The organism is Nostoc sp. UHCC 0302 (assembly GCF_038096175.1).
Classification (GTDB): Bacteria; Cyanobacteriota; Cyanobacteriia; order Cyanobacteriales; family Nostocaceae; genus UHCC-0302.
Genome location: NZ_CP151101.1, coordinates 230,687 through 288,357, shown reverse-complemented (window position 1 = coordinate 288,357; position 57,671 = coordinate 230,687). Strand labels below are relative to the sequence as shown.

Genomic DNA, 57,671 nt, shown 5'->3' with positions numbered 1-57,671 from the left:
GGAGATTGCTCGTTTTGTTTTTGCTGTGGTGGTGGCTGTGGTGGTGGCTGTTGTTGTCTAATATCAAAGTTGATCAGCTTTTGTGTTTCTTCTATAGACAGGTGATTGTGTATTACCTTGTATTCTTCGCTACTATCAGTTTTGTAAGCACTAAAGGCTGATTGATTATCACTTTTGCGCCAAACAGTCAGACGTTGCATTCCCTCTCTCATAAGTAGATTGAGTCGATAAGAGATGCCCTCATAAATTCGACCGCCGATAGTATCTTGTCCCTTTGTAACGATAATATTCATGAGTGCAGGAATGAGAGATTTTTTAACAACCTCATTATTTTCAGTCTCCTTTGGTGATGGCAAATGATGCTCAACTAAAGGTAACTTGCGCCCTTGAGACTGTAATATTTCTTGTAAGAACGTCTTTTTCCTCTCGGCTATTAAATTTTCAACTCTTGTGGAGTTGTCTATATCAGTTGTTTGCTCAATCTGACCCAATCCCAATTTTTGGGTGTACTCTTTAAGGTATTTTTCCTTGAGCGATCGCCTATATGATTCAGTAGTTTGAGCATTTTGGGACACAGATAGAGTATTTCTCATCTCACTAATAAGATTTTCGCGCTCTGTGGGGTCTAGTGCGGGGGTTATTGACGGTGAGGGTGGGAATTTCTCCATGATCAGCGCCAGCCTGTAGGCCATTTGGTTGTCAGAAAAACCACTGTTGCGGTTGATGAGAGTGATAGTTTGGGCCACTGAGCTAGATTGCATAGGTATTACAATTCTAATTCCTGTGAATTAGTAGTAGGTTGTTGTAGAGTATGAGATTTTTGAGGTTGGGAATGTACTTCAACCCTGGGCGTATAGGTATCGTTAATGATTTGGCTACGAGTATTGAGCAAATCCTGAATAACATCACTCAAAGGAGGAAGTGAGATATTCGTTTGCCCAATGTTGTGTTGCTCGACAAGACTTTGAAGGAGAATTTTTTGGTAAAGCTCACGCTGTTCGCCAATAGTTAGCTTACCAGTTTTTGAAATTTTGTCCCGTAAAGGGATGTTGTATTGATTGGCAACACTAGACCAAGTTTTATTAGTTTCTAAACCGTGCCAATGAGAGGCGATGTCAGGGTGAAGAGGCATGAGTGTATCACGCGCTGGGTCGGAAGAAAAGTGTGGCTGTAGTTGTTGAAAAGCCTGCGAACGCAAATCATTAACAATGTGGGCTAATGGTGGAAGCAGAATATCAGTACGTCCATTATGATTAATCTCACTCCAGGCTTGATTTTGAATCTGCTGGTAAAGTTCACGCTGTTCACCAACAGTTAATTTTCCAGTTTGCTGAATTTTAGATTGAAATTCTAAATGTCCTTGTGCTACAGTCTCATTCCAAGAACTATCTTTTTCTAACTGCTCCCAATATTGTTCCAAAACTGGATGCAGTGGTAGCAAAACTTTATCTAAGTTAGATGAATAATTTGGTGTAGTTGAGCGTGATACAGCATTCTGTTGTTTTGGAGAATTAGAGCTTGCTCCTTGTGGATTCGATTGTGTCTTGCGATCTGGTACGTTAGGCATAGATTGAGTAGATTGAGATGACTGCTCCTCGTCTAAATTACGGTTAATTTCGGGATGAAGGGGCAAGTCGATGTCACGGGTGTCTGTCGGGTTGCCAAATAAAGATTGATAATTAATATTAATATGCAGTTTTTGAGCCAATAATTTTAACTTCTCCAAATCAGCTTCAGTGATAGCCATCGCTTGGACTTGATGAGTCATACCAGTGTCAGTTTTATCAAACTGAAAGCGAACAGCTTCCCTCGTGCTACCATTGTGTTCAGTTTTGAATAATTGCAGAGTAGATGTATTGTCAGTGGTTTGCCGAAAAAGAATCCGGTAATTGCCCAAGGTTAAATCGTCTTTCTCGAAGCTAGTAATAGTTTGTGTGAGAATTTTTAATACCTCGTTTTCTTTGAAACTTTCTAAAATGTTATGTGTACCTTTAGGGGAGAGCGAGGAAAGAGTAGATGCAATTTTGCGCGGGTCTTCATCGACATCGGGTAGTTGTTTACCGCCTTTGAGGTAGTCTGAGATCAACAAAAACTCTTGTCTTTCAATAGGCAGGATGTTGATTTGTTTTTCTATCAAAGTTTTTTGTTCATCTTCTATTTCTGTGTCAGAAAGTTTAATATTGCCTACGTGTCCCCATTTATCAGCTTGAAAAGTCATTAACTCTAGCTCATCATGACGACGAGAGATACTGTATTTATCAGCACCATGATTCTTAATGGTGAAAGCATCAGCATGGTAAATTTTGCCACTGGTCTGCTGTTGTTCATCTTTAGCCTCAACACCATATTTTTTTAACAAAGTATAAGCAACAAAAGCTATTTGTTTATTCTCGCTAGCTTCCAGGCGCTTTCTAAAAAAATTAGGCTTATAAAGGGTAACATTTTCTTTTTTAGCCCAAGAACTAATTACAGGAGTTTCAGTTTGCTGGGCTGGCTCAGGTGGTTGGGCTAACTTAGGGACAGCATTTGTATGAATAATGTCTGAATCATTAACTTCTATATCTATAATTTGTGAACTAGGGTTAATAGGTGATTTAGCGCGATTTTTTTGAAATACACCAATGTTTGTTTCTAATTCGGGAGCATCTGTCACGGTAGAGTCTCCTTTTTGTTGATCAATTGTTTTAACTGTGCCATCTTTAAGCTTGATAGTAAAATGTAAACTATCAAGTTGATTTTGATGCCATGACTCTAGAGGTATAGCCTCGGCAGATAGCTTTTCAAAACTTTCTCCTCCCTGTGCGACTATAAAATCATCTACACCCTTATCCGGCCCTGGCAGCGTTACTACTTTAACGGCAGCACCAAATTCTTGTAATAAGCTTCCTGTCTTCCAAATATCTCTGTGGATATTGAGCTTAGTTTCAGGTTTGGTTTCATAATCAAAGCAGATTTTGATTTCTCTGCTTGGAGTAGCGAAAACAGCTAACTCTTCTGCCAGATAGGAATCACCAATTTTCTTGCCCCACTCGTTTTTAGGTGAGCGATAGCCGGAGGAAATCCCTGGTAGCCCAATGGCAGCATGACCCTGGCTTAACAGACTGGCTGCTTTCTTCGCTCCTTCGGTAATGGTAATGGGGACATTGTGCTTCCACACACAGTACCAGAATCCTGATTGGTGATCTTCTTTAGTGGGATTAACTTGATGTTTGGAGTAAATGCGTTCGGCAATTTCACGGGGAACATCTAACAAGAAAATACTCAATTCTACCGATGGTGGATGTTCATATTTGATGAATTTCCCTTCAACCACCACATATTTACCATCTTTTTTTACAGTTTTTGTCCTGGGTTGGTTTGGCTTATAACATCCCCATTCTTTAATTTGAGGTTGCTCACCAGGGGTAAGATTAGCAAATGTGCGCGGATCTACTCCAGAATTACACCACCAACCACCTGCATCTAAGTGGGAATAGAGTTCTAGAACCCTAATGGACAGGCTACCTGTATTTGTACGTGAGAGTTTGTCACTGATCATCAGCCGTTCCCAAGCTTCATGTTCGCCACCGACATAGCTAAAGTGAAGACTAGAGAAGTTCATCCGAGCAATATCAGCAGCGATCGCGCTGCCTACTACGAGTTCGTGCCAATGTTGCGGATCAATATGTTCCGGGGGAGCAGGGGAGGGAAGAGGAGCTGGCGTTGCAGGGGGAGAATTGGAGGAAATATTGTTACTATTTATTAATTCTAATTCCTCCTCTGCTCCCAATTCCCCTACTGCCTCAAGAGCCTCAATATCTGACCACAACACAAAGTTGTCTTGGCAGACTACTAGATGATCTTGGTCTTGAATAGGTAGATATTCCTGGGTGTTCTGCCACATCTGTATAGTTAAAAACTCAACAGATATGGCAGAAGGCGGAAGAATTAAGGGAGAATTAGGGTTGGGTAAAATTGGAGGTAAATCAGGATCAGGAGGAAAATTCGACGGTGTTATATCATTACTGCCGGGGAGAAGTTTAGGCAATAAATATGCCACCATCTCTTCTACTTGTTCTATTTCCTCATCTGTTACACCTTCTTTATTATCTTTAGACCATTTCCAGCCCCCATCCTCATCAGGAGTAAGGAAATAAGTTTCTTCCCCTATTTCAATTCGACATTTTAGATCAATAGCTGATTCTATTGATTTGTAAATAAACTCTCCCAAGGGATAAATGAAAGCTCTAATAAAATGCTGACTAGCTCTAGCGTAAGCGGAAGTAAGTTGCAAATGTCGTTCATCAAACATATTTTTTGTAAATTATTTATATACTGTGCTTTGTGCTGTACTCTTGTTTAGGGACAACAGTTGCAGCGTCTTTGCAAATATTTATTATTAACAGGGTTTTCTAATATCCGAGAACAAGACTGACGTAAAACCTCATATTGTTGCCAGTTAGCCCCCAAGTATTTGACATCAATGAGTTGACCTTTTGGAGTAACGCGATTAAAAACAATATGAATGTAAACATGACTAGGTTTAATATCGAAAAAATAAATGTACTGTAAATCATGCCAGCCAATACCGTGAATATATTGACTAACAATTTGAAAGCATGATTGTTGGTTGAGTGTGATATAAATATTTTTTAAGCTGATGACAATATAAATTCCCAAACTCTTAAGTCTTGGTCTAGTTCCAGACAAGGTATTAAAATTATCGATAATTTGAGCCAGAGGCAGATTAATATCAATGAAACTACCATGAGCGAGAATATACTGTTGAGATAAAGTTCTGATTAAGTCAAAATTATCAATCTTAAATTCTTCAATAGTCATTTTCATAAGATTAAAACCCGATATTAGAATTAACTTGGTTTTGGTTAACCATACTACCAACGTCTTTTGATGTCAGACCGGGGTTATTAGAAACAGCTTGAGGATTTTGGGGAATAGGAAAGCGTGACTCAACTTGCCTAATCCGTAAAGCTAAATCCTGCCCAGAGGGAAATTTCTGCGTACTTCTCCTAGCTAATAAACTGACAATTCTTGCCCATTTCAGTTGATTGTACTTATCAATATTTTGGAGTAACTCATTAATTTTGATAGTTTTGAGTAAGGGAACAGACCCCTCATTTCTATTGGCATAAGCAGGATTAATAAAAACACATTTGCCAGCAATGAGTTTCAGGAATTGAGCCGATTCAAAAAGCTTTCTAGTTTTTTCCTGGTCACTAATACTGGTGCTATTATTTTTACTACCAGTAGAACGGCTTTTTTGCTTGTACTTAATTTCTTCATCACCCAAGAAGCTGGAGAATAATTGCGCCGACTCGTTCTCACCAGGATTGAAGATGAATTTAGTACTGCAAGCACCAAGAATAGCCTTAGCAATATCTTTACCGTAATTCTTCTCAAGTTGCCCCATATTTTGGAAGCCGATAATACCGCAGAAGCCCTCAGAACGTGATTCATTGAGCCACCTGTAGAGGTCAGGTAAGTAAATTGAAGGTAATTCGTCGAGTGCAACGATGAGTGGGTCAAGTCGCTTTTTGGCAATATTTCGGGCGATGGTCATGTGTAAAATACTGGTCATGAGAGGCCCTACTGCATCTCGGCGTTCTCTGTCTAGCCCAAAAATAATCATCTGTTTACCTTTGATTTCCAAAGGTAAAGTCGTCTTACCGATGAAACAGCCCAAGGTGTTTTTCGCCATAAAGCGAGTAAACATAATACTGGCAGTAGCGACAATCCCGGCAACGGTCTTTTCACTTGCTGCGGAACTGAACAACTGACCAAAAGCAATTTTCACCCAAGGGTTAAGTGAAGCAGCCATGAGGCGTTTGACCATCTGTTCACTAGAAAGTATCGCCGCACAGGTCATGACATCCGCGAATTGACCGAACTCTTTAGCTAACATCAAAATTGCTTGAGTCAACTGATCTCCGGACGGCCCGAAGAACCCATCCTCACTTGCATTACCTAAAAGCCGAAAATTCTTGTTGATGACGGTGGAAATTTGTCGTGCGCTTTCGGCATCACTACTGTCTTTGAGGAAATCAAGAGGATTGCAAACTTCAGACTCAGGGAATCCTGGTGCAAATATGTGGACATCATAGCCCTTGTACTTGGCATAACTGGCAACTTTTGCTTGTGATGGATATTTGAAATCGTAGGCGATGATAGGAAAGCCTTGATCTATAGCCGAGTAAATCATCGGATTGATGGCACTGAATGTTTTACCACTACCGGGAGCGCCAATGACCGCCGTACCTCGTTGCACATCAGGAATATAAAAATTAATGCTAGTATTTTTTTCCTTTGAACCAAAAAATGTGTGTTTACCAATATAAAGTGCAGCACTATCACATTTAGGACTAGCTATTTGCAAAAGTGCTTTTTGATTAGCATTTTTAGTTTCTTTAACACCTCCCCAATAACTAGTAGCAATTTTTTTCTTGTTAGAGTCGCCAAAAAATACCCTGATCAAAATATAAGAACCAAGTAAGGATAAAACTGTTAAACCATTAGGAGTTAACAATTGATGAGTGTACTTGCCAATTGCATCGTGAGGATTTTGTAATTGCTCAAACCGAAACTCCTTACTGTTAACGCTATTTGCTTCTTCAGATTTGCTCATATTTATCAAATTTTAGAAATCTTTGGTCTACTTGTTTAGCTCTTAGAGCTAATTCATCCTCAACAGGAACAAGTTTCATATTTTTATGGCTTTCCCAACGAATAGAAACTTCTTGATTGAAGTCTTCTGCAAGAATAATTATTGGTTTTATTTGCTGACTACCAATTTGGTTAGGTAAACTAGCATTCATTGATTGATCTATGGCAACTATTAAAGATGAGCCGCACAGGGCAATATGCTGAGTCAATAACAACTCAAAAATACTGAAAATTAAGGGAGCAACAGCGTGATTGTGCTGGTTAATACCAAAAATAATCATTTGACGCTCTTTAACTTTCAAAGGAAGTGTAGATTTACCAATTAGCCAAGGTACACATCTATCAACCATAAATTCAGAAAACATTATACAGGCACTATCGACAACGCTAGCGGTTGTCAGTGGTGATTCTGCACAACTGAATAATTGACCAAAAGCTACCTTAATCCAAGGATTGAGATTGGCATTTATCAATCGTTTAACCAAGTATTCGCTCTTAATGATGGCAGTAGCGGTAAGAATATCGCTATGAGCGCCAAACTCTTTAGTTAGCATGAGAATCGCTTTAGTTAGCTGTTCACCCGAAGCATCGAAAAAACTATTGTTATTATTTAATCGCCAAAAATATTTATTAATTGAACTAGCCAGAAGATGAGCAGTTTGAGCATCCTGATTATCAATCAAAAAATCTAAGGGATTGCAAATATCTGACTCACTAAATCCAGGGGCGAATACATGAACATCATAGCCGAATGGCACTAAGAAAAGCGTAAATCCCTTATATAACTGGCTTTTGGGTGTGGGGTGTGGGGTGTGGGGTGTGGGGTGTGGGAAATCAAGAAAATGTTGAACTCCTTGACGCAACTAAAGTTTAATTGTCTTAAACACCACACCCTACACCCTACCCCCAACAAAGAGCCCTGGCGACGTTTCACCTTTTCTTAGTGCCATTCCATCATAGCCTTGACTTCGAGCGTAATCACCAATTGAGACTGAGGGATATTGAGTATCAACAACAATGATGCTCTGCCCTATTTCTATTGCAGCGTAAATCATGTTCAAAATATTAATTTAATTATGGTAAAGAATTTGGGTAAGAATTCAGCACCCAGGAGTCAGAAGTCAGAATAAAGACAAGAATTCAACATAATTAGTACATTTATTTATCAAATTTATTCCTAATTCTTTAGGTATTCAGGCGAATGTATTCTGGTTCATAATTCTGAATTCTGAATTCTGAATCCTGAATTCTTACGAATTTGGTTTACCAAGAACGATAGGGTCTTGCTCTCGGTAGACAATAAAAAGTACAGGGCCAATGAAATAGGGACTGCAAGTGCGACCAATGAAGGGAATGGTTTTGCAGATACGGAAAAACATAGTAGTTTCCACCTTTCCACTGTCTTCATAAATATTCCAGACTACTTGTTTAAAACTGGAGCCAAAGGGGTTCCTGCCAGTCGGCTCTTTACCACCATTGAGAGCTTTTAAAATGCCAAACCCACCATTAACCTTTTGAAATTTACCGGACATCCACTGTGTACCAGTAGTTTTGCCAATGCCTGACATCTCTGCATGAGCGCAATTATCTTGGAGGCAGGGAACATTAAACCCTTGCTGATAACTCCCGGAAATAGAGCGAATGCGGTTAGCCTCGATATCTCGCAATGGCAAATCCACTTTGGCCACAAATGATAAATCAAGTGTTCTTAGCCCAGGTAAATTATCCCAAGTTAGTATTGATAATCCAGGCACACCAATAATTTTCGAGTCTTGCCAATTTGCAAAGCGATTTATTGATGCGTTCTGGATATTAGGAATGGATGTCAAAGGATAATTTTTTAAATTAATTGCTCGACCAATTTGAACATTACGTAAATTGGAATAGCGTCCCAGATTAGCGATTGTACCGCCATTAATGCCAAATCTTCTGGCAAAATCACGGATGGGTGGTACACTGGCAACACTTCTATTGCCCAAACCCGGAACTGCTTTTACTAAATTTGGTAATGTTTGCCACCCGGTTAATTGAAAGTCAGACAGTCTCAATCGACTTAAATTGATTTCCTGTACTCTAGCTATCGTTGAAAGGTTTAGAGTTTCTATGGCTAGTTGAGGAGTTTCAAAATCTCCCAATTCCATAAACTGGTCAATACTTTGTCCCGCCCTCCAGCTTCTGGTTTCTGTACCTTTAGTGCTTGGGTAAGTGACGCTGCCACTAACAGAAATAATCATGTCACTGAAACGCAAGCGCGACCAATCAGGAGTAAACCCATTGGGTGAATTTACAATGGGTACTTGTGCAGAGGCTTTGGGCATGATTAACCCAATGGTTTGATTGAGTAGCCCGTACTTAATAAAACTATGAATGAATAAACTACCCGCTAAACCAAAAAAGATGAAGTAACGTAAGGCGTTATCATTGAGGCGAAAAGATGATTTCATAAGCCATTACCGCCGTGTTAAATTATCAGAACTATTACTTAAAGCAATTAATTTATTAACTAAATCTTGAGAGACAGAAGCTTTGTTAGCAGCAGTAGAAATGTCATCACCTGCTTGTAAATAACCAATGAACTTTTGCAAGCGTTGGTGTAGTTCATCTTGGTAATTTATCCATCCACTTTTAATAGCGGTAACAATACCACTTCTGATTTGATTAATTGTTTTTTGTGTTTTAACTAATGATTGCAATTGAGGTTTTGGGGTTGCTTGTTCTCGTGCCACATCACTCTTGATCACTACCTGGCTATATTTAGGGGTGCTATTACTTGTTGCTAGTCGAAAACTGTAAGCCTTGCGTTCACCAGTTGATGATTGTGTAATGACTGTGAGCAATGTGGTGGATGATTGCGGTAAGCCGGGAATGTTAACTTTGCTGATCCGTCGCAAATGAATTAGTCCCGCACCCGGATTAGAGCAATTTTGATCCAATCCTTCTAAGCAACCATCTGTATCAATCAGGATTTGTGAAGGGTCATCCAACCAGACTTTTTTGATGATTTCGCCAATTTCATAGAAAGAAATAGCTACCCCGTGACCATTCCAGACGTTGATAGTTTGTAAAGTTGCCCCTTGACCGCTAGCTTGAGTCTGTTTGATGGTGCGAACGACTGGAGCGGCAATTGTGGAGATTGGAGCCAGAGCGAACGCCAACGCTAAAGTGTAGCTTGTAACTGTGTTAATTATGCTTTTCATGGTAACTCCAAAGAGCGATTGACATTAAAGGTAAGTTTGGTTCCCTTTGGAATAAACCAAGCATTGGGGCGAGAGAGAATTTCTTGCGTAGTTCGTTGATTACGTTGGCTGATGTTTTCGCTAACTTGACCAAAAAACCCTTCGAGTAATGCACCAGTAATATTGCGTTGATTGCCACTGCTACGTCTACGAAACCGTCCGGTAAATTCATCCTCAATTTCTTCTTCACTATTAGGTTGGTTCATAATCTCCCCAACCTTTCCTAATGCAGACACAGCGCCACCAAACAAGTCATTACGGGCAATCTCGCCACCCCTATCCTGAAATTTCCTGGCTATCAAAGGTCTACCACCTTCTCCAGTCACGGAAATTGCACCCGCTGCTATGGGATATTCTGTATTATCTTTAATGATCGCCCTGACATAAGCGATCGCTTGACTGCCGCCATCAACCGAAGCTAACTCGACTGCCAATAAAGTACCGTCAGGGATTGCGACTTGCCCATAGTTATCGTGTAAATCCTCTTGCAATCTAGCAACAGACCTAGTGCTATTAGAAATTGGCGTTTGTGTCTGCTGGGAATTATTAACTGTGGACTGAACTAAAGGTGTAACAAGAACACCACTAGCAAAAGTACCAACAGTAAGGTAGCGAGTTTGTTTAGCTTCAAGTATTTGTCTTTCCTGGACTAAATATTTATCCGACTTAGCAAGAGCTTCCACTTGCCACCGGGGGCGGATTTTTTCAATCGAGTCAGTTGAGTTTTGCGGCGTGGTTTGCTCAACAGAATCATTACCTACATTATTGAAATCAGTTTGTTCATCAGGTTGACTGGGTTGATTTTGAGCCGGGTCTAATGAAGATTGGTCGTTGATGTTAGTTTCGGCATAAGCGATTTTGCCGTAAGAACCGATGCTACGGAGTTTGTTGATTTGCTCCATAGGATCTAAGGGTGTGGCTGTTCGCGCTCCTATAGAGGGTCTAGGAGAAAAACTCGTGCGTGTTGGTCGCGGAGTGTAGGTTTTAATCGCTTGTGATGCAGTTCGAGGTACAGGGCGTGGGGAAGAATTTTCAACAGGGCGCGGTGACGGTGGGGTGGATGGTACGACCTTTGGAGTTTGAGAGACTTTTACTTGTGCAGGTTGTTCTTTTTGGTCTTTATTAATTTTGTTCAGTTCATCGGCTTGGTCAGATAAAGCTAGTTTTGCACGCGCATCGCCATCACCATCATCACTTTGTTGTGCTTGCTCAGTAGTTGATGCTGACTCTGTTGTTTTAAGAGCAAATTTTGGTGCTGGTGCAGGATTAAACACTCCATTGAGCATGAAAAATATAGCTAAAAATCCAACTCCAAAGGGAATAGTGATTATTGCTAGTCTTGACCAAGGTGAAGTGACAAATGTATGCTTAGTAGCCACTAGCAAACTTTCTGGCTCTGGCGGTTTATTACCATTAGTTTTACTACTAGCATCATCTATATGAAGCAAATCCTCTAGAGTCGCACCTGAACCATTTTTATGATTCTCTATACTCATTTTCTTTGGCCTAAATCTAAATTAACAATTTCAGTAATTTCCAATCTGGCCTTCCTTGCCGAATAGATTTTCTTGGCTAATTCACTAGTATTAGCTGGGATATACTCTGGATTAGAAATTGAGACAAGTGTAATGGTTTTATTAAAAGTAATTCCTTTGCCGGAATTATCTGCACGGTCAAAAGTTACAAGTGTACTAATAAAATCTATCTCCCACTTGCCTTCCCTAATTTTGCGTGGATTAGAAATAGCTCTGGGAATTAAAGATACTTGTGATTCTCCATTAAATACTCCATTAGGAGTGATTGATGCTAGCTTTTTCAAAAAGGCGGCTCTGAATCCTCCGTTTTCACTCAAAGCAAAGGCAGCATCGTAAGCTTTTGCAGTCACTCGGCTATTAAATTTATTATTAATTCTGCCTACTTCTATCCCAGTATCTTGCTTAGTTATAGGTTCACCTTTTTCATTGAAAGCTTGTACTATTCCATCCCAGTTAAACATTTTCACAAAGGTATCGGAAACGAATTTCTTTATCACCTCATCAGAGCGTTCTTTTGGGTCTACTGCTCTGGCGGTAATTGTATCCCCTGACGAGAGTTGTACCAGTGCTAATTGCTTTCTATTTAATACAGAAATTGCCCCATAATTGAGGAATTGTAACAACAGAGATAACGCTGCCATTGAGAAGCCAGCTAAAGAAATTATTCCTACTCTAGTTGTGACGTATTTATTGTATCTGAGTAGTTGTAATGGCTCTTTTTTTGTTGGCGAAGCTTTTTTATGATTCAGCATTATCTTAACTAAAGATGTCAGGGTATATGGGCAATATGTAAGAATTCAGGACTCAGAAGCCAGAATTTATAGGAGATTTAGTATTAGAAGTATATCCACAAATCAATCTAGTTCCTGATTTTTCTATCATTCAGAAGAACTGAATTCTGACGAATGTATTCTGACGGCAATATCACTTTGCTATTTTTCCAACTAAACTACCGCCTTTAGTTACCAAACCCTTAGTGACTTCAATGGCAATCCCAGTGTAAGTTTCAGATGCTTTATTAATTTGAGCAAGTACAGCAACCCCACCACCAGCCGCTAATCCTGTAGCTAAGAATGGCGCGATTATACCAATAGTAAATAGGAAGAACATTGGCTGATAAGACTTAGAATCTGCGATTAATTGTCCAGCAAATCCTACGATGAGATTAAAACATAGTTTGCCAAAACCAACACTGAAATATCCAACGAGCCAAGTGTAAATTGATTTAGCCCCGTAGGGCAGCAAAGAACCACCAACCGCAACTGGCCCAAGAAGTGCTGTTACCAGCATTGTTAATTCAATTCCCCATTGATAGGCTCCATTCATCCCGACTAAAATTATAGTAACAATGTCTGTTATAGCAGAACCGACAAAGCCATTTATGGGAGAGAGTATTAAATCTAGTCCATTTGCCTTGCGCTTTTTAAAATCATTGAATGCATCAACAGCACCATCAATCGCATCGATAAACCAAGAAAATAGTCCGTCAGCACCAAATTTATCGGGATATTTCTCTTTTAAGTCTGACTTTGCTTTATTAAGACATTCTATCTGCTCTTGCTGGCTCAAAGACGAATTTTGACACCTGTTAACAGTTAGACCAATGGCACTACGTGCTGCTTCTGTTCCTAATGCTTGTTCATATGCTTGTTTAAGATCAATCCCCGCAGCAGCTTGGCTAAGAACTATATTATTTACATTATTAATATAGTTTCTAATGCCCAAAGTTGATTTTCCTAAAACATTTCCATTATTACTTAAGAGATAGATAACTATTAATGGCCAAATAAAATCAGTGTAAGCTCTTTGTTCTTCCCCTGCCATCATTTTTTTTGTCCATTCAACCATGAAGAAAGTTAACGTAGCTATAGCGAATAAAGCACCAACTTTACAAATTGCTGAATAAACACCACCCGTAATAGTTTCTTGCCAAAGCTCATCAAATCCTTTTGCTACTGAAGCCGCATTTTCCTTAGCTAAATTAGCTAAATCACCACCATCTAGTTTTGCTAGTAAAAACATGATTTAAATCCTTGCTAAATCTAGTAATGTTTAAAAATATTTCAAGCCTGGTTAATTGTTTGTATAGGAAGAAAAGCTGTTGTAGCTTTAACTCCTATTCTGTTTCTATACCGTTTTAATCAGCAGAAGCTGGATCTAGGCGTGCATTAAGTACGACTTCATGTAACAGGGACAGCCTGCCATCTTCTTGGAAGTTCTCCTTTTTCCGTTGGGAGTCAAGATGCTCTGCCACTTGTGTCAGCATCAGGTTTGAATACGATGTATCTTGCCTTGCCATGAGTGAATCAGTACGCTGCTGTGCCAACATTGAGACAATTAAGCCATTAGTCGCGGCGATCGCTTTGAGTACGTTCTGAGAAGCATCCATATTCTGTGCTTCGTCAGCAATACTTTTTGCTTGCTGGGCGATTTGTGCAGTAATATCAATCTTGGCTTGAGTTTGTTGCTGGCCATCCCGGCTAACAACACTAGCGACAGAAGCCAGAGTAATTTGGCGCTCTAGCTCCTGAGCTTTTTCTTGAGCTACTGGATAAGAATAATCATCCTTGAGAGAATCTTTGAGTTGTTCTGCTGAAGCGATAGGGTCGGGCGCACCCAATTGTCCGATAGAACTATCAATTGCCGCAGTAGCATTTTCCTTGATGTCAGCCCAACTGATATTGATTTTTTCCTTAGCATTATCTTGAATCTTGGAAAGCTCAGTTTGAATATCCGAGACAATGGAACTAAAAAAATCGTTAATGCTGATGCCATAACTAGGTGCAGCAATAAAGAAACCGCCAAAAGTAGCAGCAGTTATCGCACCAATTTTCAATTTTTTTATGATTGGTTTCATGACTTACGCCACCTGCTTTGAATGTGATTTTGAAATCAACCCTTTAGCTAAGTCTGAGAGGTTTTCTCCGCGAATCATCCTGATATAATCCTCCGAAAACTTGACTAAGCCAAGTAAAGGATTGTGTTGATATTCTTTGAGAAATAGACTTCGTAATTCCTGCTCGTTGGGATTATTAGCGACAGACGCTAATAGACAATAAGCCGGATAATATCGACAGAAAGTCAGCTTGCCATTGTCATCTAATAGCCAATTAGAATAAATCCCCTCCTTTTTCGGATAAAAAGCTTCAGTACTGTTGACCCTGATGATTTCAGTAGGATACTTAAAACGAACAATAAATGGGTCAACCGCTGATGATTGAACCCTGCCTACCAAGCGCGTAGTGATATTGGCAAATATCTTCTGAGCAGCTTTGCTTTGGTATATGGTTTCTGGCTCTTGAGCAGAAATAATAACGCGGATACCAGACTTAGCACCGTTAGCGCATAATCGCCCAATCAAATCAGCGATCGCATCAAATTGAAATAAAATTGGCGCTTCATCCAGGAAGAAAATTGAAGCTTTTGAAGAAAGTGCGCGACGTAAAGCCGCCGCATAAGCACTAAGAGCGAGTATGGCAGCATCAGCTTCACTTGATAAATTACGCAAAGCAAATACTAAGAGTTTGGCATTAGTTCTAAAGCTGGATGGACGTGAGATTGATTGTCCTACCCTGGTACTCAACCAATAATTTATTCTCAGTCTCACTTGCTGCAAAGCTTCGGGAATTTCTTGACTATTACTAGCAATAGAATCTAATTGTATGAAAGCCGGAGAACAAAAATTATAAAAGTCTTTGAGTGTCGGAGTTTCATTCCATTCTTTAGTTCCAAACCCCTGAAGTATTGCTAACTTGTACCGCAATTTAATTTCATCATCATTAAAAAAAGTTTTTAATGTTAACGTAATAATAGACTCAATGTTTGTAACCATTGAAGGGTTAACGCCAATAGTGCTAGTTCCAATCACCATTGTCATCAGCACTGATTTGAGAAATTCCTTGAAGTCGTTCAATCGCTCATTTCTTAGTTCTGCATCTAGAGAACGTAAATTAGGCAGTTCAAAAAGATTGTTTGATTCCTTGGAGATGTCAAAGTATGCCCCATTTTCACCTAGTAAATTGGTGTAGTCGGTGAATGTAGAAGTACCGTCTGGTTTGGGATAGTCTAGTGCCACTACCGGAATATCTTGTGCCAGAGCTGGGGTTAATATTCCTGCCACCAGTACAGATTTACCACTTCGAGTAGCACCAAATACAGCCAAATTCTTATGATTCTGGTATAAATCTAGGTGTACTGGTGTGCCTCCTTCTTCTGCAATTAATTCAAAGCCAGTGAGATCGCCTGTGGCAGTCCTAATCAATGGCATCAGCCCCGGTGCTTCTGAACTGAAGTAAGGCAGTCTCCGGTTAAACGGCTTGGTTAACAACGGCTCCCACACAAAGGAACAGCACTGCAACCATAGCTTCCATGCGTACTCAATTTCTCGGTCTACAACAGCCGGACGCAGAAAGTAACTGGCAAGATATCTGCAAGCCTCATCTAACTCCCTAATGGTTTTGCGGTGAACGAGAAAAGCGACTGCGGTATGTACGACAACACTACCTTTGTATATTGTCTTTTGTGCTTCTACGGCTGACTCAATGTTCATGCCTGACTTGACATCAATGTTTCCTTTCTCTGTGGATAAAGAAGTGCTAGTGATCGACTGCTTAGTTATTCTCTGCAAATTAGTTTTAGAGATAGTTTGGTTGGCCTTAGTTAGCTGACAAATCACCTCGGTGTCATAAATACTATCTCTAGAAATTAACTCCCACAGATATCGCAGTTGTGCTTGTTCGTCATACCAGCCCCCTGGCTTTTGGCTAAAGTTGAGCGCCCCAATATATTTATCTTGGATTTTTACCCATTTCCTGTCAAAGAATGGTATAGACTCCTCATTCTCTAACATCTGGTGGCGAATATGAAAATCACTGGTTTGAGTTTCTACTAGTCCATTTATTGTGTCTATAGAAAGAGGGTTAGGAATTGGTGGAGGTGTAGAGTAATTAAACTGTTGCCAAATTATTGACCAAATTTCTTCAGCACTTAAAGCTCTAATTCCCAACTTCATTTTGTTGCCAAGAATGGCTGACCACTGCAAAAATCCATCATTAAATGAATTTTGGAGAATATTCTCAATCCTGATATTATTATGGGCATGAATTTCCCCTGTAAAGCGAAACCAGCCCTTCTCTAATTTTCTAATAATAGATTCAATAAAATCCTGAGAACGTTCATCGTCAGAGACTACAGTATATGTACACCATAGTTGTAAGAATTTATTTTTGCGAGTTCCACTTTGCGTTAATTCTTTAACTCGCAATCTTTCACTACGGAGCAATAGCTTTAACTGGTCAATAGAGCAAGCTGACTCTAAAGAAGATAATTCTTTTTGTCTGCTATAGTCGGAAGTAAAAGACCCTAAATGTATTGTTAAGTTTTCTCCTTCTGGTATTTCTTTTAGACCTGCTTCTATCCCTTCAAAAATAGACAGCATTTGCTCTGTTGGAAGATTGGGATGAACCCCCAAGCAATCAAAGCAGAATTTAATTTGAATATTTTCACCTTTTTTCAGAATTAATGCGCCTACGCCCTGCCTACCTCCTAAGTTGAGGTTACAAATACCCGCTAAATGGATAATATCTTCAAAGGGAGTGAGCATTTTGACAACACTAATCTGCTCGTTTTCTAACTTCCCTTTCCCTAATTTATCTTTATTTTTATCTTGCTTAGAACTTTTCATAGTTTTATCAATAACTTGAAAAATATAAAATCTAATTTATCTGTAAATTTCCTAATAGTCTTTTAGCTTGTTACTTCCGACTTCCGACTTCTGTTGTATTGATTGATGTCTCATGTATCCCCGGCTAATTCGAGGAATACTAACAAATTTACCGAAGAAATCGCCCTTTGTAGAGATTGTCCACCAACTAGCCCATCCCCATGAGATCGCTAGTCCAGTCCCCAACCAACTTGTGTTTAACAGATAGTTAAAAATAAATACATTTCCTACTGCTATCAATGTCCAAGGGAATATTTGATCTGCGGGGAATGGCCCTAGCCTGGGTCTTTCTCCTAGAATTCGGTTTACAGTTCTAAATCTATGTTCATTTCTCATGATTTGAAGTAATGAAGATAACTTTAGTTGAGTTACGTAGGGGAAAAAAATTTTCTTTCCTTTCCCCCTAGCCATCATGAAACTCAAGAATGTCTAGTTTTTTCAGCCGAAAATTACCCTCCTACAGCACCACCACCTCCACCAATAATTAAACTTGTGATTAAATCTCCTGCAAAAACTGCCAACACTATAATTAATGGAGTTCTCGCCAAACTTTGCCAATCTTCATCATTTCGGGCAGATTGTACTATACGGACTAAACTGATACCAACATAGAGTAAAAATAAGCCTCTTAGTACGTTGAAAAACAAAACAATAACTGCATTGGTTTGCCCATTATTAGCATTACCAAAGTTGTTAGTCATCCATGTCTGAGCGTTATTAAAAAACTGAGCATTGGCAGGAGCGGCAGCAAAGTCTAAGAAACAAATGACTGCTAGAATTGCAAACAACACTGTATAGAGATTGGCTCCATATTTGCGTTGTAATTTATCGAAGTTTGCGGATAATGCTTGTGACTGTTTCGGTAGAGCAATAACGATGGCGGACGCAATCATAAATCCACCCATCAATATATTGTGGATGGACATCTCTGCTATCATCAATACACCAGCCACTCCCATGAGTGCAAGTGTGCTTTTTTTGGCTCTGTCATTCTTAGAGTCAGGTGAAAGTGTTGCTGTTGCTGAAGTGGAAAAATTTTCTGGGTATCCGTAGGAAGTACGCATCTCGTTCTCCTGAACGATTTCTTTAGGAATACGCACATTCTTTAATAAGTCAAACCCAAAATCGACGTACTCTGGTACTAAAAAAAACAGAACTGTAGTACTGGTAGATTATTGCTAACATCAACACTCTACGTAGCTAAAAATATAATCTAGTATTAGCAAGTTTTTTGCTTGATATACTATTCTATTTAATCATTTAACAGTATAAATATTTTTGTCAAGCCTTCAGTAAGTGTCAAATAGGGGGATTGACTATTGAATAGTTTTATGTTCTAAAACCATTCCCAAGAAATAAGAAAGCCAATCGAAAACTGTACAGGTACAAAACCCGATATCAATTCTTAGGCAAAACTGATAACGGTTGGATATTAAGCCTATCCCCTACTTTGATATTGGCAGCACCGGGGGCAAGCTCCAACACCTGATTAGCAACTCGCCCTTTATATATGGGGCAAGGGGTTTTGTGACAAGGTTCGGCGTTGTAAACCACCGTTGTCACCACATTGTCTTTGATGTAAAAGATGTCTAGGGGAAAATTTACCTTGTACATCCAAAAAGGCACATTGTAAATCTCTTTGCCCAGGTTGAATAACATTCCGCAATCGCCATTTAAGGAAGTGCGAAATTTCAGCCCCTTCTCTAATTGCTCTGGTGTAGAGGCGACTGAGAGCTTAAATGTGCGCTCACCGTGGGTGAGAATGTGGGTAACTGGTAACTCTTGGGGACGAGTTTGTAAGTAAATAATCGTTAAATTACCGATGATGATTGATACCCCAGTAATCGGCCCTAGTATGTTCAGTAATTTAAAACCAGCAGCATACAATTTTTTCTCAAAAGGGATTTTTAAAGTTTTCATAATTCCCCAAAGATATCAATATCGCCGAGACTATATATAGACGAATCAACTGGACTAGATGCTTGACCTTGCAAAGCAGCTTTATTCCGCATACTTTCAACCCGGTCAGCCTCACGGATTGCCAGAGGGTTCATATTCTGTCTTGCTTTGAGCAATTCTGACAATGTAATCTCAAGTGGTGGCAGTTCACTAGTAGTCTGCCAAGACAACTCTGCGTTGTGGTAAGCAGAGGGGCAGAGGTGCGGAGGGGCAGGGGTGAAAGAACTTGTACAAATCTCTCCTCTGCTCCCCTGCTCCCCTGCTCCCCTGCCGCCCTCCACCCAGCAATTTTGGGTTGGTGAACTACTAGCTGGTGTAACATCATCACTAAACATTTGGCAAAAAGTAGAAACAGCAGCACGTTCGACAATTGCCCCAATCTCCGCACCCACACAACGCTGTGTCTGTTTGAGCAATCTGCGCCAATCTTGTTGGCTGTACGCATCGCCTCCATTGCAAAAACGAGGATCAAATCGGGCTAAGTGGATTTTAAAAATTGAGTGCCGTTCTCCATAATTGGGTAAATCCACCTTGAAAATCTCGTCAAAGCGTCCACTTCTGGTTAGCTCTGGTGGTAACCATTCAATATTGTTGGCAGAAGCGATAATTAAAACCTCACTAGTACGTTCCTGCATCCAGGTCAAGAGCATACCAGCTAGGCGTTTGGATAAATCATCATCCCCGGCAAATCCTTTATCGAAGTCGTCCAAATACAGAATCACATGGTTAATTCGGTCTACGAGTGCGAGTAAGTTTTTTAGCTTATATTCAGCCAAATTACCGTAACTGCGGAAACTACCCCACTCTAAGATAATTAGAGGCAGTCCTAACTGTGCAGAACTTGCTTTAGCCGAGTAAGATTTTCCTGTCCCCGGTGGCCCGATTAGTAAAATTCCCTTGGGTAAGCGCAGGTTATAAGCTTTAGCCAACGTTGATAAAAGGCGCTTATAAGTTTTAAACGCTTGCTGCATCAGTTCCAAACCACCGATAGGAGTGCTAGGGGGTTGGAGAAATTGAATATTGTAAATCCGCTTGAACAGTTCAATTTTGTAAGCGGATAGTGAGGCGATCAATTCGTCCGTATCACCCACCCCAACTGTGAGCGCCTGTCGAATGCCATAGTCGATATCTGCCAAGTACATCCCCACGCCAGCGATCGCCGTCGCATGAATATCAGAATGACTGTAATCAGGTAAAACTTGGACTAAGTAACTGCTTATTTCCTTAATAGTTGGCAGTTGTTGCACAATGATGGGAACTTCCGGTGCAATGTCAGATGAGAGACTAGCGTTTGGGCCTAAGAGGATTGCTGTCTTGTTAGCATTGCAATTGTACAGCTTCAGGTTAATCAGGGCTGACTTGATCCATTCCGCAGTTAAAAAGAAATCGGGGTCGCTAGTCTGTTCCCCCAGCCAGGGGAATATACCCTCTAGTATCAAGATTCCTTCTAAATTGGTGGATTTCCAATACCTCAGAATTTCAAAGTAATGTTCGCGTCGATTTTTGGCGATCGCCTGATACTGGTCAACCCTTTGTAAACTTAATCCCTCCTCATTAGTAGATAACTGGTGTAATGCATCATCTTCCAGTGTCCACAGGTAACAGTTAATGTCCTGGGCAAAGCATTCACTGGTGAGATTTGTCAAAAGTCTGAGCCTTTCTTGCAATGGAGACTCGACAGCTATCAGCTTATTGTTAAGTTTGATTAGAGAGAATATTTGCTTTGTTAGCTTATTACTCATTAGGCTTTTGTGTGAATTTCATCCCGATAATAGAGACAGCTAAAACTCTTTACTAGCTACTTTGATACTGAAAAAATCGGTACTAGAGTTGCTTGACTTTTTGCAACTATAGCTCTAGTTCCTCTTGGTTTTGTTGTAAGTGTCGTTGTTGTAATTGACGGGAGAAATTGACTAATTGGCTATTCCAATCCCCAGTTTTGCACTTGAGTATTTTCGAGTTTGGCAGTATTTTTTTAACAGCTTGTGCCACAGTTGTTTGGGTAAAAGCCACTTGTACATGGGCAACATTACGTAATCTTTCGACAGGTAGACTTTTTGGGTCGGACACTGCCATATAAAGCGTTTTGTTCTCTGGTATTCCTTTAACGTGATATTCCAGCATGGCTACTGAGATAGCATCGATGGGAGACTCACACAGCGCAGCATTGCTAGTTTTATCAGTAGGCTTTTTCCCCAAAGTAAAGTAAAACCAGCTATCACGACGAATTGTACCTAACTCATAACCAGAAAATTTATTAACTGTCCCTTCTAAAAAGGCCCCTTTGGTATTTCCGTCGAGATCCCGCATTACAAACACAACATTTGCTTTTGAGTCGGCATAAACTAGCCCCTGGTTATGTAACATTTGTACGCAATCAGAGAGTATGCCTCGCTTCTCTTTGAGGTAATGTTCAACGGCTGGCCAGTTAGCTTTATCCTCAACGGGTAGGGTGAATTGGGGTGCTGGTTGAGTTTGAATAATGTCAGCCACAACTTTTTGAGCGTGAGCGATCGCTGCACGTTCTGCGCCGACTTCACCAAATCTCTCCCCCAGCCATGCGATCGCTGTTGATTGACTGCACTTGTTAACGTGCTTCACCAAATCGAGCGCCCCATTACTTTGAAATTGGCAACCAGGAGCAAGGTCAGTGAATTGAGCGCCACCGATAGTAATGATGTGTCCGTGACCCCACCATCGGTCATGATCATAATTTAACCCTAACTCCCAAGCAACATCATCTAAAGCTAAATCAGTTGACCATTCGGTAAGTTTTTTTATTGATTGATTATCTTGCTCCAATTGCTCTATCCGCCGCCGTAACTGTTCATTTTCAAGTGCTAGAGCTTTGGCTGTAGCTTCCATTTCCTGTTTACGCTGATTGGCTCTGTCTCGGTCAGCTGCTTTAGCTTTCAATTGCGCTGCACTCAGTTCATCAACTTCTAAGTTGCGCCCCTCCTCCACAATGCGGTAAAAGTCCTTGATGTCCTGGTGCTGCGCTTTACTACCTTTTAAACCCCGCTCTAGTCCAATTAGCTGCATTGTCTGGTAGTACGAATCCTGAAATTGTTGGATTTTCTGCCGCCCGTCAAAGAAATGATTGCACCGTAGCTGTCCCTCATCATCAATCGGCACAAAGTAAGCGTGAATGTGGGGTGTGGCTTCATCCAGGTGTAACTCGGCTCTCACAATGCGATTGCCATATTCATCCGCTAACCACTGGTGAGTCGCTTCTAGCCAATCATCTAACTTTTGTGGTTCATAATAACCAGCGAGTGTGGGACAGTCGGGACGGAAGTAGCTAGGCGAGGCACTCAACAGTAGCTCTACACAGTACACCGCATCAGTGCGAATCTTTCGCCTCTGCTCCGAGTCCCCTATCTTGGCTAAGACTAAATCCTCTAGTTGTTCCTCTGGGTCAAGACTACCGATGAACCGAATATTTTTTTGAGTGGGATCTGCATTAGGGGTTTCTCTTTCTCGTGCGGTGTGAGATGCACTCCCTGATATGTTACCCCGCTTTAATTTTTTTAATCGCGCGATCGCGTATGCCATTTTTTATTTACGCTAAAATTTGGAAATACAAGTTTTTGGGCTGACTGACTGAGAAACAAATATTACTCAAATTATTGCTGTTTTTTCTTGATTTCACGCCACTTTTTCAGCTAAATCGCTCAAATGCGAAAAGGGCTAAATAACCGTAGTAAGTACGACTATTCTAAGCCGCCCTACAGCAGTTCTGGGGCAATTCTCCCGCCATCCCCAAGATTCCCCTAGCAACATAGTCACTCTTGACACAATTTTAGCCTAAGTAGAGAACATCGAACTTTCTGTGACTTGGACTAAAAAACCACGCAATAGCAAGGCTTTCGGGCTGTTTGGTTGTCAATAAGTCTTGATTAATGAGAATTAATGAGCTGCTCACAGAATTTTTTGAGAATTACTCGATAGTGAAATGGTTGATAACGGAATTTTTTGGCACTCGCTCGAAGTTAATCAGCGCTAAATTGTAATTTTTAGTAGTATTTTGTAGCACAAACAGAAAAAAACTGTTTTCTTGAAGTACAAAAACAATACTTTTGTAGTACACATTCTCAATAATTTCAAGCCTATTGAGAATACAAGAAACTGAACAAATCGACTCAAAGCTTTTTGGAGTAAGTGTTAGAGGGCAATTTTTCAAAAAATCGATGTGCAAAATAGCAGACATTTTGTACCTGTTTGTCAACATTTGATGACAGATATAACATTTAAAAGCGTGTATAAGCGATGCAAAATAGCAGACATTTTGCATCTAAAACCCCTATTTATATACAAAATGTCTGCTATTTGTAACTGTGATTAGTAATACATTTTGACCACGTAAAAGCAAATTAAACCCCGGTAAATTAGTAGAGATTAAAAAAATGAGGGTCTAAGTGAAGGATTAGAAGAAAAAATGCAGCGTTGTATGTGCATCCATTCTTAAGTAAATACTTTATTGAGGCGGACAACATAAATTTCAAAAGCAAGGATATTAAATTTAATTAAGTTAGGCGGTATCAAAATAAAAATAAAAAAAATTGGGTGATAAAAATTAGTGTAATAATTTTAAGAAAGCGCGTTACGCTAATCAGAATTTTAGTCAAAAAAAATGAATGATTCTAGATATAGAGTAGTGTCATTTAGAAGACCGAGTGACAGTGCAGATGCAGAAGTAATTGATTACTTGAGGTCAAAGCCTTCAAAATTGAGGGAAGATTATTCGGAAACAATTACATCGACGCTAAAAAAACACTGGCTACCTCTTGCCTTGTTTTCTTCGGGGCTGAGGGGAGAAGAATTAAGACAGATTGGCATTTGGGCAATTAGTCAACTAGAAGCACAAATTAGTGTAATTCGGAGAACTTGTGGGATAGCACCAGACCCGCTAGTGGTGACATCAAATATATCAATGCAAGCATCAAACATAGTGGCATCAGATAGTCTATCCGTCTTAGGGGTTACTTCGGGAAATGGGCAAATAAGTTCTACTGAAGATGAAGACTATGACGATGACGATGACGATGACAATGAATTTCTTTCCTCGCAAAACTATCAAGAGATGACCGACATTAAGCGGATGTTTGGCTGGGACAAACAAAACGGGGGTGAAGATGAATAAAAAAAATAATTCTAATAGACAAACAAAAGTTGCGATAACGATTGATTTAGGGACAAGTTCCCAGAAGGGGATAGCACAGATTTATCCAGATGGGGTTCCAATAGTTTTAGCAATGGAACCAGAAATAGCGGATTTAGGGGTAGAGTCAATAGAATATTTGTCAAATCAACTCGTACAAGATACGACGGTATGGATAGGAATTGGGGAAGAATACTATGTCCTGGGAGCATTAGCCAGAAGTATGTTTGCGGGGACATCAGCTATTAGAGATTTGAAGTATCAATATGCCTTACCGAAAGTAGCAGCTATGTTATGGTTGGCAATTCGGCGGCTGGGAGTGAAAAACCCAGATATAGAGCTATATGTACATTTGTTGTTGCCAGTGGGAGAAGCGTCGGATGGGCAAACGCTCAGAGCAAAACTAGCACAGAACTTAAAAACAGGAATAATCACGCCAACAGGGAGGTTAAAAGCAAAATTACGTAGCTTTGATGTCAGTCCAGAAGGGGCGGGGATAATGGCATATCGCAGTCGCAACGTCAACATAAACTATTTCCAAAAGAGTATAGGAATGCTGATGTTAGGCTATCGTAATGCCAGTTTTATTCTGTCCCACAAGGGGAATGCAATAAAATCTGAATCTACAGATTTAGGGATGAATTGGGTAGTGCATCAGTTTGTAGAACGTACTGCTGTTGGTTTATCAAAAGATGACTTACGCCTAATTTCAGCTTTAGCCGAAACCACGAATAACAATTTTGATGCACTGCGGTTTCTATCACGCAAAACCAAAATCGAAGAAATCAATGCTGATGTAGAGTTGTTTTGTCGGATTTTACCGATAGTTCGCAAAGAGTACTGCCGTGCTTTATGGCGCTGGTTGAGAAATATTGCCCAAATGGATGAAATCTTAGTTTGTGGTGGGACAGCATCCTTTATACGCCAAGAGCTAACCGAACATTTTGATTGTGAAGGCATCCCCATTTGTTGGAATGGCGCAATGGAACTACCTAAATATTTAGACACAATGGGATTAGGCGATAGGATCGCCGATGTTTGGGCATCCCATATTAGCCATATCAAGTTTTTGGATCATGAATTTAGCTATGACCGCCAAGACAAACCCTTAGTTCCTGATTATTATGTTCAACCATTCAATAGTTCTAAATCAGACACGGAGATTTGGCAAAGGAATGGTTATATCACTACTAGCCAAAAATAGGGTGTTGGGGGTAGGGTGTTGGGTGTAGTGAAGACGGCATTGGACTGAGCTTGGAACTCTGACCAATGCAAACCAGAGTGAAAAAACAGGGCTTGTAACGAAGAAGCTTGTTGGGGCTATTTCCAACCTGCAACCCCACACCCCGCCCCAACGGGGCTTGGTCAAGGGATTTAGAGTAGTTTGCATTTGTACGACAACTGTTGCTACTAATGCTGTCTGATGTTAGACAGACATTCTGTCTAACATCGCCAAAGCTAACAAATGTAAGGGTTTTGCTTTGAATGGTGTTTCTCTTTGCAGGCGCTGGCTCTTACAATCACGGAGTCTGTTTCAATACCGCAGTAGATGATTTATTGGCTTAATTGCTGTATCATCTGCCCAATGCAACCAAAATAACAAAATTTAATCTCCCAGAGCTATGGAGATTCGTAGAGATTCAAATCGAGCAAGAGCAGGACTCAGGCTAGATGCCATAGACTTGCGAAAAAATAGCCACCCTATACTCGCCTCAACAACATTACTTAATGAAATCTCGCTGTCGTTTTTGCCTAACGAGTTCATTGTGATTGCTGGGGTGAGTGGTGGCGGGAAGTCAACTTTAATGGATGCACTCAACGGCCAACGACCCGCCAAGGGAAAAGTGTTCGTTAACGGTGTTGACCTGTACAAGAACTATGACTCATTCAAGAACCTCATCGGTTATGTTCCCCAGGACGATATAGTTCATCTTGACTTGACTGTTTGGGAAGCGTTGATTTTTGCTGCCCAGCTTCGAGTACCCTTTTTATCAATTAGCAAACAGCAGCAATGGGTAGAAATAATACTACAACAGCTGCATCTGTTGGAGCGAAAGAATGTCCCTATCAAGCAACTTAGTGGGGGTCAACGCAAACGAGTAAGCATTGGAGTGGAACTTCTCTCTAACCCCAGTTTGTTTTTCCTGGATGAGGCCACATCAGGTTTAGACCCAGGAACAGAGTTACAAATCATGTCGTTGTTGCGTTCTCTAGCAGATGTCAGCAGTACTGTAGTGCTAATTACCCATGCTACTAAGAATGTAGCGATCGCAGATCAAGTAATCTTCCTTGCTAAAGGTGGAAGGTTAGCATATGTAGGGCCGCCTAAGTTGGCGTTAAACTATTTTGGGGTACAAGATTTTGATGCAATCTATCACAAAGTAGAGCATCAACTCTCAGCGCAGCAATGGGAAGAACGGTTTAAATCATCGGGGTACTACAAGAAATTTATTAGCGAACGCCTGCAATCGCTACCACAACAGAACCAAGCGCCCACGCCAGTTAAACCCAATTTGAGAGAGCAGCTTGTGGTATTGTGCCAACGCAATCTCTCAATTCTCCTCAAAAATAAGTTGAGCTTGGCATTAATGCTGTTGGGAGCGCCAATATTAGGTTCACTCAATTTTCTACTGTGGAAACCTGACTTGTTCAGTAGCAAAACCGGGAATGCGGGGCAAGCCATTTCCATGCTGTTCGTGGTGGTGGTAATGGCGATTATGTCTGGTTCCCTGGCAATGATGCCAGAGATCGCAAAGGAAAGACCAATCTACAAAAGAGAGCGAAGTGTGGGTTTAGGACTAGCACCCTATCTTATGTCTAAGCTGGTTCTAGCATTTGTACTCGCTTTATACCAATCGTTGGTGCTACTTTATTTGATGCTATCAGCAGTTGACGTGACTGGGGCTGATACTAATACAGGAGCAATGTACTTTACCCTGTTTCTAGCATCGTTTGGCAGTATGTTGTTGGGTTTGATTGTCAGTGCGCTCGCTCCCAATCCTAGTGTCGCTCCCTTAATGATACTCATCGTTTTGGTTTTTCAAATCGTCTTTGGTGGTGGAATACAGCCGACAGAGAACCTCAATGGTAATCCCAATGCCAAGGCTCTGAGTCAATTGATACTATCAAAATACTCGTTTGAAAATTTAGTATTGCTTTCAAAAATGGGTGCAGATGTAGCCGATGACTTCTGTTGGCAGAAATCAGAAACCCAAAGGAAAAAATTACCTGCTCTCCTTATAGCCCAATGTAACTGCTACAACAAAAATGTTTTTACTAAATGCAAATTTCCTGGGCTGGGTAAGATAAAAAGAACATCATCATTGAATAATGATTTGTTAAAAGCTAACTTGTTAATTCAGAGTATTCTTGATGGATATGAAAGAGTCTTCTATACCGATGTATCTCAAAATAATTGGAATTTAATTTATTTGATTGGGGGAATGATATCGATATTGTTTATAACTCTATTTTTGAAGGGTTAGCAGTAAAAAAATCTGGAATATTTCAGAAGTTAATGGTGTGTTTTGAATTTTGTCATTAAACAACTTTCACTGTTACAACAGTTGCTCAAGATGGTTGGCTCAAACAATAAACGCGAACAATTAACCTTAGTCAATTGATATGTCAGAGACGACACAATTACAAGTACAAGAATTAGTCCAATTTGCCCAAGAGCAAGACTTCAATCAGCAATATCGTCAGTATTTTGGCGATGTCTGGGAAGAAGCGGGTGTGAAAAATATTTCCCAGATGACCTTCCAAGATGCCGAACAAACCTTAAAGGTTCTCGCTGATAGTGAGGCATCTCCCGAATTCATTAAAAGTTTATTAGCACAAGCGGCTCATGATGGTGCGCCACCGCAGGTTTTAGAGTATTTTTTGAGTAGCGACATTGACGGCGATGGGCGCACTTTATCTGAGGAAATATTTCAGGATGGGACGAACCCACTCTCTGCGGATACACCCCAACCACCACCCAAAGCACAGGTTTTATCTCCATCTCCAACTGAAGATTTGGACTGGGAAATATAGCATACATTCTCAAACTTTACTAGCAACTTGAGTTTTGATTTTTTCAGTACTCAAGTTGCTAGTTCTTTTTTGAAAGCATATTTAAACTTTTTAAGTTAGATATAGAGTTCCATTTTTCAAGAAGCACGGTAGGGTGTAGTTGATTTTTCAACTACACCTGTTTCCTCAACTAACTCAACAATTAAAGAAGGCCATAGTATGACTTTATTAGGTATTGATAAACCCACCAATACAACTCAAGTAAAACTGCCGGATGAAAAAGATTTATCTAACTGCGATCGCCGCCGAGAATATCTAGAAATTCTCCTGTGCCAGAAAGTACAAACTGGCGAAGACCCTGCCTTGTGTGAGAAAGTGTTGAAATATTTGTATTTCTCCTTATATCAACAAAACATCCATCGCATTGCTGTCCAGAGGGAAAAAGACAAGTCGGTATTTGCCACCGTACAGCAAGTTTTTATTACATCGTTCGCTATTTTAGGAATGTTTGCGTTCCTTGCCGCCGCTTCCAACAAGTCAGTTGTGCGATCGCCTGGGGTAATCCCTCCAGCTATAGAACGGCAAGCCAACTGACAAGGCAGGAGCATTAAAAAGCTGAAAGTATCACGATGACAAAACTTTCAGCTTTCTAAAAATCTTAAATATATAGCTTAAAACCAAGAAGTATCCTTATCAAACGGAAGTGTACTGGGTTCTTCGTTGTTTTTCAAGTCTACTTCCATTTGTTTCAAACGTTCTACGTATGTTTGGCTCGAAGCACGTAGTCTATTCATTTCTTGCTCACCAAAATTGATGCCTAATGCTGCTTCTCGCTCTGATACGCGATTATAGCTATCAACCTCAATCTTCTTGCGCCTTTCCATTTCTTCTAGCCACCCCGGACTAGTCCCGTTTCTAAGTTCAGATTCAACGTATTCGGCTCTAAGAGTGCCGTCTGGGTTGAACTGCTGCTTTTCTGTAGGGGTGAAGAAATCGTAGGCAGTATAAACAGTCCAAGGTTCTGGATCTATTTCGTCCAGGTGCTTCCACTCATCGTACTGAGCCTTACATCTACGAGCATAACTATCTATTGCTCCCTCATTCATTCCCTCAGATAACATTTGTTGTCTAGCCTCATCTTTTAACGTCCCGTCTGGATGAAATTCTTTCCGGTGCATATTGACCCAGCGTTTAATTCTTGACATATAAAACTCCTAAAAACTTCAATGATTAAATAAAATTATGTCTTTGCACTTCCCACACTTTAATACCAGACTAAATCAATGGATTTATACTGATGTAAATAATAAGAACCCTCATTCAATTTTAACTGAAAAATTAGATAATACTTTACTAGAATTTTACTTTCCAGATCAACAGTTTTCTTTTGGACATATAGATGAATATAGTACACCAGAAGATTTAAGAAATCATCCCAATGGGCATACACTGTTATTATCTTCTAAAACCCGATTATTGTACGGGTCTCCAGAATGTTTGGAAGGAATTGAAAAGTTATGTCCTGATAGAAAAGATAGAGGTGCTTACGGTTCAATTTTTCTAGGAGCGTGTAAAAATTCAATACATGAAGAGTTAAATATTTTGATTGTAGATGACTCTACTGAAGCTCAAGGTGACAATGGAGGAATTCTTGACAAGCAAGTTGCTTTTAAATTGGTGGGTGACTGTTATGGGCAAATTTCTACACAACTGTACGATCGCTTAATTAAAAGAGAAGAGCAATCTGATAAAAGTTATCGTGTAATCCAGCACCGCTTTGGTTGGAGAGAAGGAGATGGAGAAGATACTAAATACCGATTTGGGAAAGGAACTTTAAGACCATATAATTTTGCTCAAATAAAATATGCTGACACCAATAACGAACCCAAAATTGATTTAATTATTCCGCTATCTAGCTTTAAAGGTACAGATAAAGATCGTCCTAATGGCCCATCCAAGCCGCAGATACAACCAGGATTATATAAGCAGAAAATTTGGTTAGGAGAAAAATCCCAATCAGAGCAAGGTAAAACTGCGATATCTCAACTGTTAGCATCATTTCCTCAAGGAATTAAAGATTTTGCTGAGGAGCTAGAGGCACAAGCTCAGAAACTAGCCGAAACTCAGAATGATCCGAGGAAAGTAGCTCAACTTTACTGTGAGAAATACGAGAAACGTAAAGCCTTCATTAAAGAACAAAAAACCTCCTTAGAACAACAAATTACTGAGCAAATTGCTGATGGCTCATTAATTAAACAATTAGAACTATTTACTAGGAATCAAGCTGAAGAAGAATTGCAAATAAATGATGATGAACATGATAAATCAGCGAAAGATGATTTATTGATGTACAAACTCATCAAAGCTGATTTAGTGGGAGGTCACAATCAGCTTTTAGAAACAGAGAAGATGAGGAAAGAACTTGCTAAGTTCGTCCAGGGTGAGTGGCGGGATATCGCTTTGGGACGGACTCTAACCTTTGACAGAGCTATGATTATTCCATCCAAGGATTTGAAAAATGGGGAAATCTGCGTACCTTGGCTGGATGATGGAGAAAAAATTCTTAATTTTCGCTCTCCGTTTCTTAACTCTAATGGTTTATGTATATCTACCAATAAAATTATTGATGATTGTTTAGCCCCAGACGGAACACGTTTAAAAGGAATTATTGTTGTTAATGATGAAGACCTAGAACGCATCAAAGCGAGACTCCAGCAGGGCGAAACAGCACCACTAGAAACCGAATCACAACGTCAGGCAAGAGATTTTGATGGTGACTGCATTGGCGTAGCGTTAGCAAGCAAGTATCCAAATTTTACAGCCGAAGCTGAGTATCGAAATCAGCCCGAAAATGCTTACGCTCCTACTGTCAAGGAGAAGAAACAGTCATTTTATATTGACGGGGAACAACCACCCTTTGAGCAAATCGCCATACACATGAGCGATAGTATAAGTGTGGGCGTGATTAATAATCAAGTGACTGCATTGGAGGCATTAGAATCGGAAATCGAAATTCTAAAAATTTACGGAACTCCAGAACAACAGTCTGAGTATTTAGATCGGGTATCAGAGCATTATCAAAAATTATTAGAAACTGAGAATTACTTGATTAATCCATTACCAATTAGAGAAGAATATAAGCCTTACATAAAAGATTTTATAGCTTTAGCAAATTCACCTAGAACAGATGAAATTATATCCCAAGCGATGGAGAAAAATCGCTCCTTGTACAGGATAATGATTGAGGAGGCGTGTTATCACAATCAAATAGCTGTAGATTTATTCAAAAGTTCTAAAAAGCCGGAAATGGGCTTAATTAAAGAGAACAGCCGTTATTTATATCGCCAAGTTGATTATATTAAAGGAAAAAAAAATAAATCTACTTATTTAAATTCTGGAATAAGAACCACAGGTTACTCACCCGTAGAGCTAATCATCAACCAAACTAACAAGTACTTCCAACAATCACAACTAGAATCACGCCCCATAGTTCAGTTCCACGATTTATTCAAGGGCGTTGAGTTCACCCCTCAACAAAGATTTAACGCGCTCGCTGCCAAATCCGAGTTCGACCGTTTATTCAACACCGCAGTTTCAATGGAAAAGCGGAGGGAAAGTGAGCGTGGCCCTAGTGCAATTATTCAAACGCAACAGGGAGCAAAGCTTGAGATAACGAACCTAACTTATTACGACCATCCTCTAATCTGGAAAGCACAGAGCATAAATCTGAAACTAGAAACGGACAAGCGATCTCAAAAATTACTGGCACTCGCCCAAATAAATAGTGAAATTGGGGATGATGGCCAGACATTGTACCGTAGGCTGGGAACAGTCAGTCCACAGTCAGTTGAAGAAAATAACCTCAAGCCAGGGATGGCGACGAGTAATGCTTCTGTGGTTGAATTCCGACCCGAACTGACTAAAGGGCAGACTAGACTAATGTTCCAGCAAGCTTATAAATTTGCTGAAGAATTTCGCGCTAGCATACCAGAACATGAGCGATTGTCGGCGGCCTCCGCGGCATGGAGTGTGGGGGCGGCGAGGCAGGATGAGCTAGAGGATAAACAATCAGGTAAAAGCTCTATACAGAAAAAGACTCCCAACTTTGTGTTCGCGGCGTTTGGGGATGAAATTATATCCCGGCTAAATCAGATGCAATTTGCTGAACTGAGAGTTGGGACATTAGGTAATGAGGCGAACAATTTCAAGGATAAAGCTTGGAATCAGGATGAGAAATATCCGATTGAAATTAGGGCATCTCATCATCCTCCAGAGCATGAACGCCACGCTTTGAGATTAGTATTTGTACAAGATGGTGATGGTGAATACAAAGAATTTGCACCGTTAGAGCCAAGAACGGGACAATTACCCATCGGCACAAAGGCTCAAGCTAATGTATTGCCAGGGGAAACTTACACCGCGAACGCCACAATTTCTCTGACAGGGACAGATCCGATAGAGTTTACTATCAGAGAAATCAAGAAATTTGCTCATGCCGAAAAAGTTTTCCACGCTCAAGAGGTGATGTTAGAAATTGGTACAGTACCAGTACCGGATGAAACAGTAAAAATCAAGTTAGATGGTCGAGTGTTGGGAGAATTAGATGCTGATTCTGTCAAACAGCTTCAAGCATTTAATTATATCAAAGATGGCAATCCACTCAATTTAAAACTAACAACTATTTCCGAGAGTAAAAATTATGCGTGTTTAATTGCTGAGTCGCCCAATGGAAATTTATTGAAGATTGATAAGATTAACTCTTATGATTATAAAGGAAAAATTTTTCACGACGCTGAATATAGAAAAGTTATTTTAGAAGTGCCACCATTAAAAACAAGAGATGCAGTGTTTTTGAATGGAGAACCGCTTGGGGTGTTACATTTTAAAAAGGATAAAGAAGCTCTCAAACAATTGGGAGTTTTGAATTTTGGGAGGTTAACTCCAGTACCAGCCAAATTGCAAAGTAATATCTCAACAACAATGATGGTGAAGATTGACCCCACTACAGTTGAGTATCCCAAAACTTGGGTTAAGGAGAATCAGGTTTTCAGTCAACAAATAGTCAATCAAGAGCAACAAGAAGCGATAGAAAAAACCGCGCCAATCCTTGACAAAATTAAAGAACGTCCTACTATATTGTTCGCTACGCCAGAAGACAAAATGTTAGGACTAACTCAACTGGTAGTAGATAATCATAAAATTGAAGCAGTAACCAAGTGGCTCAACGGCAAGAACATTGCGCTCACTCCTGTACCAAGAGAGGATGTACCGTTAGAAACTAAGAAGGGATTGGCAGTATTTAACTTGGTAAACTCTTCCATTCCTGAATCAGTTAAAAAAGCGATGCTCAATAAGTTTGGGGATGTGATTGAGTCCCAGGAACAGTATCAAGAGAAAGTACGAACGCTACCTGACAGACCAAAACATCTCTTGCCGCCACAGCCACAAGTAATTGAGATAAGTGAACCAAAAGTTCAGCCGATTAAAAGTAATTACAGTAGTAATGAACAAGCTGTTGCGTCTGTTGAAAAATCTCAATCATTAACTATCGACAATTTAAGAGAATGGTACGCTGCTGCTGATAAACTAGGTAAGCCTGAAGCCTACAAGCAACGGATTGTAGAAGTTGCCAACGCTTTCAAAACAGGTACTCAGCTATCACCCCAAGCAACAGCCGCAATGACTAAGGACAAACAAGACTTAGAAGCAATTAGCCGACTTACTCAAATTGCTCAGAAGGTGGGTATGGTCTGGGGGCAACCGGCAAGAGACGGTTTTACGTTCGTCAATGGAAAAACTTACGATTTGAGCTTCAATGCCCAAACCAAAGATTTAGCTCTAGCACAAAAGAATGGCGAAGTGATTTTGAGTTTGGAATCAGGCAAAGTGCAAATTAATAAAGTAACTTCAGAAGTGTTGCAGACTTTCGAGAATGCAAATACTCAGTTAGATAAAGCTTTGGCTCAAAATCAAGAACAGGATGTAGAATTACAGAGCTAGATTTGAAAAAATTTCACTAGATATATTAGAAGTTATGGACACAGTTAATTTGTCAGAAGCGCAAGTTTTTTATCATCAAGGTTTAGAATATCTCAAAACGGGGAATATAGAGGCAGCAATTCCATGTTTCGAGCAAGCATTACTATTTAATCCTAATTATGCTGAAGTTCACAATACGATAGGAATAATTCAGTTTCAAATTGGGAAGTATGAAGGTGCGATTCAAATGTTTGACAGCGCATTAGCTATGAACCCAAATTTAGCAGAGGCATATAATAACAGGGGTTTAGCTCGATTAAAAATTTGTCAAAAATCGGAATTTTCTCTTGTTGTTGAAGACTATAATCAAGCGATTGCAATGAATCCAAATTTAGTTGAAGCTTATCTTAATCGGGCTGATGTCTATAAAAATTATATTGGTGATTTACAAGCGGCAATGGAGGATTTTGACAAAGTAATATCACTTGAGCCTAACCGTACAGAACCCTACATAAACAAAGCAAATATTCATTTTTTGTCGGGAGAATTGCCAGAATCACTCGCAGAGTTAGAAAAAGCATTACTTCTCAATCCTAATTGTCCAGAAGCTTATTGCGGTAGAGGAACAGTCAAGTTTCATTTAGGCGATGAGGAGCCAGCCAAAAAAGATTTATTTCGTGCTTTCGATTTATATGAAGCTCAAGAAAATATAGCATACTGTATTTTCACGAGAAGTTTAATTATGCAACTTTTTCCAAATTATGAAGTATATAAGGACTTGTTTGGCTTTGAAAGCAGGATGGCAGAGAAAACATTAAGCCACTCTAATTAACAGAGTGGCTTAATCGGTGTATCAAGGATGCGGCAATCACCTATGCGCCGCTGTTCAATTGTTCGTTGCTCACCCCAAACTTGCTCGAACCTGCTGGTGAGTGAGTCTTCTGAGAGCGCATCAATTAACTTCCGAGCTTGTGCATTTCCTTTTGTATTGAAATAACGCCAAATTATTCTGGCATCCTTTACTGATATTGTTTCAGCACGGGTTCCAACGCCATTGACAGTATATTCCGCAAAAAGGGTAACATGATTTAGTCCATACCCTACAAACTTTTGATAGATTTTAGGTGCTTTAAAAGGTAACGTGATTAGCCAGTTACGATTGATACCAATTGTTGAAAGGATTTGATTTTGAGACATCCGGTACTCTTTCGTCTCAACAATCCTAATAGCATCAAACCGATAGTTGCCGATGTACAACTCAACGGCTTGGGCGGCTGTAAAGTCTTTCTTAGCCATAATTGCTTTCTCCACAAGATTTTCATCAATCTCTCGCGGAGCGTTTTTAAGAAATTGAATTAATTATTTGTGCCAGACATAACTGCTTAATGCGATCACTTGGTTCAAAACAATGGAATGCTACCTACAAAAAATAATCGCCAGCATACTTAGTGCTGACGATTACAACTGATTCTAAAATATTTCTAACTGCTAATCCCACTCTTCTTCTTGAGATTGATACAAGTCGGCAGTGTACTCTAGAGTGTTAGATGTATCAGGCGATGTTAAGTCAAGTGATGTTTTGTCATCATCGTAGAAAGTTAGAAGCAATTGCGTTCCTTTAACCTCCCAAGCTATTACGATGTCTAGCCTTGTAAGAGTTTTCAAAGAAGCTTGCATACTTTCTGTGATTAGAGAACAATTGGTTTCCATATTTAACAAAAGTGATAGTTGGACTTCAAAAAGTTTGAGCAGAGCGCCATTCTTTTAAAAATAAACCGCCAGTAGATGAGCGTACTTACGGTTAACGCGCGGTCACGAAACGTGCTGATGCCGTCTTAACTAACTCTGATATTCCCCACAGGATGTCCCCAGTCTTCATTGCCGGGGTATTGCGCCAGGATTGCGATGGCGGAACACCCAGCGTAGTTGATCGCGCAATCGGGGAGATGATGAGAATGGTGGATTCATCAACACCACCGAGGGCTGAGTTTGAAGAGCTAAATAATCGTTGATCTGTTCAGTATTCACAGAAAATAGTGGTGTGCCAAGGAATAGCTGCCGCAGAATCTTCGTTCTATCAGATGCAGCGCCAACGCCTTCATGCGAACGCGCCAGTAGTGTGCGATCGCTCTTTTAATAGATAGCTTAAATTACCTTGGGCTTCTCCTCGCTTCAGTTGGTTATGGTGCGAGGAAATTGGATTGCGTCTGCAAAAAACTCAACTTGTTCCTTAAGGAAATTGAAAGTACAACTTGAGAGAGCATCGAAATACATCTCGGTTCCATCATAGAAAGTTAGCTTCAATATGCCATTATCGAGATCCCAAAAATTCAAAAAACACAAATCCTCTTGGGCTAACTCTAAATACAAACGAATTTCTTCACGAATGCAAGGTCGGTGAACTGCAAACAGAAAGTTAACGCCTATGGCTAATGCTATGTCTGAAGTGATAATCATTTTTTTCTGATACGTCAAGATTCTTAGGCAAAGTTTTTAGCACCAGAAGCGCTCGCCCCAGGGCTTAACAGGGCGATCACTCCCCTTGACCTGTGAGATTAAGCTGCGGATTTCTTGCTCTGTTTGCAAGGTGTTACAGGAGTTTTGCGCTTGCTGGTTGGGGTAGTTTTGGTAGATTTTGGTTTAGATGCTTTGGCTTTGGTGGATTTGGGCTTAGTTGTGGTTGGTTGCACTTGGGCTGCTGGCAGTAGCAAAGGAAGTGAGGGGAACTCAAGTACAACAGGCTGAGGCTGTATTGGGATTGCTGAAATTTCTGTGAGTTCCCAAGGATTGGGTAGTTGTGCGAACTGTGGTGCTGGTGTGGCAATTGGTGGTATTAATGCGGGGACTGGCTCTGGTGATGTACTGGGTATGGTGGCGAGTGCATAGTTTGGTGTAGCGGTTGGTGCGATCGCTGAATATGGTAGCCAGAACAAACCGTTCACAAAATCCATCACCATAACAATAACGAAGCCCATAACCAAAACTTGAATTGTCCAGTTGAGCGCGATTTGAATATCCATTGTTTTTCTCCTGAAGTCCGAGATAGTTTTCATTGACAACTAGCGCAGCGTTTTAACTGCATGGAAGCAGCAGAGAGATCCAGGCACAAATTCTAGGTGTGGTGAATTAAATTTGTACAAGCCTGATACTCTTTGAGAAATTGGCGTAGCCCAACAGAAAAATTGCCTAACGAACCTGTAGTGATAGCTGGCAAACAGGCAGAGAATTTAGATGAAAAAAGCTAAGATGCAAGGGTTTGGTCAATTGCCATAATGCTTTTGTGAAATGTTAACAATAAGTCACCACTTAGCATTAAAAATACTTTTATTGTGACGCTGACTTTTGATGATGAATCATTACCGCCATGCCTGTCTACTCAACCCTTAACAGCGTATAACGGAATTGTTGAGGGATGTGAAATTGATCTTTAGAGTCCAAAAAAATAATAAAATGCCCCTAGAATCAACTTCTAGAAGCTTTTTGGAGTGTTTTTACTTTTTGCCGTTGGCAGTTTAACTGTTTACAAGTACAAATATACTATATAAACAGCCATGTGATCGCCATCAGCAGCGCGCTTGAGCAATCGCTGTAACGAACCGTAACGAAGGCTAAAAGTCAAACATCACAGATAATTTCGGTTTATTCTAGGAAATACCCTCTTCAACACACGGGTAAAACTTGGGCTAATGCTTGATTACGTAAGCGCGGCAGTTGCATTTTGGATGCTGATGTTTGGAATCCAGGAATGGGTGCTGAAGTTTCGCCTGGGTTACTTGGGGCGATATTGGGCGCTAATGAGTTCTGCCAGCTTATTTCTCGGTTTATTGCTCTCTTCCTTCATTGTCGTCCCACTGATTATCAACTTAAGAGTAGACCCGTTCAGATTTCCAGACAATATTATTCTGTGCGCCATTGCTGCCGTTATCTTCAGTATCATCGTCAGCCTGGGGCAGTGGCTGATATTGAGAAAAACAGAATTGACACCGAGAATTTTCGCGCTGATTAATACAGTAGTCGGAATTGTGATTTTCGCCGTACTGGTTTATTTCAATGAATCCCGCCTGGAGTGGAGTGGTGGCCCAATCCAAGGTTGGAAAACTGGTTTAATCTTTCTAGCTGGAGGCGCGATTACTGGAACAGCGATAGGCAAGGCTTTGGATTTGTACTGTGGGCGAATTGAGCAGCGGCTAATAAGAATTGAGAGGGAGAGGGTAGAGAAAGAAACCCAAGAGAGAGAAAGGCTGAAGCGGGAACAGTTAGAAAAGGAAAAACAAGAGATTGAAGCCCTTGAGAGGGAAAGGGAGGAGAGAAGAAGAATAATGTTTGAAATCGCTAAAGAGGAAGAACGAAAGTGGCTAGAAGAACATGGGGATGAGGAATATGACTATGACGAAGATGAAGACGAGGATGAGGAGTACGAACAAGAGGATGAGGAATAGGCTACTTTAGAGTTAGGCTTTAGTAAATTCCGGGCATATTCCCTGTGGATCAACTGTAAATCCATATAGTGGACTTTGCTGTGAGCAACATAATTCATCTTGTAAAAACTGACACTTGGCGCAGCAATCATTAAGAGATTCCTTTGCTTTATCAAGTGCTAAAAATTGGGGTCGTAGAGGCATCAAAATCAATGAGGAATTGTTCCATTTAGCACGAATATTTCCAACAGTTGAGAGTGCTTGCCACCTGGGGTCACTGTCTACAACATCTCTTGGGACTCGAATCCAAGCACCATCATGCTCACTAACAATTTCTAACTCTATAACTTTTGGCTTATTGAGTTCTATTTGAGTCGCTTCGCTAATGAAAGTTGGCATTACACCATATTCTACTGACTCGCCAACACGAGGAATATGAATAATGTAATGTTTTTGCAAATCGGTGCGTGCTAAGTCATTAAGAGCAGAGAAACTGCCGTGAACTAAAATCAGGTGACGTGGTGCAACTTTAGCAATTACCTGTCCAATGCCTACCCGGTCTGTATGTGCGGAGAGATTAAACTTACGGATTTGCGCTTTTACTGTATAGTCTTTCTCATCAATTGTGACTGTTTCTCCAGTCTGCATCTCTTGCAGTAATCGCCCAGGCGATTCCTCATCTGTGTAGCCACTAATAAATATTGCAGCGTTTTCTCTCTCTAGTAGTGTTTGTGCATAGTAGACTGAAGCGCCACCAGTGAGCATACCACTAGAGGCAATAATTACACTCGGTTTAGCAAGAGCTAGTGGGCGTTCTTCTGGTTCGGTTATTGGTATTACTCTTACCCCATCAATAAATGGTGGTGTTCGACCGATAGTCGCCAAGTTTTGCACAGCTTTCGGCAGGAAATTAAGGTGTTCACTAAAGACATCAGTAATCGCTCTGACTAAACCATCAATATAGATCGGAATATTAGTTTGTGAGAATTTGGCGCTGGTTTTGAGAGCGAGAATAATTTCTTGAGCGCGACCCAAGGCAAAAGCTGGAATCAGAACATTCCCACCGCTTTTGACTATTTCTAAAACTGCTTGCACGAGTTCTGTTTCTTGCTGCTTGCGGTTGGGATGAATGCTAGCGCCGTATGTAGCTTCAGTAATCAAAACATCAGCAGTTGGTAAATCATGAAGTTGTAATCCTTCTGTTGTCCGACTGTTGGCTACATTATAGTCACCCGTATATAAAATCGTGCGATTACCGTATTGAAGGTATATGCAAGCTGCTCCGACGATGTGACCAGCGTTAATGAATTTTACTTTGAGTCCCGGCAGTGGTTCAAACTCCACACCTATTGGTTGAGTTTCTAAGCGAAAAAGCGTTTCCCTAAGTTCAGTTTCATCAAATAGGGGTTGAAAATCCTCATTCCGCTGCTGTACTTTCAAACAATCTGATAACATAACTTGGGCAATTTCTCGTGTGCCAGGGGTACAGATCATGGGACAAGCCGGAAACAATGAATGTAATACTGGCAGTGCGCCGATGTGATCTGAGTGCGCGTGAGTTATTAGAATCAGATTTGGGTTTTTTAAATGTTCAAAGGCGGGTAAGGGTTGACTCCCCTTGGGACGAGTGCCTGCATCTAAGACAATTTCATAATTACCGATCTCGACTCGAAAACAGCTTGCTCCAATTGAACGCGCTGCTCCCAACGGCGTTACCCTTAACAAATCTGACTGGCTATCTTCTAGCTGGACTTGTGGTTGTGAGAATTCATGAATCAAGAGAGCAGTACTACCTACGGTTCCCTGAATTCGGATTTTTCTATTTTCTACAAGCCCTTCCCATTCCAGAACTCCATTGTTAATCCTTTGATGAAGCGGGCGGAAGTTGGGAAATTGGGCATATATTAGTGGTTCTAGTTTTTGTTGCCATGAATCCTCGATACTGGGCGCGGTTTTCGTGACAGATGCTGGTGGTTGTATTTCTATCTCAGCAAGTGGTTCAGCTATATCTACTCTTTGTGCCGCTACTATATGTAATCCGCGAGCGCGGTATTCAAACCTACATTCCGCACTTCAAATTGAAGTGCAAAGAGATTACAGTCAAGATAAAAGCAAAAAATCCGGCTAATTAAGACTCATAGTACTAAACGAATCTGCGGCATGAAGAGAAATAATCCAACATAAAATATTTGACCTATAAAAGTAGGTTATGTAAGCAATAAAAATTTGAGGTACAATTACTGTTCCTCCGGATATTAATAAATTGTTCTTCACTCTCCAAACGTTGTTTAGATTAAGAAAGCAGATAATATTTTTTGCAAGACGATGGCAGACAATTTAAAATAAAATGGCGTTCTGACGTTAAATTAATAATTTGATTAACCCCATTTAAAATCAAAAGATGAATTCCCTGGAAACATTGAAATACCCATCTTAACGTAGGAGATAAGGTTAACTTTCCTAATTGATTTTTGATTCCGATTTTAATTCTTTTTAAGCTATTCCTCAGTTCCCTCTGACCGAGATTGTAAACTAACAAGCACAGAGACATTAAAAATAACATCGTCTCTATTCTCTCAGGGTTTTCAACAAAAAAACTATCAGCAAAAAATAGAGGGTCTTTCAAAAATCTAAATCCTCTCTCACAGGACTGTTGATTTTTATAATTTCTAATAATTTCTGATGGTTCTAATTTTTCATCATCAACTAAATTAGTAGCCAAAATAAATCTTCCGGCTGATTTTCTTTGTATTTCTATTTCTTCTGGTTTTTCATTGCCCAGTCCTGACATTTTGTAAATAGTCTTATTATCTTTTGTTTTACTCTCGATAAGTTTAACTTCTTTAATTTCAAATAATCTCAATTTTTTGTTGATGACTTTTAGTTTATATCGGGCTTGCTCCGGAGTCTCAAAATTTTCTTTTTTTAATTCTTTAAGCAGCTTTTCAACTTGAGCTTTTTCTTTCTTTAGCTTTTTATCTAGCTTGTCTAAATCACTATCTTTTCTTTTTTGGCTTTCTACTATTAGCCAAGTTTGTTTAATACTACCATAAATTACTATTTCTGATTTCCACTTATACCCGTCTAAATTTAGGGCTGTTCTTCTCTCTATTTCTTCTAGATTTATCTCTTCTATCTCTACAGACTGAACTAACTCTTGTGCTTTTTTAATTGTCATTGGTACTCTACTTATCCATTTTAAATGTTCAATTAATTTGAGATTTTCTTGGCTATATAATGCGCTGTCGCAGACCATAATACTGTCAAAAACTATTTGCTTTTTAAATTCTGCTAAGATTTTCCCAAATACGGCTTTATCCGCTTCATTACCATCTCCCGCTCTCATTAATAATGGGATGTCTCCATCACTACTCATTATTAAATCTAAAACACATTGTTTCAAATCTGGTCTATGATCGCGAGAATATCCTTTGGTTATAATTATTGGTCTTTCTCTAATTATTTCTGATTCTTTTTCCTGATTATCTTCACTATTATATTTTCCATGTAGATGAAATGATGTCGCATCCAGATGTGAGTATTTTGTATCTATTTTGAATTTTTTAATTATTGATAATCCAATTTCTATAAACAGGTTATTCAATCCATATTTATATAGTTTATCCATGACTCTTCCAATTTTATCATCATTTATATAATCATTCTTTATATCTTTTCCCAATAATATTTCTATTCCTTTATCATCAAAAAATTGGCTAAATAAATATAAAGGTCTTGAGACAAATCCTAATCCGTTGAGCAAAATAGCTTTTACTAATATTCCTGATGAAATTTTTTCCCGAACATCTATTCCTAATTTGGAGTTGATTATTTCAACTATTCCTATTTCATCAATTAGCCCAGCTACTATTCCTAAGTGATCTAAGTTTTTAATCTCAATTTCTTTTTTTTGATAATCCATTTTTCGGGTGAGATTTTATTTATGAAAGTTTGATTCCTAATTCTCTCACTTTTTTTGAGCATCCCTATTTGTTTCGCAGCAAAAATACTTATCATCCCACTTTCTGTACTTCACTTTGTAACTTACTAAGATGACCAAATATAGCAATCGCTATAGGTATCGTCCAACCAACAATTCTTCTCAGCATTAATACTTAATAATATGAATATTTTTGGTAACTATTTTTGTATTATTTGTAGTACGCTTTGAAGTGCGGAAGATGGGTTCAAATGAGAGCTTGTATAGTCCTGCTACGGCTAACTTATAAGTACTACGAAAAGTGATTTTGCAACTTGGGGATAGTTTCACCAGCACCGTATCACCGCGCTTGGAAGCTTGCGTCACTCGACCTACACAATAAGAGGGTGCAATCTGATCGAGTTTTTCTACCAAGGAAACGCCTGTGACATCCCCTGTAGAATCAGTTGAAGGAATGCACTTCCATATTCCTTGATGTGCAAGTGCAGCTAATTCTTGACCGTTCTTAATTTTTATTGCTTCACATAAATCAGTAATTAGCTCGCCCTGCTCGATTCTTCCTGAGACACACCAACAAATTTCTGCTGTACTCATTCAATTACCTCTAGCTTTGGTCTTTTTTTTTGAGTCAATCAGGATTTAGAACTAGAAATCTCAACTCCTACATAGTACATAAATACCAAAATACAGGATTAAGAGCTAAATTTCCGGTTCTGAGGCGACTTTACTTTTACAAGCTTGCCATTTTGACATCTTACTTTTGGCAGTAGTACTGAATGGCACGCTTGAAAACGTGAAACTCCTACTGTGACTGGGTGTAGGGGTATAGGGGTGTGGGGTTGCATGGTTGAGAGTTGATTTATAAGTATTATTATTTGGTTTTTAGTTCTTTCCCTTAGACCCCAAAAGCCAGCTATATTAGGGGTTCGTGCTTATCTTAGTGCCATTCGTATTAGTACTGATGGTCTACTGCAAATCAAAATCAAGGCTGAATGTTTCGCCTTCCATATTTTCTTGGGCTTCGTGTGTAGATGGCTCTGCCGATTGAATAAATTGATTTTGCTTAGTAGTCATTGGCGTCAAAGATGGTTGTTGCGTGAGTACTTGTTGCATGGGGAATGCACCCCTTTTGAACGCAAAATAGCAATCAATGATAAAGTAAAGCGTCTCCAGGTAACTTTTACCTAACTGCTGTGATTCTGCAAATATGCGCTCACGGTAGCTATCTTTGATGCGAACCTTTTCTGCGGGTAAGTCAAGTTTTTCTGCCATTGTCAGATTTATAGAATAAAGGCGTTAGTTGTCAAGAGTCAGAAGCGTGAATGGGGTATAAATTCTGTGCAGCTGATGAATAAATGGTGAAAACCATACGGAAGCTCGTAGATAAGCGTGGTCTACTCTGCGCGATCGCCAGAGGTTTAAGCAGGAGTTTATCGGCTCCCGAAGCTGCCTTCGGGGCGTAAGGCGAACATTGGGTGGTGGATTGCCCAATTCACCAATTCCGTATTTTTCTGTATTACTTACTTGAGAGCAGGAACTGTATTTTTACTCAGGATGGCTTTTGCCATTTCTAAAAGCCCATTCGCATTAGCTTCCACCGGGTTTTCCCGTATTTTGAACCCGTTCTTCTCTAGTAGCTTCCTAAATCCAGGTAACAGGCAGCCTCCACCAATTGCCCAAATCTCATCTCCCGTGTGCTTGGCATCAAGTGTCATGTTCACTGGTTTCTTTAAATATTTTTCGTACCAATCTTTGAGGCAAGCGCCGTAAACATCTCTAATATCGATGTCACGGCTGTACTTGGTATGCCCCATTTCCAGACAATATCGAATTTTGGCCGCGTCCCCAATCTTCCCCCCATTTAAATATTTCATTTTTTGGGCAATATCTTCGATGAGAACTTCAACGCCTGCGGGGAAGGGGGTATGTACTTCTCGCTTTCCTTTGCTATAACGAGAATAGAGAGTTGTTCCATTGCCAAAATCCAAAACGGTTAGTTTTGGCGGGAGTTGCTGCCCAAACAATGCACCCATTCCCTCTGGTACAACTTTGAGAACTTCTATCTTCACGTCGGATTGTTTGCCAGCAAGGATTGGCTGGTATTCTCCGTTTAGGATTTGTTGCAACTCCTCTGCTAAACCAACATCATGTAAGCTGACGACTAACTTGAGATGCCAAGCCTTACGGTGTGGTAGATGCGCCAATGCACCTAACAATGTCAACAGCGCATTGTTGATTTTATTTTCATTGCTATCTGTGTTGCGGTCAAAATGATGTCCTGTACGGAAAGCGGATTCCCCAACAGTGTAAGCATTACCGTTAAAAATTACTCGTCCGGGGACATCTTCCATGTCTGCCGTAGAAATATAGCTGGGGACACGAACGACTTCAAAGCCATCGACTAAAAGTTTTAGACTCCCGTAGCCATTATCGAAGCCAGCAGGAAATATTCTTTGCAACGTGTGAATGTTCGACATATGGATCAAGTCAAGGTAAAGGAGTAATTAACAATTCAAGTAGTCAGCGCGTAATTATTTTGTCAGTAGAGTTTGGTCAAGAAATTTATTTGAGTCGAAGAATTTTTGGAGTAATCAAGTGACCACTAGTAACTTGATTACTAATTAACGTTTCAAGAGCGTATCATAAACCTCTTAGGTGTCAAGTGGGGTACAAATTATTCGCTATCAGAAAATACCCTAAGTAGCAGCCACGTATATCCTATGTAGGGGCTAAAACACCATCAAGTTTCTGAACAAGACTTAGGGTACATATAGCACCTACTTGTGTCCCATTAGGAATTTTTGGAATATTGATATCGACGAACTAAAAGTACGATTTCAACGAAAGGAAATTCAAATAATAAAATGCTCAGTACCTTTGGTTCTAAAAATTCTCAGTGGAAAAACTAATCCCCCAATTGATTTTTGAAATTGGGGGATTTTCGTTTATGGTTTGTCTTAGGGTCTTGGTATTTCTAATGTGGCAGAAGAGACAGAACCACTATAGAGCAAGTTTTGGTTAACTTTTGCTCCTGGCTTAATTTCTAACAAACCTTGTTCCATCTCACGTAGCAGAGCGTTAAACTCAAGCTCTGACATATAAACAGTATAGTTAGGGACTCTTGCCTTGTTCATCGACATCACTGATGGAAGTTATAGAAGTCAGGAATTATCCTACCATCCAAATCTCTTGTTTGAGGCGTTGCCTTCGGGAATTTCAAATGCTTTGAGTAAAAGTAGTTTCGCTTATCCGCATTCCCCTTTTATGCCCAAGGTGAAGCGATGCCTTCGGCAACCCGAAGCGGGAACGCTGTTGTCGAAATCACTTCCCTTGCTTGCAGTCTAATCGCTGTTTGCTCACAGTTGGGACATTTGACCTTCGCCAGAATCACTGAAGGCCGACCTTTGTACTCGCCCATTACAGGCTGTCCACTGTACTCGCTGATTATCCCCTGTTTGCAGTGATAGCACTCGAAGATAATACTCCCTACTTCTGAGTCGCAGTCGATAAACTGTATGTGTTGACAGGGTGATGGCGGTAATTCTTCTTCAGGATTAGATTCTGGGGGTTGACTTCGCCACTGATCCTTGGGTGAATGCTCTTGAGATTTTTGTTTTATGACTGGTTTCGCAATTGGCTTTACTACTGCATGAATATCAATCGTTTCCTCTTGCTGGGTTAATTCTACTGTGCTTTCCTTAGTTGGCGATTTCTCTGTTGCTGGTTCAGTAATAACAGTTATATCATCGGTAACTTGAGGATTTTGTTTAAATAGTTTAGATGGGCGCTGGGTAGATTTCATGTGACCCTTTGGTAAAAACTGGCTTTGTACCTATTGCCATTTAAATACTACTGAATCATCATTTTTATTTAAACCATCTTTAACTACTGCTCAAAACAGCTTTTAATGATCGATGGCATTTCTTTGTAAGCCTCTCATTATATATTTGACTCGTCTATTGATTGAAAAACCAGAATTAGCATGGCTGAATAGTTGTGTTCTTCTCTAACCAGAGCTACAATCTGCCGTATTAAAGGTGAATATTTCAAACTGCAATTTATACTTGTGAGCAAAACCCTCATTATTGCGCTATTTAACCAAAGTGGCGGTGTCGCCAAAACAACGCTCACTCAAAACTTGGGCTACCACCTTGCACTGAAAAAACGTCGTGTTCTGCTTGTGGATATGGATCCGCAGGCTAGCTTAACTACTTTCATGGGGTTTGAACCCGATGAATTAGACCAAACTATTCAGCAGGCAATTGTTGACAATAAGCCGTTGCCTATCCATCCTGAATTAATTCACGGTCTGGCGCTTGTTCCTGCTGATATTAATCTCGCAGCGTGCGAAATGCAGCTAGCAAGCGCGATCGCCAGAGAATATCGCCTGAAAAATGCGCTTGTCACAGTGCAAGAGAAATATGACTTTATTCTTATTGACTGCCCTCCTTCCTTGGGACTACTGAGTATTATCAGTCTTACTGCTGCTACTCACATTCTCGTCCCCATACAGTGTCAATTTAAATCGTTTAAGGGAACAGAACTTTTACTCAGTACAGTAGCTCAAGTCCGAGGTCATACCAACCCAAGGTTACAAATTGCTGGATTTGTTCCCACAATGTTTGATAGTCGTACTGCTCAAGAGTCACGCACTGTCAAAGCTGTGCAAGAACAATTATCAGATATTGCTACGGTATACCCACCTATTCCTAAAACTATTGCCTTTGCCGATGCATCTGAACGTAGAGTACCCTTAACATTATTTGATAAAAATCATCCCGCAGTTAGCGTACTCAAAAAAATTGCTAACAGTTTAGATAAACTTGAACTTTTACCGTGAGCAGCAAACGCAACGACCCCTACACTGCAATTAGAAAACCAGTTGAACTGCTGTTTGGTAGCGGTTCAATTAGTACGCAGCCTGATAGTAAAGCCAACGCTACTAACACTATCGCGATTACCAAAATCAAGCTGCCTTCATCACAACCCCGTCGCTACTTTGATCCTCAGAAGCTAGAAGAACTATCACGTTCTATAAAAGAACTAGGTATTCTCGAACCTCTGTTAGTACGTCCGCTCCCTGAAGGTGATTATGAATTAGTAGCAGGGGAAAGGCGTTATAGAGCGGCAACAATAGCAGGATTAACTGAAGTACCGATTGTTGCAAAGGTTATGGACGATGCGACTACATATCAAGTTCGCCTCGTTGAAAATCTTCAGCGTGAAGACCTTAATCCGCTGGAAGAAACTGAAGGCATCCTTGAACTGTTAGCTTTGCGGTTAGAAATAGGCGTTGATGAAGCTATCAAACTGCTGCAAAGAATGGAAAACGAGGCTAAAGGGAAAATTACCCGTAACGTTACGGGTAACGTTCAAACTTTGCTTGTTGAAGAGATATTTCAAGTCTTGGGATGCATGAAGTGGGACTCATTTGTTCGCAACCGCCTGCCTCTGCTCAGCCTTCCTGATGATGTATTGGAAGTGCTACGTTTTGGAAAACTTGAATACACTAAAGCACGAGTGATTGCACGAGTCCAAAATAAGAAAACTAGAAATGATTTACTAAAAACAGCAATTGAGCATAACCTCTCATTAAGCGAAATTAAACAAAAAATTCAAGAAATTGGCCAACAGTCTGAATCAGTGCCATTGGCTCAAACAGAATCCCTAGCCTTGAAAGAGCGTGTTGATAATACTTTTCAACGCTTTAAAAAAGCTAAATTGTGGGATGACCCTAAGAAAAAGACGAAAGTAGAAAAACTACTTGCACAGTTAGAAGCATTAATAAAAGAAGATTAAAGTTATCTTGAGATAGGCAAATACCCTTGCCTGTTGTCTGGAACCTGTTTGTGAAGCGAAACAGAATCAGCAGCGGACTGTCCTGCCTCGAATCCGTCAAATGAACCCCAAGAGGGTTTAAGAGTTCCATGCTTTAATTTGAGGTTTCGTGAGGTGTAAGCTTTGAGTTCTGCTTCTAGCCTTTCATATAGTGAGCGCACAACTATTGCTGTCACTTGCTCTGATTCAGAGTTGGCAGCTATACCCTCTCTTTTTTGCCGTTCACTGTTTTCAATAATTCTCACAGCAAGTCTATTTGCTGCACCTAATTTGAAAGCATTTTGAAATTTGCGTAGGCTTTGCCTGCCGCAGGCATCACCTTTGGTTTGCTTTGCTAATCGCTCAATAGTTTCCATCAAGTACTCAAACTGAATTCTGGCAGAAGCGATATTAATGGGTCGTCCCAGAATGATTAATTGTAACCCATGATGATTTTTGCGCGTAAAATCAAAGCAATAATTAGCCCGACATACTCCTGCCATTAAAATAACTTTCCACGATACAAGCCTTTGCCATTCAAAAACAATTTCTTCTTGCACCTGTTGTGGTTTGGAATCACCCAAGTCTGCCAAGGATAAATTATGCCGGGTTAGCATTTCTTGTGCTTTGGCAAAAGCTGCCATTGCCTCTGCTTCATTAGGAGATTGAGATAGTGCTAAGAGTTTTTTGATTTTGTCAGCAACTTTCTCCAGTTCTGATAGTTCAGTTACATTCATAGTAGTTATGATAATTGTCTAGTTTGAAATCAGTAAACTGAATAAAAATTATGACATCAACTCAACAACTAAGCATCTAAATATAGAAAACATAGCTATGAGTCCTGCTATTTACAGGCTGTAACGAACTCTAAGAAAGACTTTCAAAGAAAACTAGTTAAATAAAGGCTACAGAAGAAATGAAATTACCTGAACTGAATTCTGAAACGATTGATCGCATTATTGAAATGGCATGGGAAGATAGAACGCCTATGGAAGCCATCGAATCTCAGTTTGGACTACTTGAGAAACAGGTAATTGCTTTAATGAAGCGTGAAATGAAAAAATCTAGTTACCAAATGTGGCGAGAGCGAGTTAATAAACGTACAACAAAACATCTAAGTAAGCGAGAGTTTATTGCAGGTAGATTCAAGTCGCATAACCAAAAAACATAAATGAGTGATTAACCAGAAATTAGAAGATAAAGGGAAGTCTCTAAGATTATTTGTAATAAATAATACAACTATTGATACTACGTACTTTACTGTTAATAAGTTTAGCCTGTATAAAATTACATCGTTATAGAGTTTCCCTCTAGGCAACTTAACTCAATTCGTTTTGTGATGAACCGTTTACTGTCAGTCCCCAGCACCAGTTTATTGCCTGACATCACCTGAGAGTGAAACTTGGCTACTATTGCACTGCTATTTTTCACTTATACCAATGAACCTGACGGCCACCTAAGCGATATTCATTTTTGACAATGTAAAGTTTTTCGTCAAGAGGACGCATTTTACAGAAAACTAATCATTAGGTCATCAAGTCCGGCATCAGCGATGAACTAAAAGTTTAGCGTTGTAAACCAGATACTTCGTAAAGGTTAAGTCTGCTAAATTTTTAGAATTTTATAAAATTCTAAACCCGGTTTAACAGCCATACTGTAAATTTAGCGTCAACTAGATGTAGTGAGTAAACAAAAGCTATGCTTCCCGATAGCTCAAACGCTCATATTCCAGATTACACCATCGGTTCTACTCAAGCTCGAGTGATAGTCATTGGAGCAGGCTTCGCTGGATTAAGTGCTGCACGGCTATTAAAGACTAAGGGGTACGATGTAATAGTCTTAGAAGCTAGCGATCACCTGGGTGGTCGAGTCAAGACGAAATATCAGTTAGGTACGGCTATTGATCTAGGAGCTTCTTGGTTGCACGGTGGTTCGGGGAATCCTTTAAAGTCAGTAACCCAGGATAAGCAAATTCAAACCCAAGTTACAGATTACCGCAACATTGCCGCTTTCGATTTTGACCAACATAAATCAGTTGCAATTGAGCCAACGACCTTGGAGAGGGAACTCAAGCATTTTGAATCGGCACTGCAATCTGTTAGCCTGTTGCCATATTTGCGGACTCTGCTGGGTCGGCATCTTGGACTTGGCGGGTCTAAAATTACAGTTGCTGAGATTCTTGATGCCGCGTTTAATCGCTCCACTCAACCCGGTTCTCACTTTTCGCGCCTGATGAGGATGATGGTAGAAAATTTTTTTGCCTCACCCGCAGAAGAACTCGGACTTGCTAACTTGATACCTAAGTCAGCCACCCAAACACAGGAAGAACTGCTTCCAAATAGCGATCGCTTTGTGGTTAGTGGCATGGGTACAATCATAGATTATCTAGCTCGTGGGCTAACTATACAGTTGTCTGAAGTGGTTAATCAAATTATTTACGACCATCAAGGCGTATGTATTCATACTCAACAGCAAATTTACCAAGCAGACGCAGTAGTTGTAACAGTATCAATTGGTGTTTTGCGCTCAGGTCAAATTCTTTTTAATCCTCAACTACCAGCAACACATCGCCGCGCACTAACTCGCATTGATATGGGACTTTTGAACAAAGTTATTCTCCGATTTCCGGATGTCTTCTGGCCCAAAGAGGTCGAGCTGCTTGCCATGCTGGGCAATTCATTATGCCCATTTTATGTGAACCATGTTCCATACAGTGGAAGACCGATTCTTGTTGGGATGGCTGGCGGACACGCTTCACAGGAGATTGAGGTTCGTACAAACTCAGAGATTGTGAAACGCCTCTGTGCAGAACTTACTGCGGTACTCGGTAACAAGGTTCCTGAACCAACAGATGTTTATATTACCCGATGGGGACACGAACCATTTATATTAGGTTCTTATGCACGACTCCTAGTCGGGGCAACAGGCCTTGAGCCCAAGCAGTTAAGCCAACCGATTGCAGGTCGAGTATACTTTGCTGGTGAGGCTCTACATCCAACAGATCCTGGGACTGTGCATGGCGCTTTTTGGTCTGGTGAGCAAGCTGCACGCGCTCTAGAACGCCAATTCAATCATCTTAACTAACGGAAATATCTGATTAACGTTTCCAAAAAAGAGTAGGGCCAAGTTTGCGCTTAAGTTTGTAAATTCTCACAGGGCAATCATCATCGTTCCATCCTGGCTCGATTTCTTCTTGCTCAATGAGTTCATGTAAAGCCGCATCAAGGACACTGTAACTGCACTCAAGGACGTCTTTGAGTTCTCCGGCAGTTTTTTCTCCAGAACGCAGTTGTTCTAAAATAATCTGGTTAGCATAGTTCATAATCAGAAATTTGTAATAAATACTAAAATTGACTTTTACTAAGGAAGGTTGAAGAATAATCCTTAAGTCTTGTTGATTTTGGAACTTGTATGTGGAACTGAACCGAGGTGCAGCGTGATGATTAATCTCCCAAACATTGAGGTTCACTCCCAAATATACTTAAGCGCGAATTCAGTTGTCTACCGAGGGGTAAGCAAAGGAGAGGATACACTAATCATCCTCAAAGTTCTCAAACAAGACTATCCCACGCCTGGGGAACTTACGCGCTACAAACAGGAATATGAAATCACTCGTTCTTTAAATGTAGAAGGAGTGATAAAAGTTTATAGCATCCAAGAATATCAACGAACACTCGTGATGCTGTTGGAGGATTTTGGCGGGGAGTCATTAACAAAATTGTGTTCACAATTGCCTGGATTTAGCCCAATGCCCTTGGCTGATTTTTTACGTTTAGGGATTCAGATTGCAGAGATATTGGGTAAGATTCACAGCAGTAATGTCATCCATAAGGACATTAACCCCAGTAATATCGTTCTCAATAGAGCTACTGGGACAGTGAAAATTATAGATTTTGGGATTGCGACACGATTTGCGCGCACAAATCCGAGTTTTAAAAACCCTAATGTCCTAGAAGGCACCGTCGCTTATATCTCGCCGGAGCAAACCGGGAGAATGAACCGGATGTTAGATTACCGCACGGATTTTTACTCATTAGGAGTCACCTTCTACGAACTGCTAGTTGGGCAATTGCCGTTTGTCGCAACAGATGTACTGGAATTGGTGCATTGTCATATTGCTCTTGAGCCTGTTCCGCCTCATCAAGTGAATGCAGAAATTCCTGAAGTTGTCTCCGGCATCATTATGAAATTAATGGCGAAAAATGCCGAGGAGCGGTATCAAAGTGCTTGGGGAATCAAGACAGATTTAGAACAATGTCTCCACCAGCTAGAAAACACAGGTGGAATGGAAGCGTTTCAATTAGGCAGTCACGATATTTATGATAAGTTTCAGATTCCGCAGAAACTCTATGGACGTGGAATCCAAGTTGAGACGTTATTGACTTGTTTTGAGCGGATCAGTACAGGGTCAAATTCAGTAGTAGATGCATCTGCAAAGGGCAAGCCTGAAAGTGAGATGATGCTTGTCACAGGTTATTCTGGTATCGGCAAATCAGCCCTAGTGCAAGAAATTTATAAACCGATTACCCAAAAGCGCGGTTATTTCATTACAGGTAAATTTGACCAGTTTGGACGGAATATTCCTTACTCTGCAATTGTGAGTGCCTTTGAGTCCTTGATTGGGCAATTGCTCAGTGAACCAGAGACTTCTTTGCAACAATGGCGGGAAAAAATTCAAGCAGCTTTGGGTGCCAATGGGCAAATCATTGTTGATGTGATTCCTAATTTAGAACTAATAATTGGTAAACAGGCATCAGTCCCTCTAGTTGGAGCGACTGAAGCTCAAAATCGCTTTAATTTAGTGTTTCAAAAGTTTATCCGAGTATTTTGTGCAAAAGAACATCCTTTAGTTATCTTTCTGGATGATTTGCAGTGGGTAGACTCGGCAACACTCAAATTAATCGAGTTGATGATGAGCGATCGCTCTTCACAATATTTGTTTGTCATTGCAGCGTATCGAGACTCGGAAGTGAACTCAACTCATGGGTTAATAATGACTCTTGAGGATTTGAGAAAAGCGGGAACAACAATTAATCAGATTACTTTAGAGCCTTTGGGGTTGGAGGCTGTAGCTCAATTAATTGCCGATACATTACATAGTGACGCCGCTTGGATTCAACCTTTAGCAGAGTTAGTCATAAATAAAACTGATGGGAATCCCTTCTTTGTGAATGAGTTTCTCAAAACTCTGTACGCTGAAAATCTGCTGAGTTTTGATTTTGCGAGTCGCATCTGGCAGTGGAATATCGCTCAAATTCATGCCAGAGATATAACTGACAATGTGGTGGAGTTGATGATTGGTAAGCTCAAGCAACTGCCACAATCAACGCAGAACCTCTTAAGTTTGGCAGCTTGTGTTGGTGCTAATTTCAGCTTGAATATACTCGCTACTATCTGCGAAAAATCACCAGATGAACTTTACCCCGCGTTAGTTGAAGCAGTTCACTCAGGAGTCATACTCCCTATATCCGAATTAGATGCTCAACTATTAATTCAGGATTATAAATTTTTGCATGACCGCATTCAACAAGCGGCTTATGCTTTGATTGACGAAAATCAAAAACAAATCCTTCACTTACAAATCGGTCGTAATCTTTGGCAGCAAGCAGGCGAAACTTTATCGGAAAATATCTTTGAAATTGTCGATCATCTCAATCTCAGTCTTGAACTGGTGATTGAGCCAGCAGAACGAGAAGCGATGGCACAGTTGAATTTGATGGCAGCAAGGAAAGCGAAAGCGGCAACAGCTTTTAGTGCGGCATTGAAGTATTTAACCACGGGCATAGAGTTGTTTAGAAGTGATAGTTGGCAAGATCAGTATGACCTTGCCTTAGCTCTGCATTCAGAAGCTACAGAAGCGGCGTATCTGTGCGGTAACTTCGATGAGATGGAGAAATGGGCTACAGTTGTCTTGCAGCAAGCAAAGACCATTCTGGATAAAGTGAAAGTTTATGAAGTAAAAATCCAAAGCTGTGTGGCGCAGAGCCAACAACTCGAAGCAATCAAAATAGGGCTGCAAGTACTGGAACAGTTAGGGATAAGCTTAGTAGAATTGCCAACTCAGTTGGATATTAAGCGAAGGCTGAAGGAAACAACGGCTGCTTTAATGCAGAGAAACATAGAGGAGTTAGTAAAGCTCCCGTCCATGACAGATGCCTACAAGCTGGCAGCTATGCGTATCTCATCAAGTATAGGTTCTGCTACGTATCAAGTTGCATCTGTATTGTTACCGCTGATTGCCTGCGAACAAGTGAATTTGTCTATAAAATATGGAAATTCACCTTTTTCATCTTTTGCTTATGCTGCTTACGGACTAATCCTAGCTGGGGTAGCCAACGATATTGAATCCGCTTATCAATTTGGTCAATTGGCTTTAAGTCTAGTTGAACATTTCAATGCTAAAGAACTCAAGTCTAAAATAATCTTTCTATTTGCAACGTTTATAGTTCATAGAAAACATCATCTTAGAGATGCTATTACACTTTTACAAGAAGCTTACTCTAGCGGCATAGACAACGGAGATTTTGAATATGCTAGTAATGCCGCAGTGAGCAAATGTCGATATTCATTTTTCAATGGTTTAAAACTGACGGAGTTGGAACGGGAGATGGCTTTTTATAGTAATGCCATAGCTCAACTGGAAGCAGGAAATAACTTAAGCCAGAATCAAATGCACCACCAGGTAGTCCTTAATTTACTCTCGACAGTTGAAAATCCTTGCTGTTTACAAGGTGATGCCTACGATGAAGAGAAATCACTACCATTTCATTTAGCTGTTAATGATAAAAACTCACTTAATTTACTTTATCTTTACAAACTTATACTCTGTTATCTGTTTGGGAAGTTCACTCAAGCTCTAGAAAATGCAACCTTTGCTGAACAGTATTTAGAGGGTGCAATAGGAATGGTAAGTGTTCCTAACTTCCATTTCTACGATTCTTTGGTGCGGCTAGCAGTATATCTGTCCGTCTCCAAATCAGAACAAAAACAACTGCTCCTCAAGGTGACAAGCAACCAAGAGAAGATGCAAAATTGGGCGCAATATGCACCGATGAATTTTCAGCATAAATACGACTTGGTAGAAGCAGAGAAAGCCAGAGTATTAGGTAATATCCTTGAGGCTGAAGAATTCTATGAAAGAGCAATTATTGGCGCAACTGAAAACGAATATATCCAAGAAGAAGCATTAGCTTATGAGTTAGCAGCCAAATTTTATGAATCGCGTGGCTTGTTAAAGTTTGCCTCTACTTATATGAAAGAGGCGCACTATTGCTACAAGCACTGGGGAGCTTTAGCCAAAGTTAAAGATTTGTCAGCTAAATACCCACACCTGCTGGCGACTTCACCACAAAAAAGAAGCATGACTATACACACAGACATCGCAACTCCTCATGCGACAACTAATACTAGCTCAAACAAAGATTTGGATTTAGCTACAGTTATTAAAGCATCGCAAACAATTTCCGGTGAAATTGTTCTTGAGAAGTTACTAGCAGCTTTGATGAAAATATTAATTGAGAATGCCGGGGCACAAACTGGCTACTTGATTTTAAAAAACTTAGGACAATTGCTAATTGAAGCTGTTGGCAAGGTGAATTGTGAAGACGTAACAGTTTTGCAGTCAATACCCATTTATAATTGCTTACCTTTATCTATTATTAACTATGTCGCCCGCACCCATGAAAGTGTAGTTTTAAATGATGCAATACATGAGGGCAACTTTACGAGTGAGCCTTACATTGAGGCGCATCAAACTAAATCAATTTTGTGTACTCCACTACTCAACGGTGGTAGACTTATTGGCATTCTCTACCTAGAAAATAATCTGACAGTTGGGGCATTTACAAAAGAGCGCTTGTCAGTCCTAAATTTGTTATCCTCTCAAGCGGCAATCTCAATTGAAAATGCCACTCTCTACACCCAATTAGAACAAAAGGTACAACAGCGCACTGCTCAACTTGCCCAAGCTACAGAGCAAGCACAAGTTGCCAATCTTGCTAAAAGTGCTTTTTTAGCAAACATGAGCCATGAACTTCGGACTCCCTTAAATACGATTCTGGGCTTCTCCCAATTGCTTAATCGCTCAAATGAATTGTCTCAAGAATCCCTGGAATATTTAGAAATCATCAACCGCAGCGGTGAACATTTGCTTACTCTGATTAACCAAGTTCTAGAATTATCTAAAATCGAAGCGGGACGGACAATACTTAATGAAACATCTTTCAATCTTCATCACTTACTGAGTGAATTGGAGAATATGTTCCAACTTAAAGCCAAGGATAAAGATTTATGCTTGCGTTTTGAGTTGCAACCGGAAGTTCCCCAGGTTGTCTGCACAGATGAGGTCAAACTACGTCAAGTGTTGATTAATCTGCTCTCAAACGCCCTCAAGTTTACTAAATCAGGGGGTGTATCAGTGAGAGTGTCAGTTTTGCTAGATGAATTATTAGCAGTAGAAGATAACGGACAACAGAAAATCCACTTTGAAGTTGAAGATACTGGTGTTGGTATTAACCCTCATGAGTTAGAGCAGCTATTTGAAGCCTTTGTACAAACTCAAACTGGTATCCAATCGCAACAAGGGACTGGTTTAGGATTGGCGATCGCTCGCTCATTTGTACAATTGATGGGAGGCGACATTACTGTGAGTTCTTCTGTGGGATATGGCAGTGTCTTCAAGTTTGATATTTGTGTATCTTCAGTTGAAACTCCCCAAACCCAAGCACCACAATCAACCCGTCGCGTTTTGGCTCTACAACCAAATCAGCCTCACTATCGGCTTTTAATTGTGGATGACCTGCCTGAAGGTCGCCAACTACTGATGAAATTGCTTTCTGGTTTTGGTTTTGAACTGCAACAAGCAACTGATGGTCAACAAGCAATTGAAGTTTGGCAAAAATTCTCGCCGCACTTAATATTTATGGATATGCGGCTACCAGTACTGAATGGGCTGGAAGCTACAAAACGTATTAAATGTACTACCGCTGGGATTGCTACAAAAATTGTAGCTGTGACTGCCTCGTCTTTAGAGTCAGAGCGGGCTGCAATCCTAGCTGCTGGTTGTGATGACTATATCCGTAAGCCCTTTAAAGAGGCTGATATTTTTGATACTATATCTCAGCATCTTGGTGTGCGCTATATCTATAATGAAGCAGTTAATACACCACCTGCGGATCAAAATAAGCCATATATCTTAACTCCTACTGCTCTAAGTGTCCTGGGGGCTGATT

45 protein-coding genes (2 of these 45 running past the window's edge) are annotated in these 57,671 nt (G+C 40.2%); 13 read left to right on the top strand and 32 right to left on the bottom strand.

Annotated features, from left to right (window positions below; translation table 11 throughout):
• The 17 genes from WKK05_RS39660 to mobV form a co-directional block, all read right to left on the bottom strand.
• On the bottom strand, window positions 1–761 hold the 5' portion of the coding sequence (locus tag WKK05_RS39660) for a hypothetical protein (protein ID WP_341531727.1). The gene continues 22 nt to the left of window position 1, outside the view; only the first 761 of its 783 coding nucleotides appear in the window; its start codon is at window positions 759–761; its stop codon lies off the left edge, out of view.
• Window positions 762–766: 5 nt separating this feature from the next.
• On the bottom strand, window positions 767–4,291 hold the full coding sequence (locus tag WKK05_RS39655; protein ID WP_341531726.1) for a DUF3854 domain-containing protein: 3,525 nt from the start codon (window positions 4,289–4,291) through the stop codon (window positions 767–769).
• A gap of 47 nt (window positions 4,292–4,338) precedes the next feature.
• Window positions 4,339–4,827, bottom strand: coding sequence for a hypothetical protein (locus WKK05_RS39650; RefSeq protein WP_341531725.1), 489 nt, complete (start codon window positions 4,825–4,827; stop codon window positions 4,339–4,341).
• Window positions 4,828–4,831: 4 nt separating this feature from the next.
• The gene (locus WKK05_RS39645) at window positions 4,832–6,622 is read right to left on the bottom strand and encodes a TraM recognition domain-containing protein (RefSeq protein WP_341531724.1); all 1,791 of its coding nucleotides are present in this window, start codon (window positions 6,620–6,622) and stop codon (window positions 4,832–4,834) included.
• On the bottom strand, window positions 6,609–7,523 hold the full coding sequence (locus WKK05_RS39640; protein ID WP_341531723.1) for a hypothetical protein: 915 nt from the start codon (window positions 7,521–7,523) through the stop codon (window positions 6,609–6,611). The genes WKK05_RS39645 and WKK05_RS39640 overlap by 14 nt, the downstream gene beginning before the upstream one ends.
• Window positions 7,524–7,910: 387 nt before the next feature.
• Window positions 7,911–9,104 carry a hypothetical protein gene (locus WKK05_RS39635; RefSeq protein ID WP_341531722.1) on the bottom strand — a complete coding sequence of 398 codons (1,194 nt, stop codon included), beginning with the start codon at window positions 9,102–9,104 and terminating at the stop codon, window positions 7,911–7,913.
• 6 nt (window positions 9,105–9,110) lie between these two features.
• On the bottom strand, window positions 9,111–9,857 hold the full coding sequence (locus WKK05_RS39630) for a hypothetical protein (protein WP_341531721.1): 747 nt from the start codon (window positions 9,855–9,857) through the stop codon (window positions 9,111–9,113).
• Window positions 9,854–11,392 carry a TrbI/VirB10 family protein gene (locus WKK05_RS39625; RefSeq protein WP_341531720.1) on the bottom strand — a complete coding sequence of 513 codons (1,539 nt, stop codon included), beginning with the start codon at window positions 11,390–11,392 and terminating at the stop codon, window positions 9,854–9,856. The genes WKK05_RS39630 and WKK05_RS39625 overlap by 4 nt, the downstream gene beginning before the upstream one ends.
• Window positions 11,389–12,183: a hypothetical protein gene (locus tag WKK05_RS39620; RefSeq protein WP_341531719.1), complete on the bottom strand. Its 795-nt coding sequence runs from the start codon at window positions 12,181–12,183 to the stop codon at window positions 11,389–11,391. Before WKK05_RS39620 ends, WKK05_RS39625 begins: the two co-directional genes overlap by 4 nt.
• A 172-nt stretch (window positions 12,184–12,355) precedes the next feature.
• Window positions 12,356–13,453 carry a hypothetical protein gene (locus tag WKK05_RS39615; RefSeq protein WP_341531718.1) on the bottom strand — a complete coding sequence of 366 codons (1,098 nt, stop codon included), beginning with the start codon at window positions 13,451–13,453 and terminating at the stop codon, window positions 12,356–12,358.
• A 115-nt stretch (window positions 13,454–13,568) separates the two neighbouring features.
• Window positions 13,569–14,288, bottom strand: coding sequence for a hypothetical protein (locus tag WKK05_RS39610; protein WP_341531717.1), 720 nt, complete (start codon window positions 14,286–14,288; stop codon window positions 13,569–13,571).
• Window positions 14,289–14,291: 3 nt separating this feature from the next.
• Complete coding sequence (locus tag WKK05_RS39605) at window positions 14,292–17,114, bottom strand: hypothetical protein (RefSeq protein ID WP_341531716.1); 2,823 nt, start codon at window positions 17,112–17,114, stop codon at window positions 14,292–14,294.
• 51 nt (window positions 17,115–17,165) lie between these two features.
• The gene (locus WKK05_RS39600; protein ID WP_341531715.1) at window positions 17,166–17,489 is read right to left on the bottom strand and encodes a hypothetical protein; all 324 of its coding nucleotides are present in this window, start codon (window positions 17,487–17,489) and stop codon (window positions 17,166–17,168) included.
• A 113-nt stretch (window positions 17,490–17,602) separates the two neighbouring features.
• Entirely contained in the window at window positions 17,603–18,217 is a 615-nt protein-coding gene (locus tag WKK05_RS39595) for a hypothetical protein (RefSeq protein WP_341531714.1), read from the bottom strand.
• A 334-nt stretch (window positions 18,218–18,551) separates the two neighbouring features.
• The gene (locus tag WKK05_RS39590) at window positions 18,552–19,073 is read right to left on the bottom strand and encodes a DUF192 domain-containing protein (RefSeq protein ID WP_341531713.1); all 522 of its coding nucleotides are present in this window, start codon (window positions 19,071–19,073) and stop codon (window positions 18,552–18,554) included.
• Window positions 19,070–20,854, bottom strand: a complete 1,785-nt coding sequence (locus tag WKK05_RS39585; RefSeq protein ID WP_341531712.1) for an ATP-binding protein — start codon at window positions 20,852–20,854, stop codon at window positions 19,070–19,072. Before WKK05_RS39585 ends, WKK05_RS39590 begins: the two co-directional genes overlap by 4 nt.
• Before the next feature lie 106 nt (window positions 20,855–20,960).
• Window positions 20,961–22,667, bottom strand: a complete 1,707-nt coding sequence (gene mobV, locus WKK05_RS39580) for a MobV family relaxase (protein ID WP_341531711.1) — start codon at window positions 22,665–22,667, stop codon at window positions 20,961–20,963.
• 1,078 nt (window positions 22,668–23,745) lie between these two features.
• Between mobV and WKK05_RS39575 the strand changes: the two genes are divergently transcribed.
• The 5 genes from WKK05_RS39575 to WKK05_RS39555 all read left to right on the top strand — a co-directional run bounded on the left by WKK05_RS39575 (window position 23,746) and on the right by WKK05_RS39555 (window position 28,881).
• Window positions 23,746–24,255, top strand: a complete 510-nt coding sequence (locus tag WKK05_RS39575) for a hypothetical protein (RefSeq protein WP_341531710.1) — start codon at window positions 23,746–23,748, stop codon at window positions 24,253–24,255.
• Window positions 24,248–25,477, top strand: coding sequence for a ParM/StbA family protein (locus WKK05_RS39570; RefSeq protein ID WP_341531709.1), 1,230 nt, complete (start codon window positions 24,248–24,250; stop codon window positions 25,475–25,477). The genes WKK05_RS39575 and WKK05_RS39570 overlap by 8 nt, the downstream gene beginning before the upstream one ends.
• Window positions 25,478–25,895: 418 nt before the next feature.
• Entirely contained in the window at window positions 25,896–27,758 is a 1,863-nt protein-coding gene (locus WKK05_RS39565; RefSeq protein ID WP_341531708.1) for an ATP-binding cassette domain-containing protein, read from the top strand.
• 139 nt (window positions 27,759–27,897) lie between these two features.
• Window positions 27,898–28,308, top strand: coding sequence for a hypothetical protein (locus WKK05_RS39560; RefSeq protein ID WP_341531707.1), 411 nt, complete (start codon window positions 27,898–27,900; stop codon window positions 28,306–28,308).
• 198 nt (window positions 28,309–28,506) lie between these two features.
• Window positions 28,507–28,881, top strand: coding sequence for a hypothetical protein (locus WKK05_RS39555; RefSeq protein ID WP_341531706.1), 375 nt, complete (start codon window positions 28,507–28,509; stop codon window positions 28,879–28,881).
• A gap of 77 nt (window positions 28,882–28,958) precedes the next feature.
• Here the strand turns inward: WKK05_RS39555 and WKK05_RS39550 are convergent, their stop codons facing one another.
• Entirely contained in the window at window positions 28,959–29,492 is a 534-nt protein-coding gene (locus tag WKK05_RS39550) for a hypothetical protein (protein ID WP_341531705.1), read from the bottom strand.
• 37 nt (window positions 29,493–29,529) lie between these two features.
• On the opposite strand from WKK05_RS39550, the gene WKK05_RS39545 reads away from it, so the two are divergent.
• On the top strand, window positions 29,530–34,287 hold the full coding sequence (locus WKK05_RS39545; RefSeq protein WP_341531704.1) for a hypothetical protein: 4,758 nt from the start codon (window positions 29,530–29,532) through the stop codon (window positions 34,285–34,287).
• A gap of 34 nt (window positions 34,288–34,321) precedes the next feature.
• Window positions 34,322–35,098: a tetratricopeptide repeat protein gene (locus WKK05_RS39540; RefSeq protein WP_341531703.1), complete on the top strand. Its 777-nt coding sequence runs from the start codon at window positions 34,322–34,324 to the stop codon at window positions 35,096–35,098.
• Here the strand turns inward: WKK05_RS39540 and WKK05_RS39535 are convergent.
• The 5 genes from WKK05_RS39535 to WKK05_RS39515 all read right to left on the bottom strand — a co-directional run bounded on the left by WKK05_RS39535 (window position 35,095) and on the right by WKK05_RS39515 (window position 37,286).
• A complete protein-coding gene (locus tag WKK05_RS39535; protein WP_341531702.1) occupies window positions 35,095–35,562 on the bottom strand; it encodes a hypothetical protein in 468 nt (155 codons plus the stop codon). The two genes, WKK05_RS39540 and WKK05_RS39535, sit on opposite strands and share 4 nt — an antisense overlap.
• Before the next feature lie 192 nt (window positions 35,563–35,754).
• Window positions 35,755–35,976 carry a hypothetical protein gene (locus tag WKK05_RS39530; RefSeq protein WP_341531701.1) on the bottom strand — a complete coding sequence of 74 codons (222 nt, stop codon included), beginning with the start codon at window positions 35,974–35,976 and terminating at the stop codon, window positions 35,755–35,757.
• Window positions 35,977–36,141: 165 nt separating this feature from the next.
• Entirely contained in the window at window positions 36,142–36,294 is a 153-nt protein-coding gene (locus WKK05_RS39525) for a hypothetical protein (protein ID WP_341531700.1), read from the bottom strand.
• A gap of 144 nt (window positions 36,295–36,438) precedes the next feature.
• Complete coding sequence (locus tag WKK05_RS39520) at window positions 36,439–36,723, bottom strand: hypothetical protein (RefSeq protein ID WP_341531699.1); 285 nt, start codon at window positions 36,721–36,723, stop codon at window positions 36,439–36,441.
• A 98-nt stretch (window positions 36,724–36,821) separates the two neighbouring features.
• On the bottom strand, window positions 36,822–37,286 hold the full coding sequence (locus WKK05_RS39515; RefSeq protein ID WP_341531698.1) for a hypothetical protein: 465 nt from the start codon (window positions 37,284–37,286) through the stop codon (window positions 36,822–36,824).
• A 666-nt stretch (window positions 37,287–37,952) separates the two neighbouring features.
• Here WKK05_RS39515 and WKK05_RS39510 point away from each other — a divergent pair.
• Window positions 37,953–38,705, top strand: coding sequence for a hypothetical protein (locus WKK05_RS39510; RefSeq protein ID WP_341531697.1), 753 nt, complete (start codon window positions 37,953–37,955; stop codon window positions 38,703–38,705).
• A 12-nt stretch (window positions 38,706–38,717) separates the two neighbouring features.
• On the opposite strand, the gene WKK05_RS39505 is transcribed toward WKK05_RS39510, so the two are convergent.
• The 7 genes from WKK05_RS39505 to WKK05_RS39475 all read right to left on the bottom strand — a co-directional run bounded on the left by WKK05_RS39505 (window position 38,718) and on the right by WKK05_RS39475 (window position 46,426).
• On the bottom strand, window positions 38,718–40,463 hold the full coding sequence (locus tag WKK05_RS39505; protein WP_341531696.1) for an MBL fold metallo-hydrolase: 1,746 nt from the start codon (window positions 40,461–40,463) through the stop codon (window positions 38,718–38,720).
• A gap of 514 nt (window positions 40,464–40,977) precedes the next feature.
• Window positions 40,978–42,606 carry an IS1634 family transposase gene (locus WKK05_RS39500; protein WP_341524663.1) on the bottom strand — a complete coding sequence of 543 codons (1,629 nt, stop codon included), beginning with the start codon at window positions 42,604–42,606 and terminating at the stop codon, window positions 40,978–40,980.
• A 186-nt stretch (window positions 42,607–42,792) separates the two neighbouring features.
• Window positions 42,793–43,218 carry a hypothetical protein gene (locus WKK05_RS39495; RefSeq protein WP_341531695.1) on the bottom strand — a complete coding sequence of 142 codons (426 nt, stop codon included), beginning with the start codon at window positions 43,216–43,218 and terminating at the stop codon, window positions 42,793–42,795.
• Between the two features lie 372 nt (window positions 43,219–43,590).
• The gene (locus WKK05_RS39490; protein ID WP_341531694.1) at window positions 43,591–43,896 is read right to left on the bottom strand and encodes a hypothetical protein; all 306 of its coding nucleotides are present in this window, start codon (window positions 43,894–43,896) and stop codon (window positions 43,591–43,593) included.
• A 248-nt stretch (window positions 43,897–44,144) separates the two neighbouring features.
• Entirely contained in the window at window positions 44,145–45,101 is a 957-nt protein-coding gene (locus tag WKK05_RS39485; protein ID WP_341531693.1) for a ParM/StbA family protein, read from the bottom strand.
• 480 nt (window positions 45,102–45,581) lie between these two features.
• Window positions 45,582–45,758, bottom strand: a complete 177-nt coding sequence (locus WKK05_RS39480; protein WP_341531692.1) for a hypothetical protein — start codon at window positions 45,756–45,758, stop codon at window positions 45,582–45,584.
• A gap of 128 nt (window positions 45,759–45,886) precedes the next feature.
• Window positions 45,887–46,426 (bottom strand): hypothetical protein, encoded by a 540-nt coding sequence (locus tag WKK05_RS39475; protein WP_341531691.1) that lies wholly within the window; start codon window positions 46,424–46,426, stop codon window positions 45,887–45,889.
• Window positions 46,427–46,690: 264 nt separating this feature from the next.
• Between WKK05_RS39475 and WKK05_RS39470 the strand changes: the two genes are divergently transcribed.
• Window positions 46,691–47,464: a ParA family protein gene (locus WKK05_RS39470; RefSeq protein ID WP_341531690.1), complete on the top strand. Its 774-nt coding sequence runs from the start codon at window positions 46,691–46,693 to the stop codon at window positions 47,462–47,464.
• Window positions 47,461–48,423 carry a ParB/RepB/Spo0J family partition protein gene (locus tag WKK05_RS39465; RefSeq protein ID WP_341531689.1) on the top strand — a complete coding sequence of 321 codons (963 nt, stop codon included), beginning with the start codon at window positions 47,461–47,463 and terminating at the stop codon, window positions 48,421–48,423. The genes WKK05_RS39470 and WKK05_RS39465 overlap by 4 nt, the downstream gene beginning before the upstream one ends.
• Before the next feature lie 2 nt (window positions 48,424–48,425).
• On the opposite strand, the gene WKK05_RS39460 is transcribed toward WKK05_RS39465, so the two are convergent.
• Entirely contained in the window at window positions 48,426–49,178 is a 753-nt protein-coding gene (locus tag WKK05_RS39460; protein ID WP_341531688.1) for a DUF2786 domain-containing protein, read from the bottom strand.
• 179 nt (window positions 49,179–49,357) lie between these two features.
• On the opposite strand from WKK05_RS39460, the gene WKK05_RS39455 reads away from it, so the two are divergent.
• Together WKK05_RS39455 and WKK05_RS39450 are read left to right on the top strand one after the other, a co-directional pair.
• A complete protein-coding gene (locus WKK05_RS39455; RefSeq protein WP_341531307.1) occupies window positions 49,358–49,612 on the top strand; it encodes a TIGR03643 family protein in 255 nt (84 codons plus the stop codon).
• 527 nt (window positions 49,613–50,139) lie between these two features.
• Window positions 50,140–51,525, top strand: coding sequence for an FAD-dependent oxidoreductase (locus WKK05_RS39450; RefSeq protein WP_341531687.1), 1,386 nt, complete (start codon window positions 50,140–50,142; stop codon window positions 51,523–51,525).
• A gap of 13 nt (window positions 51,526–51,538) precedes the next feature.
• Here the strand turns inward: WKK05_RS39450 and WKK05_RS39445 are convergent, their stop codons facing one another.
• On the bottom strand, window positions 51,539–51,763 hold the full coding sequence (locus WKK05_RS39445; protein WP_341531686.1) for a hypothetical protein: 225 nt from the start codon (window positions 51,761–51,763) through the stop codon (window positions 51,539–51,541).
• Between the two features lie 117 nt (window positions 51,764–51,880).
• On the opposite strand from WKK05_RS39445, the gene WKK05_RS39440 reads away from it, so the two are divergent.
• Window positions 51,881–57,671 carry the 5' portion of an AAA family ATPase gene (locus tag WKK05_RS39440; protein ID WP_341531685.1) on the top strand. It continues 164 nt past the right edge of the window, so 5,791 of the gene's 5,955 nt are visible here — the first part of the coding sequence; the start codon lies at window positions 51,881–51,883; its stop codon lies beyond the right edge, outside the window.

Bases quoted from the DNA above. Each gene is read 5' to 3' on its own strand.
- WKK05_RS39655 (WP_341531726.1), bottom strand. From the start codon at position 4,291: ATGTTTGATGAACGACATTTGCAACTTACTTCCGCTTACGCTAGAGCT.
- WKK05_RS39650 (WP_341531725.1), bottom strand. From the start codon at position 4,827: ATGAAAATGACTATTGAAGAATTTAAGATTGATAATTTTGACTTAATC.
- WKK05_RS39645 (WP_341531724.1), bottom strand. From the start codon at position 6,622: ATGAGCAAATCTGAAGAAGCAAATAGCGTTAACAGTAAGGAGTTTCGG.
- WKK05_RS39635 (WP_341531722.1), bottom strand. From the start codon at position 9,104: ATGAAATCATCTTTTCGCCTCAATGATAACGCCTTACGTTACTTCATC.
- WKK05_RS39630 (WP_341531721.1), bottom strand. From the start codon at position 9,857: ATGAAAAGCATAATTAACACAGTTACAAGCTACACTTTAGCGTTGGCG.
- WKK05_RS39625 (WP_341531720.1), bottom strand. From the start codon at position 11,392: ATGAGTATAGAGAATCATAAAAATGGTTCAGGTGCGACTCTAGAGGAT.
- WKK05_RS39620 (WP_341531719.1), bottom strand. From the start codon at position 12,183: ATGCTGAATCATAAAAAAGCTTCGCCAACAAAAAAAGAGCCATTACAA.
- WKK05_RS39615 (WP_341531718.1), bottom strand. From the start codon at position 13,453: ATGTTTTTACTAGCAAAACTAGATGGTGGTGATTTAGCTAATTTAGCT.
- WKK05_RS39610 (WP_341531717.1), bottom strand. From the start codon at position 14,288: ATGAAACCAATCATAAAAAAATTGAAAATTGGTGCGATAACTGCTGCT.
- WKK05_RS39605 (WP_341531716.1), bottom strand. From the start codon at position 17,114: ATGAAAAGTTCTAAGCAAGATAAAAATAAAGATAAATTAGGGAAAGGG.
- WKK05_RS39600 (WP_341531715.1), bottom strand. From the start codon at position 17,489: ATGAGAAATGAACATAGATTTAGAACTGTAAACCGAATTCTAGGAGAA.
- WKK05_RS39595 (WP_341531714.1), bottom strand. From the start codon at position 18,217: ATGCGTACTTCCTACGGATACCCAGAAAATTTTTCCACTTCAGCAACA.
- WKK05_RS39590 (WP_341531713.1), bottom strand. From the start codon at position 19,073: ATGAAAACTTTAAAAATCCCTTTTGAGAAAAAATTGTATGCTGCTGGT.
- WKK05_RS39585 (WP_341531712.1), bottom strand. From the start codon at position 20,854: ATGAGTAATAAGCTAACAAAGCAAATATTCTCTCTAATCAAACTTAAC.
- mobV (WP_341531711.1), bottom strand. From the start codon at position 22,667: ATGGCATACGCGATCGCGCGATTAAAAAAATTAAAGCGGGGTAACATA.
- WKK05_RS39575 (WP_341531710.1), top strand. From the start codon at position 23,746: ATGAATGATTCTAGATATAGAGTAGTGTCATTTAGAAGACCGAGTGAC.
- WKK05_RS39570 (WP_341531709.1), top strand. From the start codon at position 24,248: ATGAATAAAAAAAATAATTCTAATAGACAAACAAAAGTTGCGATAACG.
- WKK05_RS39565 (WP_341531708.1), top strand. From the start codon at position 25,896: ATGGAGATTCGTAGAGATTCAAATCGAGCAAGAGCAGGACTCAGGCTA.
- WKK05_RS39560 (WP_341531707.1), top strand. From the start codon at position 27,898: ATGTCAGAGACGACACAATTACAAGTACAAGAATTAGTCCAATTTGCC.
- WKK05_RS39555 (WP_341531706.1), top strand. From the start codon at position 28,507: ATGACTTTATTAGGTATTGATAAACCCACCAATACAACTCAAGTAAAA.
- WKK05_RS39550 (WP_341531705.1), bottom strand. From the start codon at position 29,492: ATGTCAAGAATTAAACGCTGGGTCAATATGCACCGGAAAGAATTTCAT.
- WKK05_RS39545 (WP_341531704.1), top strand. From the start codon at position 29,530: ATGTCTTTGCACTTCCCACACTTTAATACCAGACTAAATCAATGGATT.
- WKK05_RS39540 (WP_341531703.1), top strand. From the start codon at position 34,322: ATGGACACAGTTAATTTGTCAGAAGCGCAAGTTTTTTATCATCAAGGT.
- WKK05_RS39535 (WP_341531702.1), bottom strand. From the start codon at position 35,562: ATGGCTAAGAAAGACTTTACAGCCGCCCAAGCCGTTGAGTTGTACATC.
- WKK05_RS39530 (WP_341531701.1), bottom strand. From the start codon at position 35,976: ATGGAAACCAATTGTTCTCTAATCACAGAAAGTATGCAAGCTTCTTTG.
- WKK05_RS39520 (WP_341531699.1), bottom strand. From the start codon at position 36,723: ATGATTATCACTTCAGACATAGCATTAGCCATAGGCGTTAACTTTCTG.
- WKK05_RS39515 (WP_341531698.1), bottom strand. From the start codon at position 37,286: ATGGATATTCAAATCGCGCTCAACTGGACAATTCAAGTTTTGGTTATG.
- WKK05_RS39510 (WP_341531697.1), top strand. From the start codon at position 37,953: ATGCTTGATTACGTAAGCGCGGCAGTTGCATTTTGGATGCTGATGTTT.
- WKK05_RS39500 (WP_341524663.1), bottom strand. From the start codon at position 42,606: ATGGATTATCAAAAAAAAGAAATTGAGATTAAAAACTTAGATCACTTA.
- WKK05_RS39495 (WP_341531695.1), bottom strand. From the start codon at position 43,218: ATGAGTACAGCAGAAATTTGTTGGTGTGTCTCAGGAAGAATCGAGCAG.
- WKK05_RS39490 (WP_341531694.1), bottom strand. From the start codon at position 43,896: ATGGCAGAAAAACTTGACTTACCCGCAGAAAAGGTTCGCATCAAAGAT.
- WKK05_RS39485 (WP_341531693.1), bottom strand. From the start codon at position 45,101: ATGTCGAACATTCACACGTTGCAAAGAATATTTCCTGCTGGCTTCGAT.
- WKK05_RS39480 (WP_341531692.1), bottom strand. From the start codon at position 45,758: ATGAACAAGGCAAGAGTCCCTAACTATACTGTTTATATGTCAGAGCTT.
- WKK05_RS39475 (WP_341531691.1), bottom strand. From the start codon at position 46,426: ATGAAATCTACCCAGCGCCCATCTAAACTATTTAAACAAAATCCTCAA.
- WKK05_RS39460 (WP_341531688.1), bottom strand. From the start codon at position 49,178: ATGAATGTAACTGAACTATCAGAACTGGAGAAAGTTGCTGACAAAATC.
- WKK05_RS39455 (WP_341531307.1), top strand. From the start codon at position 49,358: ATGAAATTACCTGAACTGAATTCTGAAACGATTGATCGCATTATTGAA.
- WKK05_RS39450 (WP_341531687.1), top strand. From the start codon at position 50,140: ATGCTTCCCGATAGCTCAAACGCTCATATTCCAGATTACACCATCGGT.
- WKK05_RS39445 (WP_341531686.1), bottom strand. From the start codon at position 51,763: ATGAACTATGCTAACCAGATTATTTTAGAACAACTGCGTTCTGGAGAA.